The 56,489-nt window shown below is 67.0% G+C and carries 54 protein-coding genes (1 of these 54 running past the window's edge); 41 read left to right on the top strand and 13 right to left on the bottom strand.

Annotation, left to right across the window (positions count from 1 at the left end; genetic code table 11):
• Positions 1–826 carry the 3' portion of an SMP-30/gluconolactonase/LRE family protein gene (locus AB0P11_RS17425; protein WP_285364488.1) on the top strand. Its footprint begins 227 nt before the window's first position, so 826 of the gene's 1,053 nt are visible here — the last part of the coding sequence; its start codon lies beyond the left edge, outside the window; it ends in the stop codon at positions 824–826.
• Positions 827–884: 58 nt separating this feature from the next.
• Here the strand turns inward: AB0P11_RS17425 and AB0P11_RS17420 are convergent, their stop codons facing one another.
• Complete coding sequence (locus AB0P11_RS17420; protein ID WP_363523287.1) at positions 885–1,913, bottom strand: LacI family DNA-binding transcriptional regulator; 1,029 nt, start codon at positions 1,911–1,913, stop codon at positions 885–887.
• Positions 1,914–2,057: 144 nt separating this feature from the next.
• Between AB0P11_RS17420 and uxaC the strand changes: the two genes are divergently transcribed.
• From uxaC to AB0P11_RS17385, 7 genes are all read left to right on the top strand, one after another.
• Positions 2,058–3,455 carry a glucuronate isomerase gene (gene uxaC / locus AB0P11_RS17415; RefSeq protein ID WP_285364533.1) on the top strand — a complete coding sequence of 466 codons (1,398 nt, stop codon included), beginning with the start codon at positions 2,058–2,060 and terminating at the stop codon, positions 3,453–3,455.
• A complete protein-coding gene (locus AB0P11_RS17410) occupies positions 3,452–4,750 on the top strand; it encodes a mannitol dehydrogenase family protein (RefSeq protein WP_363523284.1) in 1,299 nt (432 codons plus the stop codon). The genes uxaC and AB0P11_RS17410 overlap by 4 nt, the downstream gene beginning before the upstream one ends.
• A 130-nt stretch (positions 4,751–4,880) precedes the next feature.
• The gene (locus AB0P11_RS17405) at positions 4,881–6,434 is read left to right on the top strand and encodes an ABC transporter substrate-binding protein (protein WP_285364537.1); all 1,554 of its coding nucleotides are present in this window, start codon (positions 4,881–4,883) and stop codon (positions 6,432–6,434) included.
• 55 nt (positions 6,435–6,489) lie between these two features.
• The gene (locus AB0P11_RS17400) at positions 6,490–7,431 is read left to right on the top strand and encodes an ABC transporter permease (protein ID WP_363523282.1); all 942 of its coding nucleotides are present in this window, start codon (positions 6,490–6,492) and stop codon (positions 7,429–7,431) included.
• Positions 7,428–9,251, top strand: coding sequence for a dipeptide/oligopeptide/nickel ABC transporter permease/ATP-binding protein (locus tag AB0P11_RS17395; protein ID WP_363523280.1), 1,824 nt, complete (start codon positions 7,428–7,430; stop codon positions 9,249–9,251). The genes AB0P11_RS17400 and AB0P11_RS17395 overlap by 4 nt, the downstream gene beginning before the upstream one ends.
• On the top strand, positions 9,248–10,072 hold the full coding sequence (locus AB0P11_RS17390; RefSeq protein ID WP_363523278.1) for an ATP-binding cassette domain-containing protein: 825 nt from the start codon (positions 9,248–9,250) through the stop codon (positions 10,070–10,072). The genes AB0P11_RS17395 and AB0P11_RS17390 overlap by 4 nt, the downstream gene beginning before the upstream one ends.
• Positions 10,069–11,535 carry a family 43 glycosylhydrolase gene (locus tag AB0P11_RS17385; RefSeq protein WP_363523276.1) on the top strand — a complete coding sequence of 489 codons (1,467 nt, stop codon included), beginning with the start codon at positions 10,069–10,071 and terminating at the stop codon, positions 11,533–11,535. The genes AB0P11_RS17390 and AB0P11_RS17385 overlap by 4 nt, the downstream gene beginning before the upstream one ends.
• Here AB0P11_RS17385 and AB0P11_RS17380 read toward each other — a convergent pair whose 3' ends face one another.
• Entirely contained in the window at positions 11,536–12,150 is a 615-nt protein-coding gene (locus AB0P11_RS17380; RefSeq protein WP_072591784.1) for a TetR/AcrR family transcriptional regulator, read from the bottom strand.
• 99 nt (positions 12,151–12,249) lie between these two features.
• Here AB0P11_RS17380 and AB0P11_RS17375 point away from each other — a divergent pair, with 99 nt between their 5' ends.
• From AB0P11_RS17375 to AB0P11_RS17330, 10 genes are all read left to right on the top strand, one after another.
• Positions 12,250–13,494, top strand: coding sequence for a family 1 glycosylhydrolase (locus AB0P11_RS17375; protein WP_187250224.1), 1,245 nt, complete (start codon positions 12,250–12,252; stop codon positions 13,492–13,494).
• 27 nt (positions 13,495–13,521) lie between these two features.
• Complete coding sequence (locus AB0P11_RS17370; protein WP_363523273.1) at positions 13,522–14,883, top strand: MFS transporter; 1,362 nt, start codon at positions 13,522–13,524, stop codon at positions 14,881–14,883.
• 27 nt (positions 14,884–14,910) lie between these two features.
• Positions 14,911–15,738 (top strand): SDR family oxidoreductase, encoded by an 828-nt coding sequence (locus AB0P11_RS17365; protein WP_072592355.1) that lies wholly within the window; start codon positions 14,911–14,913, stop codon positions 15,736–15,738.
• Between the two features lie 78 nt (positions 15,739–15,816).
• Positions 15,817–17,610 (top strand): beta-glucuronidase, encoded by a 1,794-nt coding sequence (uidA, locus tag AB0P11_RS17360; protein WP_363523271.1) that lies wholly within the window; start codon positions 15,817–15,819, stop codon positions 17,608–17,610.
• A 29-nt stretch (positions 17,611–17,639) separates the two neighbouring features.
• Positions 17,640–18,878, top strand: a complete 1,239-nt coding sequence (manD, locus tag AB0P11_RS17355) for a D-mannonate dehydratase ManD (protein WP_072591781.1) — start codon at positions 17,640–17,642, stop codon at positions 18,876–18,878.
• The gene (locus AB0P11_RS17350) at positions 18,875–19,390 is read left to right on the top strand and encodes a gluconokinase (protein ID WP_363523269.1); all 516 of its coding nucleotides are present in this window, start codon (positions 18,875–18,877) and stop codon (positions 19,388–19,390) included. The genes manD and AB0P11_RS17350 overlap by 4 nt, the downstream gene beginning before the upstream one ends.
• On the top strand, positions 19,387–20,451 hold the full coding sequence (locus AB0P11_RS17345) for a LacI family DNA-binding transcriptional regulator (protein WP_285364555.1): 1,065 nt from the start codon (positions 19,387–19,389) through the stop codon (positions 20,449–20,451). The genes AB0P11_RS17350 and AB0P11_RS17345 overlap by 4 nt, the downstream gene beginning before the upstream one ends.
• Before the next feature lie 143 nt (positions 20,452–20,594).
• Positions 20,595–22,034, top strand: coding sequence for an MFS transporter (locus tag AB0P11_RS17340; RefSeq protein WP_363523266.1), 1,440 nt, complete (start codon positions 20,595–20,597; stop codon positions 22,032–22,034).
• Positions 22,027–22,995 (top strand): Gfo/Idh/MocA family oxidoreductase, encoded by a 969-nt coding sequence (locus AB0P11_RS17335; RefSeq protein WP_363523264.1) that lies wholly within the window; start codon positions 22,027–22,029, stop codon positions 22,993–22,995. The genes AB0P11_RS17340 and AB0P11_RS17335 overlap by 8 nt, the downstream gene beginning before the upstream one ends.
• A 29-nt stretch (positions 22,996–23,024) precedes the next feature.
• Positions 23,025–23,825, top strand: a complete 801-nt coding sequence (locus AB0P11_RS17330) for an SDR family NAD(P)-dependent oxidoreductase (RefSeq protein ID WP_363523262.1) — start codon at positions 23,025–23,027, stop codon at positions 23,823–23,825.
• Between the two features lie 61 nt (positions 23,826–23,886).
• On the opposite strand, the gene AB0P11_RS17325 is transcribed toward AB0P11_RS17330, so the two are convergent.
• From AB0P11_RS17325 to AB0P11_RS17305, 5 genes are all read right to left on the bottom strand, one after another.
• Positions 23,887–24,723 (bottom strand): hypothetical protein, encoded by an 837-nt coding sequence (locus AB0P11_RS17325; protein ID WP_363523260.1) that lies wholly within the window; start codon positions 24,721–24,723, stop codon positions 23,887–23,889.
• Positions 24,724–24,780: 57 nt separating this feature from the next.
• On the bottom strand, positions 24,781–25,110 hold the full coding sequence (locus AB0P11_RS17320; RefSeq protein WP_363523258.1) for a hypothetical protein: 330 nt from the start codon (positions 25,108–25,110) through the stop codon (positions 24,781–24,783).
• A 219-nt stretch (positions 25,111–25,329) separates the two neighbouring features.
• A complete protein-coding gene (locus AB0P11_RS17315) occupies positions 25,330–26,571 on the bottom strand; it encodes a Fic family protein (RefSeq protein ID WP_363523256.1) in 1,242 nt (413 codons plus the stop codon).
• Between the two features lie 907 nt (positions 26,572–27,478).
• The gene (locus AB0P11_RS17310) at positions 27,479–28,360 is read right to left on the bottom strand and encodes a helix-turn-helix transcriptional regulator (protein WP_363523254.1); all 882 of its coding nucleotides are present in this window, start codon (positions 28,358–28,360) and stop codon (positions 27,479–27,481) included.
• 99 nt (positions 28,361–28,459) lie between these two features.
• Positions 28,460–28,822, bottom strand: coding sequence for a cyclophilin-like fold protein (locus tag AB0P11_RS17305; RefSeq protein WP_363523252.1), 363 nt, complete (start codon positions 28,820–28,822; stop codon positions 28,460–28,462).
• A gap of 142 nt (positions 28,823–28,964) precedes the next feature.
• Between AB0P11_RS17305 and AB0P11_RS17300 the strand changes: the two genes are divergently transcribed.
• The 11 genes from AB0P11_RS17300 to AB0P11_RS17250 all read left to right on the top strand — a co-directional run bounded on the left by AB0P11_RS17300 (position 28,965) and on the right by AB0P11_RS17250 (position 37,561).
• Positions 28,965–30,221, top strand: coding sequence for a multidrug effflux MFS transporter (locus AB0P11_RS17300; RefSeq protein WP_363523250.1), 1,257 nt, complete (start codon positions 28,965–28,967; stop codon positions 30,219–30,221).
• Between the two features lie 36 nt (positions 30,222–30,257).
• Entirely contained in the window at positions 30,258–30,680 is a 423-nt protein-coding gene (locus AB0P11_RS17295; RefSeq protein WP_363523248.1) for a cupin domain-containing protein, read from the top strand.
• Positions 30,677–31,021 carry a carboxymuconolactone decarboxylase family protein gene (locus AB0P11_RS17290; protein WP_363523246.1) on the top strand — a complete coding sequence of 115 codons (345 nt, stop codon included), beginning with the start codon at positions 30,677–30,679 and terminating at the stop codon, positions 31,019–31,021. Before AB0P11_RS17295 ends, AB0P11_RS17290 begins: the two co-directional genes overlap by 4 nt.
• Positions 31,018–31,554 (top strand): cyclophilin-like fold protein, encoded by a 537-nt coding sequence (locus AB0P11_RS17285; protein ID WP_363523244.1) that lies wholly within the window; start codon positions 31,018–31,020, stop codon positions 31,552–31,554. Before AB0P11_RS17290 ends, AB0P11_RS17285 begins: the two co-directional genes overlap by 4 nt.
• A 32-nt stretch (positions 31,555–31,586) precedes the next feature.
• Complete coding sequence (locus AB0P11_RS17280) at positions 31,587–32,252, top strand: SDR family NAD(P)-dependent oxidoreductase (protein ID WP_363523242.1); 666 nt, start codon at positions 31,587–31,589, stop codon at positions 32,250–32,252.
• A gap of 44 nt (positions 32,253–32,296) precedes the next feature.
• A complete protein-coding gene (locus AB0P11_RS17275) occupies positions 32,297–33,406 on the top strand; it encodes a PQQ-dependent sugar dehydrogenase (protein WP_363523240.1) in 1,110 nt (369 codons plus the stop codon).
• Between the two features lie 24 nt (positions 33,407–33,430).
• Positions 33,431–34,465, top strand: coding sequence for an alcohol dehydrogenase catalytic domain-containing protein (locus AB0P11_RS17270; RefSeq protein ID WP_363523238.1), 1,035 nt, complete (start codon positions 33,431–33,433; stop codon positions 34,463–34,465).
• Between the two features lie 149 nt (positions 34,466–34,614).
• Complete coding sequence (locus tag AB0P11_RS17265; RefSeq protein ID WP_363523236.1) at positions 34,615–35,502, top strand: aldo/keto reductase; 888 nt, start codon at positions 34,615–34,617, stop codon at positions 35,500–35,502.
• 1 nt (position 35,503) lies between these two features.
• Entirely contained in the window at positions 35,504–36,397 is an 894-nt protein-coding gene (locus AB0P11_RS17260; protein WP_363523234.1) for a helix-turn-helix transcriptional regulator, read from the top strand.
• Positions 36,398–36,420: 23 nt separating this feature from the next.
• The gene (locus AB0P11_RS17255) at positions 36,421–37,308 is read left to right on the top strand and encodes an aldo/keto reductase (protein ID WP_363523232.1); all 888 of its coding nucleotides are present in this window, start codon (positions 36,421–36,423) and stop codon (positions 37,306–37,308) included.
• A gap of 91 nt (positions 37,309–37,399) precedes the next feature.
• Positions 37,400–37,561, top strand: a complete 162-nt coding sequence (locus AB0P11_RS17250) for a hypothetical protein (RefSeq protein ID WP_363523230.1) — start codon at positions 37,400–37,402, stop codon at positions 37,559–37,561.
• 175 nt (positions 37,562–37,736) lie between these two features.
• Here the strand turns inward: AB0P11_RS17250 and AB0P11_RS17245 are convergent, their stop codons facing one another.
• Both AB0P11_RS17245 and AB0P11_RS17240 read right to left on the bottom strand, forming a co-directional pair.
• The gene (locus tag AB0P11_RS17245; RefSeq protein ID WP_363523228.1) at positions 37,737–38,288 is read right to left on the bottom strand and encodes a cysteine hydrolase; all 552 of its coding nucleotides are present in this window, start codon (positions 38,286–38,288) and stop codon (positions 37,737–37,739) included.
• 20 nt (positions 38,289–38,308) lie between these two features.
• Positions 38,309–39,328, bottom strand: a complete 1,020-nt coding sequence (locus AB0P11_RS17240; RefSeq protein WP_363523226.1) for a zinc-binding dehydrogenase — start codon at positions 39,326–39,328, stop codon at positions 38,309–38,311.
• Positions 39,329–39,391: 63 nt separating this feature from the next.
• On the opposite strand from AB0P11_RS17240, the gene AB0P11_RS17235 reads away from it, so the two are divergent.
• The 12 genes from AB0P11_RS17235 (at position 39,392) to AB0P11_RS17180 (ending at position 52,460) form a co-directional block, all read left to right on the top strand.
• Positions 39,392–40,336: a LacI family DNA-binding transcriptional regulator gene (locus AB0P11_RS17235; RefSeq protein ID WP_363523224.1), complete on the top strand. Its 945-nt coding sequence runs from the start codon at positions 39,392–39,394 to the stop codon at positions 40,334–40,336.
• A gap of 221 nt (positions 40,337–40,557) precedes the next feature.
• Positions 40,558–41,790, top strand: a complete 1,233-nt coding sequence (locus AB0P11_RS17230; protein WP_363523222.1) for an ABC transporter substrate-binding protein — start codon at positions 40,558–40,560, stop codon at positions 41,788–41,790.
• 30 nt (positions 41,791–41,820) lie between these two features.
• Positions 41,821–42,696, top strand: coding sequence for a branched-chain amino acid ABC transporter permease (locus AB0P11_RS17225; RefSeq protein WP_363523220.1), 876 nt, complete (start codon positions 41,821–41,823; stop codon positions 42,694–42,696).
• Positions 42,693–43,715, top strand: coding sequence for a branched-chain amino acid ABC transporter permease (locus AB0P11_RS17220; protein WP_363523218.1), 1,023 nt, complete (start codon positions 42,693–42,695; stop codon positions 43,713–43,715). Before AB0P11_RS17225 ends, AB0P11_RS17220 begins: the two co-directional genes overlap by 4 nt.
• Complete coding sequence (locus AB0P11_RS17215; RefSeq protein WP_259162458.1) at positions 43,712–44,479, top strand: ABC transporter ATP-binding protein; 768 nt, start codon at positions 43,712–43,714, stop codon at positions 44,477–44,479. Before AB0P11_RS17220 ends, AB0P11_RS17215 begins: the two co-directional genes overlap by 4 nt.
• A complete protein-coding gene (locus AB0P11_RS17210) occupies positions 44,472–45,254 on the top strand; it encodes an ABC transporter ATP-binding protein (RefSeq protein WP_363523215.1) in 783 nt (260 codons plus the stop codon). The genes AB0P11_RS17215 and AB0P11_RS17210 overlap by 8 nt, the downstream gene beginning before the upstream one ends.
• Positions 45,255–45,352: 98 nt before the next feature.
• Positions 45,353–46,825 (top strand): aldehyde dehydrogenase, encoded by a 1,473-nt coding sequence (locus tag AB0P11_RS17205; RefSeq protein WP_363523213.1) that lies wholly within the window; start codon positions 45,353–45,355, stop codon positions 46,823–46,825.
• A 50-nt stretch (positions 46,826–46,875) separates the two neighbouring features.
• Positions 46,876–48,456 carry an FAD-dependent tricarballylate dehydrogenase TcuA gene (gene tcuA, locus AB0P11_RS17200; RefSeq protein ID WP_363523211.1) on the top strand — a complete coding sequence of 527 codons (1,581 nt, stop codon included), beginning with the start codon at positions 46,876–46,878 and terminating at the stop codon, positions 48,454–48,456.
• The gene (locus tag AB0P11_RS17195) at positions 48,453–49,352 is read left to right on the top strand and encodes an NAD(P)-dependent oxidoreductase (RefSeq protein ID WP_363523209.1); all 900 of its coding nucleotides are present in this window, start codon (positions 48,453–48,455) and stop codon (positions 49,350–49,352) included. The genes tcuA (AB0P11_RS17200) and AB0P11_RS17195 overlap by 4 nt, the downstream gene beginning before the upstream one ends.
• The gene (locus AB0P11_RS17190) at positions 49,352–50,140 is read left to right on the top strand and encodes an N-acyl homoserine lactonase family protein (protein WP_363523207.1); all 789 of its coding nucleotides are present in this window, start codon (positions 49,352–49,354) and stop codon (positions 50,138–50,140) included. Before AB0P11_RS17195 ends, AB0P11_RS17190 begins: the two co-directional genes overlap by 1 nt.
• Before the next feature lie 27 nt (positions 50,141–50,167).
• Entirely contained in the window at positions 50,168–51,253 is a 1,086-nt protein-coding gene (locus AB0P11_RS17185) for a PrpF domain-containing protein (protein ID WP_363523205.1), read from the top strand.
• 28 nt (positions 51,254–51,281) lie between these two features.
• Positions 51,282–52,460 carry an MFS transporter gene (locus AB0P11_RS17180; RefSeq protein ID WP_363523203.1) on the top strand — a complete coding sequence of 393 codons (1,179 nt, stop codon included), beginning with the start codon at positions 51,282–51,284 and terminating at the stop codon, positions 52,458–52,460.
• Between the two features lie 73 nt (positions 52,461–52,533).
• On the opposite strand, the gene AB0P11_RS17175 is transcribed toward AB0P11_RS17180, so the two are convergent.
• From AB0P11_RS17175 to AB0P11_RS17160, 4 genes are all read right to left on the bottom strand, one after another.
• Positions 52,534–53,250, bottom strand: coding sequence for a GntR family transcriptional regulator (locus AB0P11_RS17175; protein ID WP_363523201.1), 717 nt, complete (start codon positions 53,248–53,250; stop codon positions 52,534–52,536).
• A 90-nt stretch (positions 53,251–53,340) separates the two neighbouring features.
• Entirely contained in the window at positions 53,341–54,825 is a 1,485-nt protein-coding gene (tcuA, locus tag AB0P11_RS17170) for an FAD-dependent tricarballylate dehydrogenase TcuA (RefSeq protein WP_363523199.1), read from the bottom strand.
• 232 nt (positions 54,826–55,057) lie between these two features.
• Complete coding sequence (locus AB0P11_RS17165) at positions 55,058–55,249, bottom strand: hypothetical protein (protein ID WP_363523197.1); 192 nt, start codon at positions 55,247–55,249, stop codon at positions 55,058–55,060.
• Between the two features lie 308 nt (positions 55,250–55,557).
• A complete protein-coding gene (locus AB0P11_RS17160; protein ID WP_363523195.1) occupies positions 55,558–56,214 on the bottom strand; it encodes a hypothetical protein in 657 nt (218 codons plus the stop codon).
• Between the last annotated feature and the right edge of the window lie 275 nt (positions 56,215–56,489).

Genomic DNA, 56,489 nt, shown 5'->3' with positions numbered 1-56,489 from the left:
GCCGACCTTTCACGAAGACGGGTCGCTGTTCATGGTCGACGTGATGGCGCCCGCCGGGGAGGCGAAAGTCCTGCGCGTCGACGTCGACGAGCGCGACGTCGACCAGGTCTTCACCGATGAGACGAGCGCGTTCACCTCGGCGCAGTTCCATCCGAACGACGGGCGCCTGTATCTCACCGACTTCCTCGGCGGTGGTGTCATGAGCATCACGGCTGACGGAGAAGACCCGCAGGTGCACTTCTCGGGCGACGTCGACGGCATCGCGATGCTGCCCGACGACATCGCGTTCCATCCCGACGGCACGATGTTCGTGACCGACACCCGCGGCATGGACGGGCCAGGATGGGAGACTCCGGGGCGTGTGGTGAGGATCGGCGCCGACGGGCAGGCGTCGACCCTCGCGGGCGACCTTCCTTCCCCGAACGGCGTCGTCTTCGACGAAGAGGATGCGGGGCTCTGGGTCGCGCAGTACAACGCGAACCGGATCGACTACTTCGCCCTCGATGAGACGCGCACCCGCGTTGTCTCGGCGTATCCCGCGATCCACGTCGACGGCGGGATCGGACGCATCGACTCGACCGCGGTCGACGCCGAGGGGAACATCTATCAGATGTTCCACGAGAAGGCCGAGATCGTGGTGTTCGCGAAGACCGGAGAGCAGATCGGCACGATCCGCGTGCCGGGTGAGGGACTCGAGTCGGCGACGAACATCGCGATCGCGCCGGGGACGACCGACGGATACCTCGTCGTCAGCGGGCCGGCGGGCGGCTTCGTGCACACCTTCGAGGCCTACGGGGAGGGCATCCGTCAGTCCAACGGCGGGTGAGGGGCCTGTGGGCGTCCCATCCGTCGCTGATGGATGGGACGCTCCGTCCCTACTGAGGTCACCCGACGGGTCGCGCGGTCGACTCGCGCACGACGAGATCGAGCGGGAGGACGACCTTCGACGGGACGCGATTCCGCTCGGGGTCGATGAGTGTCTCCATGGCCCGCGTGCCGATCTCACGCAGCGGCGAGTGGAGCGTCGTCAGTGCCGGCACGGCGAGCTCGGCGCTGAAGATGTCGTCGAACCCGATCACGCTGAATGCCTCGGGCAGCGTGAGGCCGGCGCCTCGAGCCGCTCGGAGCAGTCCATGAGCGACCAGGTCGTTGTAGGCGAGAACGGCGGTCACGCCGCTGGCGCGCACGCGCCGGAGCGCATCCGCACCTGCGTCGACGGTGGGGGAGTCCACGGCGATCTCCACCAGGGAGATGTCACGCGACATCGCCAGGTCGAGCGTGAGCTCCCAGCGGGAGCGATTGATCTGCAGGCCGCCCAGGCCGAGGTATGCGACCGACCGATGCCCGAGATCTCGCAGATGGTCGATAGCAGCGGTCAGGCCCATCGCCAGATCGGGGATCACGCTCGGCAGGGACGGTGCCGAGTGATTCGCCGCCACGATCGGCTTCACGCGAGCGAGGTCTGCGAGGGCCGCATCGTCGAGGCGCGAGGCGACGACGAGCAGGCCGTCGACAGACGACTGCAGAGCCTCGATGGTCTCCCGTTCGATGTCGGCTGCGGCTTCGGTCTCCGACACGACGAGCGTGAAGCCGCCGGCGCGGGCGACCTGCTCCGCGCCGCGGATCAGTTCGAAGTGCACCGGGTTCGTGATGTCAGGGAGTACGATCGCGAAGGTGCCCGACCGGCCGGTGGGAAGAGCTCTCGCCATCGGGTTGGCGCGGTAGCCGAGCTCGGCGGCCGCCGCGCGGATCTTCTCTTCGGTCGCTGCGTTCGTGCGACCCGGCTTGTTCAGAGCGCGGGAGACCGTCGAGGGATTGAGGCCGACCCGCTGCGCGATGTCGTAGATGGTCGCTCGGCGGGCAGAGATGCCAGCACTGCCAGGCACCTCATCGGGTGCTGTCAGATCGTCCATCGACATCGCGTGCTGTTCCCTTCGCTGCGACCGGCATCCGGTTCCCCGATCGTACGGCAGCAGGTCCGCCGGGATATGTCGCCGTGCGAACAACACGCTTGGCAACCGATTGACAAAACTGGCGGAAACCGATCTGATAGGGGAATGCTCCAGCCGCAACGCCGCGACCGCGACCGCCTGCTTCCTGCCGACCCGGCGACGCGCTCCGTCGCGCGATCCCTGTACGAGAGCGTCTCAGCTGCGCCCATCGTCTCGCCGCACGGCCACGTGCCGGTGGAGTGGCTCGTCGAGGATCGCCCTTTCGCCGACCCGGCATCGTTGCTGATCACGCACGACCATTACGTCACCCGGCTGCTGCATGCCTCGGGTGTCGGACTCGATGCGCTCGGCGTCGGTGGATCGCCGGCGGACCCGCGAGAGGTGTGGCGGCTGTTCGCCGAGCGCTGGCCGCTGTTCGCGGGCACGGCGTCTGGGTACTGGCTGAGCGAGTCGCTCGAGAACGTGCTCGAGCTTCGGACGCCGCTCACTGCCGCGACTGCGGACGATGCGTACGATCACATCGCCGCGAAGCTCGTCGATCCGAGCATGCGACCGCGTGCGCTCTTCGAGAGCTTCGGCATCGAGGTCCTCGCGACGACCGACGATCCACTCGATGATCTCGCGGGGCATGCTGCGCTCGCCGCCGAGGGTGCGGTCGGCAGGGTCGTTCCCACCTTCCGGCCTGATCGCTACCTCGACCCGGACGCGGCAGGGTTCGCCGCCAGCGTGCAGCGCCTGCTCGAGACCACTGGGCAGCCGAGCACATTCGCCGGCTACCTCGCAGCGCTGGAGGCGCGGAGGCGGTACTTCATCGAGCACGGCGCGGTCTCGGCCGACCACGGTGTCGAGGTGCCCGACACCCTCGATCTCGACGCAGCCGAGGGGCAGGCGCTGTTCGCCCGAGTGATGGCCGGGGATGCCGATGCTGCCGATCGCCATTCGTTCCGCGCGCACATGCTGCTGCAGATGGCCCGGATGAGCGTCGACGACGGTCTGGTCATGACGATCCATGCGGGCGTGGTCCGCAATCACAACGCGGAGACCTTCCGCAGGTTCGGGCCCGACACGGGCCACGACATTCCCCGGCGCACCGACTTCGTCGGCGGTCTGCGACCGCTGCTCGAGCGGTTCGGGCTCGAGCGCGACCTGCACCTCGTGCTGTTCGCGGTCGACGAGACCGTCTACTCGCGGGAGGTCGCGCCGCTCGCGGGCTTCTATCCGAGCGTCTACATCGGGGCTCCGTGGTGGTTCCTCGACGCACCCGACGCCATGGCCCGATTCCGGTCGGCCGTGACCGAGACCGCAGGATTCTCACGGGGGTCGGGCTTCATCGACGACACCCGCGCGTTCCTCTCGATCCCAGCCCGGCACGATACGGCGCGTCGAGCGGATGCCGCATTCCTCGCGCGCCTCGTGGTCGAGGGTCGGGTGAGCGAGGAGTCGGCGGCCGCGATCATCGGCGACATCGTCGGTCCGCAGCCGAAGCGGGTGTTCAAGCTGTGAGCGCCACGACACTCGGCGTGCGCGAGTCGCCGGCTCCGCCCGTGCGGATCGTGCACATGGGGCTCGGCGCCTTCCATCGCTCCCATCTGGCCTGGTATACGGCTCATGCCGCGGATGCAGCCGAGTGGGGGATCGCGGCGTACACCGGACGAAGCGCCGGCCTCGCGGATGATCTCACCGCCCAGGACGGCCTCTACACACTGGTCGTGCGCTCGCCGGAAGGCGACGAAGCGGAACGGATCGGCAGTATCGTCCGGGCCCATCCGGGCACCGACATCCCGTCCTTCGTGAATGACGTCGCCGCTCCCACGACAGGCATCGTCAGTCTGACGATCACCGAGGCTGCCTACGCCGACCCCGCACTGTCACGCGATCGGGCTCTGCTCGCAGACGCGGCCGGCGACGACCTCGACGGCATCCGTCCGCTCACCGCGATCGGTCGTCTCGCCCTGGGGCTCGAGGCGCGCCGGCGCGCAGCCTCGGGCCCGCTCGCACTGGTCTCCTGCGACAATCTGCCCGACAACGGCGGAGTTCTCCGTGACACCGTGCACGCGGTCGCGGGCGGGCTGCCCGGGCTCGCCGACTGGATCGATCTCCAGGTCTCGTTCGTCTCGAGTTCGGTGGATCGCATCACGCCCCGACTCTCGGACGAGGAGGCGGCTGAGCTCGCAGAGCGCTACGGGGATCGTGCACCGGTCGTCGCCGAGCCGTTCTCCGACTGGGTCATCGCTGGGGAGTTCCCTGCGGGCAGACCGGAGTGGGAGACGGCGGGAGCGCGCTTCACCGACGACCTCGAACCGTGGGAGGCGCGGAAGCTCTGGCTACTGAACGGTGCTCACACCCTGCTCGCCTCGGTCGGTCGACTTCGGGGGCATCTCACCGTCTCCGAAGCGATAGCCGACGCAGAGTGTCTCCGTGCTGTCGACGCGTACTGGGACGAGGCCTGCCGGCATCTTCCGGCAGAGCTCGAGCTGCTCGAGTACCGCGCGGCGCTGCTCGAGCGGTTCCGAAACCCTCGCATCCGGCACCTACTCGCGCAGATCGCACTCGACGCCGACACCAAGATGCGGGTGCGTATCGCGCCGGTGGCTGAGCGTGAACGCGCGGCGGGCCGCACCGGTGCTGCGTGCGCGGCGGTCGTCGCTGCGTGGCTGGCAATCGACGGCGGGGCATCGGATCGTGCAGGGGTGGAACGCGCGGTCGCCGACCTCAGCCCTGTGCTCGGTGCTGATGAGGTGTTCGTAGATGCGGTGTTCGCGGGCCGCCGGTCTTTTGCGGATCTCACGCTTCGGTAACAAGTTGGCAATCGGTTGTCAAAACTCCAGAACCCTGCTTTACTGACATCAGACGTCGCCGTCCTCGTCCGCCACACCCCGCTGACAAGCGGTTGCGCATCAAGTCGTTTCATCCAAAGGAGTATGAACAATGTGGAACACCCGTAAGCACCGTCGCCGAGTGGCTCTGCCCGCTGCGATCCTCATTACCGCACTCGCGGTCACCGGCTGCGCTGCCGGAAGCGACTCGACGCCCGAAGGCACGTCGGCGGCCGTCGTCGAGAAGGACCTCGCAGTCGCCGCGGTGTCTGCCCCCAACTCGCTCGATCCCGCTCAGATCGTCGACGGTCAGCAGATGTTCGTCTGGTCGTCGATCCTCGACACCTTGCTGCGCAAAGACCCCGAGACGGGAGAGCTGCTTCCGGGCGCCGCAGAGAAGTGGGAGTACAACGAAGACGGCACCCAGCTGACCCTCACGCTGCGCGACGGCATGACGTTCAGCTCGGGAGACCCGGTGGATGCTGCCGCGGTCGCTGCGACCCTGCTGCGTTCGAAGGCCACGCCCGGAGCCGTACAGAGCCGCCTCGCCGCGGTCGCGGACGTCGTGGCAGAGGACGACAAGACCGTCGTCATCAGCTTCTCGGCGTTCGACCCCCAGTTCCTCGACAACCTCGCCCAGGGCCCTGGTGCCATCGGCGATCCCGCGACCATGGATGAAGAGCGCACGGCCACCGACCCGATCGGATCCGGCCCGTTCACTCTCGACGTCGACAAGACCGTCCCGGGCAGCAGCTACGTCCTCGTCAAGCGCGATGAGTACTGGGACGCCGACAATGTGCCGTTCAAGACGCTCACCGTCAAGGTGCTGCAGGACCCGACGGCATCCCTCAACGCACTGCAGGCGGGCGAGCTCAACGCGGCGACCGTGCAGTCGCAGGTCGTCTCGCAGCTCGACGCGAACAAGTTCACCATCACGGTGAACGACGCGGTGGCCGTGGGGTACCTCAACATCCTCGATCGCGCCGGCGAGAAGTTCCCGGCGCTCGGTGACGTGAAGGTGCGTCAGGCGATCAACATGGCGATCGACCGCGAGGGCGTGCTCAAGGGCATCTTCAGTGGAGTGGGCATCGCCACGACGCAGCTGGTCAGCCCGTTCGGCGAGGTCTACGACGAGAAGCTGAACGACGCGTACGAGTACGACCCCGAGAAGGGCAAGGAGCTCGTCGAAGAGGCGGGCTACGCCGGCGAGACCTTCCAGATCCCGAGCACCTTCCTCAGCACCACGATCGAGCCCGTGCTGACGCAGGCGTTCGCCGACATCGGTCTGACCCTCGAGTGGGTCACCGTGCCGCCGCAGCAGGCGCAGGCAGCTGCCCGTTCCGGTGACTACGGGCTGTACTACCAGATCCTCGGATTCAACTCGGACTCGGCAGATCTCGCGACCACGATCGGCGCCGCCGGCTTCGGCAACCCGACCGGGTACACCGATCCGACGCTCGATGGCTACTTCGACGAGATCAACAACACCGTCGACTTCGCGGATGCTCTCCCGGTCTACAAGGAGCTGAACGAGTACGTCGTGGATCAGGCGCTCGTCGCCCCGATCGCCTATATCGGCGCGACGTGGGCGACCGCTGACGGGATCACCTACGTCGGCAAGGCGAACACCCTCGCAACCATCCGACAGTTCGACGTCACCGAGTGAGTGACGGGTGGGGATGCGGCGCGCCGCATCCCCACCACACACCGGGAGTCTCTTGATGCTCAGCTATATCCTCCGCCGACTCGGCGCCGGCGTCGTGCTCGCGATTCTGGTCACCCTCATCACCTTCCTTCTCCTCAGCACTTCGTTCAACGACGTCGCTCAGGCCATCCTCGGCACGTCGGCGACGCCCGATGTGGTCGATGATCTGATCGCAGCGAAGGGGTGGGATCGCCCTGTCATCGTGCAGTACTTCGACTGGCTGATCCACGCCGTGCAGGGTGACTTCGGCGTCTCGGTGTACACATCGCTGCCGGTCGGACCCTCGGTTCTCCAGCGGCTCGCGGTCACGCTCTCGATCATCGTCCCAGCACTGATCCTCACGGTGATCCTCTCCGTGTTCCTCGGTGTCTGGGCGGCATCGCGCGGTGGAGTCGTCGACCGCATCGCCCAGGGAATCTCCCTGATCGGCTACATCGTTCCCGGCCTGCTCCTGGCGATCGTCCTCGTCGTCGTGTTCGCTGTGCAGCTCAAGTGGCTTCCGGCCACCGGGTTCACGCCGTTCGCCGAGGACCCGGGGGCATGGGTGCGCAGCATCACCATCCCGGTGATCGTGCTGACCATCGGCGGCGTCGCCAACATGGCGGCCCAGGTGCGAGGCAGGATGATCGACGAGCTCCGTCGCGACTACATCCGAACCCTGCGCACGCGGGGATCGTCGACCACCTCGATCGTCATCAAGCACGCTCTGCGCAACGCCGCGAGCCCCGCGCTCACGGTGATGTCGCTGGAGTTCATCCAGATGTTCGGCGGCGCACTCATCATCGAGAACGTGTTCGCGCTCCCGGGCTACGGAAGCTTCGCGTTCAACGCCTCCCTGCAGGGCGACATCCCCGTGATCATGGGCATCACCGCCTTCGGCGTGCTGCTCGTCACCGTCGTCAACCTCCTCACCGACCTGGCCAACGGTTGGCTGAACCCGAAAGCGAGAGTCCATTGAGCGACGAACGCCCACCCCAGACCACCACCGGCACCGTGACACCTCCCAGCACCGAGCTGCTCGTCACCCTCGAGAACGCAGCGAAGACCCGCACGTCGACCTGGCGCCGCATTCTGCGCGACCCGCAGGCCGTCGTGACGCTCGGGCTTCTCGCCGTGATCTTCCTGCTCGGGCTGCTCACACCGTGGCTCGCGCCGCACGGTCCGAACGACGCCGATCTTGCGATGATCAACGCGCCGGTCGGCACCCCCGGGTACCTGCTCGGTGCCGACGAGGCCGGGCGCGACATCCTGTCGCGGCTGCTGCACTCGATCAACACGGCAGCGATCTCGGCTCTGATCGGAGCCGGTGTCGCCCTGCTCGTCGGAGTGGTCGCCGGCCTCATCGGCGGCTACTTCGGAACCGTGACGCGAGCCACCACCGAGTGGCTGTTCAACCTCATCATGACCTTCCCCGGCATCCTGCTGCTGATCATCCTGATGCCGGTCACCGGGGGCGACTACCGCTTCACGATGCTGATCTTCGGCGTGCTGCTGTCGCCCGGCATCTACCGCATCGTTCGCAACCTCGTGCTCGGGGTGAAGAACGAGCTCTATGTCGATGCCGCCCGAGTGTCGGGGCTCGGCAACCTGCGTATCCTCGGTCGCCACGTGCTCTTCGTCGTGAGAGGGCCGATCATCATCGCCGCAGCCTTCATGGCGGGCTCTGCGATCGCCGTGCAGTCGGGTCTCGCATTCCTCGGCGTCGGTTCGCTGCAGATCCCGAGCTTCGGGTCGATGATCTCGTCGGGGTTCCGCAACCTGTACATCGCGCCCACGCAGTTCCTGTGGCCGAGCCTCCTGCTCGGCGTCATCACGGCGTCTCTCGTGCTGCTCGGCAACGCCCTGCGTGACATCCTGGAGGGCTCCATGCCGAAGCCGGCCAAGGTCGGACGCGGCCAGCGTGTGCTGGACAGCGCCGGAGAAGCGACGGCCGCGCGCACGGGACTGCTCGAGATCAACGAGCTCGCCATCGCCTATCCGCGTCCGAGTGGCGGCCTGAACGAGGTCGTACGCGGCGTCGACCTGTCGATCGCCCGCGGGCAGATCGTCGGGCTGGTCGGCGAATCCGGGTCGGGAAAATCGCAGACAGCGTTCGCCTCGCTGGGGGTGCTGCCCAACGAGGCGGTCATCACCCGCGGGTCGATCCGCTTCGACGGGCGCGAACTCGTCGGCCTCACGGATGCGCAGATGCGTCCGCTGCGCGGCAAGGAGATCGCGTACATCCCCCAGGAACCCATGTCGAACCTCGATCCGTCGTACAGGGTCGGCGCACAGCTCGTCGAGGGCGTACGGTCGGCGCTCGGCGTGACCCGCGCGGAGGCATCCGCCCGGGTGCTCGCGCTGCTCGAGAGGGTCGGCATCGCTGACCCGAAGCGCACCTTCGACTCGTACCCCCATCAGATCTCGGGCGGTATGGCGCAGCGTGTGCTGATCGCGGGCGCCGTCGCGAGCCGGCCGAAGCTGCTGATCGCCGACGAGCCGACGACGGCACTGGACGTCACGGTGCAGGCCGAGATCCTCGACCTGCTGCGAGACCTGCAGTCCGAGCTCGACATGGCGATCCTCCTGGTCACTCACAACTTCGGTGTCGTCGCCGACCTGTGCGACCGCATCGCGGTCATGCAGAATGGCGTGATCGTCGAGTCCGGCACCGCTGCGGAGGTGTTCTCGCACCCGACGCACGAGTACACGAAGATGCTGCTCGGTGCGATCCTCGACGAGAGCACGGTCCGCACCGATCCGCCCGTCGCGGCCTCCGATGAAAGGACAGACCGATGAGCCTTCTCGAGGTCGATGAGCTTCGTGTCGCCTTCCCCGGACGGGGATGGCGGGCCAAGCCGGTCGAGGTGCTGCACGGCGTCTCGCTCAGCGTCGCGCCGGGGGAGACCCTGGGGCTTGTCGGCGAATCCGGATCGGGCAAGACCACGATCGGACGCGCGGTGCTGGGCCTGGTGAAGCCGTCCGGCGGCGACATCCGGTTCGACGGGACGTCGATCGCCGGAATCTCACCTCGCGATCGTCGTCGCCTGACTCGTGACATCCAGGTGGTGTTCCAAGACCCGTACACGTCGCTCAACCCGTCGATGACCATCGGCGACATCCTCGCCGAGCCGCTGGTGATCCAGGGCGCGACGGCGAAGGATGCACGCTCGCGGGTCAAGACCCTGCTCGACCAAGTCGGGTTGCCCTCGGATGCCGTCGAGCGACTGCCCCGAGAGTTCTCGGGCGGTCAGCGTCAGCGTGTAGCCATCGCGCGCGCGCTGGCTCCTGAGCCTCGCCTGATCGTGTGCGATGAGCCGGTGTCTGCTCTGGACCTCTCGACCCAGGCACGCGTGCTCGATCTGTTCGTCGAGATCCAGAGGGCGACCGGGGTCGCCTACCTCTTCGTGTCGCACGATCTCTCGGTCGTCCGCCACATCAGTCACCGGGTGGCCGTTCTGTACCGCGGCGACCTCGTCGAGACCGGATCGGCCGAGCACGTGACCTCGACCCCCGACCATCCCTACACGCAGAAGCTGCTGCTCGCGGCGCCGGTCGCCGACCCCTCCCGTCAGCGCGAGCGGCGACTCGAGCGCCGCCGAATCATGGAGGCATCATGACCCAGAATCCGATAATCCCCGGATACCACCCGGATCCGTCGATCTGCCGCGTGGGCGACGACTACTACCTCGCGAACTCGAGCTTCGAGTACTCGCCGGGCGTTCCGCTGTTCCACTCCCGTGACCTCGTCTCGTGGACGCAGGTCGGCAACATCCTCGATCGCCCCGAGCACCTCGACGTGCGTACCGGGCTCGCGGGAGCGAGCGGGGGGATCTACGCCCCGACACTGAGGCATCACGACGGCCGGTTCTGGATGATCACGACGAACATCCACGAGGTGGGGCGGGGTCACATCCTCGTGCACGCCGAGGATCCCGCCGGCCCGTGGAGCGATCCCGTCTACGTCGCAGGGCTCATCGGTATCGACCCCGACATCGCGTGGGACGACGACGGCACCTGCTTCGTGACGTGGAGCGACGTGATGCGCGGCGGAATCTCGCAGGCCGTCATCGACCCGCTGACCGGTGACGTGCTGTCGGAGCCGCGGTCGCTGTGGGCGGGAACCGGTGGTGCGCACGCCGAAGGGCCTCACCTGATCCGCCGCGGGGAGTGGTGGTACCTGCTGGTCGCCGAGGGCGGTACGGGGCCCGGCCATATGGTGACGATCGCGCGATCCTCGAGCATCAGCGGACCCTTCGAGCCGGCACCGACGAACCCCATCCTCACTCACCGCAGCACGAGCGCGGCCGTGCAGTCGACGGGGCACTCCGATCTGGTCGAGCTCGCCGAGGGATCCTGGGCACTGGTCTTCCTCGCGACGCGGCCCCGCGGCACCTTCCCGCGCTGGCACACCAACGGGCGCGAGACTTTCCTCGCGGGGGTGGACTGGGTCGACGGGTGGCCGGTCATCGACGAAGAGCGCTACGACGTCCCACTCGCGAAGACCTCGTTCGTCGAGGACTTCAGAGGCGAGGAACTGCATCCGCGGTGGATCTCGCCGGGAACCTCGCCGTCGTCGTTCGCCCGCACGAGTGCAGATGGGCTGCACCTCGAGCGGGGGCGGGGTGCGCTCGCCGCCAGTGCCGAGCGGCTGCTCGCGGTGCGCGCCGAAGACGAACTCTGGTCGGCTCGCCTGCACGCGACAGGCGACGTCGCGCTCTCGGTCCGGATGGACGACGCGCATCAGCTGATTGTCGAGCGCGTCGGTGCAGAGGTGCGCGCACGGATCGTCATCGGTCCGCTGAGCGACGTCGTCGCGCGGACAGAGGCTCCGGCGGATGCGGTGCTCGAGATTCGAGCCACGGAGGTCGAAGCCGAGCGCGGCGCGCGGCGCGGTCCCGACCTGCTGCGCGCCGGTCTCTCTTCGGTGGAGGGCTTCGTCGAGCTCGCCACGCTCGACGGCCGCTATCTGTCGACTGAGGTCGCCGGTGGATTCACAGGCAGGGTCATCGGTGTCGAGGCTCTCGGAGACCAGGTCGTCGTCAGTCGGTTCGAGTACGAATCGGGTGCCGCTGCGGAGTGATCAGTCCCGCGGGCGGGACCGCAGCTCCGGCACGAAGGTCGACATCAGCGACGTGACACAGGCATCTACGTCGATCGCCGAACGGTCGAAGAGCCACTGCGTGTGCAGCCCGTCCATCGCGCCGATCGTGATCGCTGCGAGGTGTGACGGGGGCAGGTCGGTCGACAGGCGCCCCTCGTCTCGGAGCCGGGTGAACAGGCGAGTCATGAACGAGCGGATGTTGCGGTATCGCGTCTCGAAGTAGTCGTGCGCCGGGTGAGCGGGCGCCGTGGCCTCGCCGGTGAGCACGGCGCTCAGCTCGACCAGGCCGACCCGCTGATCGCGTTCGATCAACGTCGTGGCCATGCCGCGGAGCACGTCGAGCGGATCGGCTCCGGCGCTCAAGACCTCGTTGCGTGCGAGGTAGTCGGCGCTGCGCTCGTCCTGCAGGGTGAGGACCGCCATGAGCAGGTCCTCCTTGCGGGGGAAGTGATGCAGGAGCCCGGTGTGGCTGATGCCTGCACGACGAGCGATCTCGGCCATCGAGGCTCCGTGGAAGCCGGACTCGCCGAAGATCGTGAGGCAGGCGTCCAGGATGCCGCGACGGACGGCTGCGGTCTTGGCGTATTGGACCATCGATACCTCCGGCGATAAAAATAGTGAGGACTTACTATTTTATGTTACCGTTAGCTGGCAATCGGTTGTCACGATTGCTCCGATCGAGAGGATCCCTCAATGACGAACTTCCCCACCGGCTTCCTCTGGGGGGCCGCCACTGCCGGACACCAGATCGAAGGCAACAACGTCAACAGCGACTGGTGGGAGCGGGAGCTGACCATGCCCGGCATGGAGCCCTCGGGCGACGCCGTCGACAGCTACCACCGCTTCCGCGAGGACATCGACCTGCTCGCCGACGCCGGCCTCGACACCTACCGCTTCAGCCTGGAGTGGTCGCGCATCGAGCCGATCGAGGGCCAGTTCTCTCGCGCAGAGCTCGCGCACTACCGTCGAGTGATCGACTACTGCCTCTCGCGCGATGTCACTCCCTTCGTCACGCTGCAGCACTTCACGACGCCGCGATGGTTCGCGAACGACGGCGGCTGGACGTCGCCCAAGGCCAAGGACCGCTTCCTCAGCTTCGTGACCCAGGCCACCACGATCCTCGACGGTGTCGAGTGGGTCGCGACCATGAATGAGCCGAACATGCAGGCGGCCATCATGACGGCGATGCGTCGCATGGCCGCTCAGGGCGGACAGTGGACGAGCCCCACGGTCGAGGCGGACGCGGTCGAGAGCGAGGCACCCGCGGAGCAGAAGGAAGAGAAGAAGCAGCACGGCTCCTTCCTGCAGGACGCAGACCCCGAGATCGGCCGCGCGTTCGTCGAGATCCACCATGCCGCCCGGGAGATCGTGCGCGCCAAGACGAACGCCAAGGTCGGCTGGACCATCGCCGCAGGCGCGCTCACCGCGGCCCCCGGTGGCGAGGAGAAGCTGAAGCAGATCCGCTACGGCAAGGAAGACGTCTACTGGGAGGGGTCCCGCGGCGACGACTTCGTCGGTGTGCAGGCGTACTCGTCGCAGGAGGTCGATGCCGACGGTCTTGTGCCGCATCCGCCGCACCCCGACAACACGCTCGTCGGCACCGCCTTCCGCCCCGACTCGCTCGCCATGGCCGTGCGCCACGCATGGGAGGTCTCCGAGGGCGTCACCGTGATCGTGACCGAGAACGGCATCGCCACGGCCGACGACACCCAGCGGATCCGCTACACGGATGCCGCGCTGCGCGGACTCGCCGACACGATCGACGAGGGCATCGACGTGCGCGGCTACCTGCACTGGACGCTGCTCGACAACTTCGAGTGGGGTCACTGGGCTCCGACCTTCGGCCTGATCGCCGTGGATCGGGAGACGTTCGTGCGCACGCCCAAGCCGAGCCTCGGCTGGCTGGGCGAGGTCGCGAAGCGCAACGGTCTGGCCTGACCGAAGCCGCGTACAGAGGCCGAGCAGATGACCGTCGACGTCGACGATCCCCAGGGCGAAGGCCCTGCGGAGGCTGCGGGGCGCGTTCCCGAGGGAAACCTCGCGCTCCCGCAGCCTTCCTCCCTGGTCCCCGCGCCCGACGATCGCGCGGGGACCGGGCAGGCGTCCGTCTCGGGGTGGTCGATCGCCCTGCTCGTCGCCGCGACCTTCGGCGCCGGCATGGCGATGATCGTGCCGATGGCCTACTCGCTGGCGGTGCGGCTCGACCAACTGGCACCCGGGCGCACCGAAGCCCTCGGCATCGTCCTCGCGGTCGGCTCGGCGGCCACGCTCGTGCTCGCGCCGCTCACCGGCATCCTCAGTGATCGCCTGCGCAGCCGCTGGGGGCGGCGGCGTCCGTTCACCGTGATCGGTCTGCTGATCGGTGCGGCCTCTGTGCCGGTCATGGCCCTCGCCCCGGATCTCAGCGTTCTCACGATCGGGTGGACGCTCTCGACTGTGGGGTGGGGAACGGCGGCTGCGTCACTCGGAAACTGGCAGGCGGATCGTCTGCCGCCGCACCAACGCGGCCGTGTGTCCGGCCTCACCGGCGTCACCATGCAGGTCGCGCCCGTTGTCGGGATCATCCTCGTCGGACTCTTCCTCGATCAGGTCATCCTCGTGTTCGCGCTCCCTGCGGCGATCGGTGTCGTACTGGTGATCGCATTCCTCGCGGTGGTGCACGACCCCGACAGCAGGGGGATGCTGATCGAGCGGCGGCTGACCGTCGGCGGACTGCTGCGGAGCTACGGCTTCGATCCGCGTGATGCCCCGGACTTCGCATGGAACTGGCTCGGGCGCTTCATCTTCTTCTCCGGGCTGACCCTCACCACCAGCTTCACCGTGTTCTTCGTCGCCCAGCGCCTCGAGCTGCGCGTGCCCGATGTCGCCGGAGTGCTCGCGATCGTCTCGGCGTCGAGCATCGTGACGGCCACCGTCGGCTCCCTCGGGGGCGGATGGCTGAGTGACCGGGTGGGCAGGCGCAAGCCGTTCATCCTCGCGGGTGCCGCTCTCTTCGCGGCGGGATGCAGCGTCTCGGCGTTCGCCCACGACCTGCCGACGCTCATGGTGGGCACCCTGCTGAACTCCCTCGGCATCGCCACCTTCTCGGCTGTGGCTCAAGCCCTTCTGCTCGACGTGCTGCCCGATCGCGAGAGGGAAGCGGGTCGCTACATGGCCATCGCCCTGTTCGCGCAGAAGATACCCGGCGTCTTCGCGCCGGTGCTCGGCGGGGCGGTGCTGGCCATCGGTGCCGGCGCCGAGAACTTCACCGCGCTGTATCTCCTCGCTGCCGCGCTCGCCTTCGCCGGCGGTCTCCTCATCACCCTCTCGGTGCGCAGCGTCCGCTGAGCATCACCCATTCGAAACGGAGCAATGATGTCCTTTCCCTTCCCCGACGTCTCGTCGACCCCCCTCGGCTCGCTGATCGATCTGACAGGACGCACCGCGCTCATCACAGGAGGCGCTCAGGGCCTCGGTCGTGCCATCGCGGATCGGCTCGCCGAGGCCGGTGCGAGCATCGTGATCGCCGACCTCGACGAGGGCCGTTCGCGAGCGGCGGCAGACGAGATCGGCGAGCGCTTCTCGGTGCGGACGGTGGGCGTGCGCATGGATGTGACCGACTCGGCGTCGGTGGCTGCGGCGACCGACGCCGCGGCGGCTGAGGTCGGTGCCCCGGATGTCTGGGTGAACAATGCCGGAATCTTCCCCAGCCAGTCCCTTCTCGAGATGAGCGACGAGACCTGGGAGCAGGTGTTCGCCGTCAACACCCGAGGTGTGCGCAACGGTGCTCGCGAGGCGGCCCGTCGGATGCCGCAGGGCGGCGTGATCGTCAATATCGTCTCGACCGCAGGCTTCCGTGGGACTGCGCCCGGTCTGTCGGCCTATGTGTCGTCGAAGCACGCGGTGCGGGGGCTCACGAAGCAGCTCGCTCTGGAGCTCGCGCCCCAGGGGATCCGCGTTCTCGGTGTCGCTCCCAGTTACGTGCCGACCGAGGGGAACATGGCGATGGCAGCTGCGGCGATGGAGCAGATGGCAGCAGCCGGCATCGACCCCTCGACCATGCCCTCGGCGATGTCGCAGAGTCTGATCGGTCGTCAGGGCACGCCCGACGACATCGCGCGGGTGGTGCTGTTCTGCGCCAGTGACCTGTCGGTGGTGATGACCGGCAGCACGCTGCTTGCGGACGCCGGAGAGACCATCTGAATGGCAATCGGTTGCCATTTCTTCCGAACTCTGCTGTACTGAAACCAAGAACGCAAAGAAGCGCACGAAAGGCCCTTGATGCTCAAGCCCATCGCCACCGCGACCCGTGACCTCGTCAAGCTCGACGGAGTCTGGAAGTTCGGGATCGACTCCCGCCTCCCGGAGGAGCCCTGGCTCGCCACTCTCGACACGCCTCTCGAAGCAGCCGTTCCGGCGAGCTACAACGACCTCTTCACCGATCCGGCGATCCGCGACCACGTTGGCTGGGTCTACTACCAGCGGTCGGTGCAGGTGCCGCGCGGCTGGGCGGGGGAGCGGATCCTTCTGCGTTTCGACGCCGCCACGCACTCGGCAAAGGTATACGTCGACGACCAACTCGTCGGTGGACACGTCGGCGGGTACACGCCGTTCGACATCGACGTCACCGATGTCGTGAAGCCGGGCACCGCGTTCCGGCTCACGGTCGCGGTCAGCCCCGACCTCAGCAACACCACGATCCCGCCGGGCAAGATCGAGGTCGGCATGACCGGTGCCAAGACCCAGACCTACTTCCACGACTTCTACAACTACGCGGGCCTCGCCCGGTCGGTGTCGCTGTACTCGCTGCCGCAGGTGCACGTCGACGACGTCACGGTCGTGACGACGTTCGAGGGCTCGACCGGATTCGTCGACTACCGCGTCGAGACCGTCGGCGATGCCGCCGTGCGGGTGAGCCTGGCGGATGCCGCGGGCAGTGTCGTGGCGACGTCGTCCGGCCCGGAGGGCCGTCTCGAGATCGCCGACGTCGTGCTCTGGAAGCCGGGCGCCGCGTACCTCTACGAGCTGACGGTCGAGGCCGTCGACGGAGACGACGTGCTCGACACGTACTCCGTGGCAGTCGGTGTGCGAACGGTCGCGGTGCGAGGCGAGGAGTTCCTCGTGAACGGCGAGCCGTTCTACTTCACCGGATTCGGCAAGCACGAAGACACGTTCGTCCGTGGCAAGGGTCACGATGACGCCTACATGGTGCACGACTTCCAGCTGATGGAGTGGACGGGCGCCAACTCGTTCCGCACCTCGCACTACCCCTACGCCGAGGACGTGCTGGACTTCGCCGACCGCCACGGCATCCTGGTCATCGACGAGACCGCGGCCGTGGGTCTCAACATGGGGGTCGTCGGCGGTCTCAGCGGCACCCCGCCGTTCCCCACCTTCTCGGAGCAGTATGCCGGGGCGGAGACGCACGCGGCGCACGCGCAGCATCTGCGTGAGCTCATCGGACGCGACAAGAACCACCCGTCCGTCGTGCTGTGGTGCATCGCCAATGAGCCCGCCTCGAACGAAGACGGTGCACGCGAGTACTTCGAGCCGCTGGTGGAGCTGGTGCGCGAGCTCGACCCGACGCGCCCGATCACCTATTCGATGGTCATGTTCGCGACCTTCAAGAACGACCAGATCATCGACCTGTTCGACGTCGTGAGCCTCAACCGCTACTACGGGTGGTACATCAACGCGGGCGACCTCGCGACGGCCGAGATGTATCTGCAGGGCGACATCCAGGGCTGGATCGACCGCACGGGCAAACCGATCATGATGCTCGAGTACGGCGCCGACACGATGCCGGGCCTGCATTCGGTGTGGGACCAGGTGTGGACCGAGGAGTACCAGACCGACCTGCTCGCGATGTACCACCGTGTCTTCGATCGCTTCCCGCAGTTCGTCGGTGAGCAGATCTGGAACTTCGCCGACTTCGCCACGACCAACGGCCTGCACCGCGTCGGTGGCAACAAGAAGGGCATCTTCACCCGCGAGCGCCGGCCGAAGTCCGCCGCATTCGCTCTGCGCCAGCGCTGGCGTGGGCTCGACGGACGCAAGCCCGGCGCGGACGCCTGACCTACCGCCTTCACGCAGAGGAGAAGCACATGACCATCGACAGGGCCGACGTCATCGTCACGAGTCCCGACCGCAACTTCGTCACGCTCAAGATCACGACCGCAGACGGCGTGACCGGACTCGGTGATGCGACGCTGAACGGGCGTGAGCTCGCGGTCGTCGCCTACCTCACCGAGCACGTCGTGCCGCTGCTGATCGGCGCCGACGAATCGCGCATCGAAGACACCTGGCAGTTCCTGTACCGCAGCGCCTACTGGCGCCGCGGGCCCGTGACGATGGCGGCCATCGCAGCCGTCGACATGGCGCTGTGGGACATCAAGGGCAAGGTTGCCGGGCTTCCCGTGTACCAGCTGCTCGGCGGAGCCAGTCGGAAGGGCTTGATGGCCTACGGTCACGCGTCCGGCAAGGAGCTGCCCGAGCTGTTCGACTCGATCCGCGCGCATCAGGCACAGGGATATAAGGCGATCCGGGTGCAGACCGGGGTGCCGACCCTCAAGGCGATCTACGGCATCGCCGCGCAAGGTGCGGACGTCGGCGATGCCAGCGTCCGGTACGACCACGAGCCGGCGCGTCGAGGCGCGAAGCCCGTAGAGGAGGACTGGGACACGCGCGCCTACCTGAATCACCTGCCGGGTGTCTTCGAAGCGGTACGCAACGAGTTCGGCCCTGACATCCCGCTGCTGCACGACGGCCACCACCGGATGACGCCGATCCAGGCCGCACGCCTCGGCAAGGACCTCGAGCCCTACGACCTGTTCTGGCTCGAGGACTGCACTCCGGCCGAGAACCAGGAGGCGCTGCGCCTCGTGCGCCAGCACACCACGACGCCGCTGGCGATCGGCGAGATCTTCAACACGGTCTGGGATTTCAAGGACATCATCCGCGATCAGCTCATCGACTACGTGCGTGGAGCCGTCACCCACATGGGTGGCATCAGCGCCCTGAAGAAGACTCTCGACTACGCGGCGATGTACCAGATCAAGTCGGGCATGCACGGGCCGACCGACATCTCGCCGGTGGGCATGGCGGCGGCGATGCACCTCGGTCTCGCGATCCACAACTTCGGCATCCAGGAGTACATGCAGCACGGGTCGCGCACCGACCAGGTGTTCCAGCAGTCGTTCACCTGGACCGACGGCTACCTGCACCCCGGCGACAAGCCCGGTCTGGGTGTCGACCTCGACGTCGACGAGGCGGGCAAGTACCCGTACGAGCAGGCCTACCTGCCCTACAACCGGCTGCTCGACGGCACCGTCCACGACTGGTGAGCGCACACGCATCGCCCCCGGTCGTGGTGATGGGGGTCTCGGCCGCCGGCAAGTCGACAGTGGGGCGCCTGCTCGCGACCGATCTGGGCGTCGAGTTCCTCGACGCGGACGACCTGCATCCCGCATCCAACCGGGCGAAGATGAGCGCGGGCACACCGTTGACGGATGAGGACCGGATGCCGTGGCTCGACCGCGTCAGCGATGAACTCGCCGCACGGTCGGCATCGGGGTCAGTGATCGCGTGCTCGGCGCTCCGGCGGGTCTATCGGGATCGGATCCGCGAGCGGGTGTCGGGTGTCGTGTTCGTGCACCTGCACGGCAGCGACGAGCTGCTCGCCGAGCGCGCGGCCGGCCGAACCGATCACTTCATGCCTCCTTCCCTGCTTCGATCGCAACTCGACACCCTCGAAGCGCTCGACGCCGACGAGGTCGCGGTCGTCGTCGACGTCGGTCGCCCGCCCGCGGAACTCGCCCGCGCCGCCGTCGAATGGCTCGAATCGCACCGGTCATGACACGCTGGGAGCTGGGAGGAACCATGGACGACGATCTGCCCGGTGAACTCGCGGAGCGCATCCGGCGTCGCGGCGGCGCCGCGACCATCTACGACATCGCGGAACTCGCGGGTGTGAACCCGTCGACGGTGTCGCGCGCGCTCAGCAAGCCCGGTCGCATCAGCAAGAAGACGGAGGAGAGGATCCGTCTCGCCGCCGACCGCCTGGACTTCCAGTTCAACCCGATGGCGCGTGCCCTGCCGACCGGACGCAGCCACACGATCGGGTTGATGGTCGCGGACATCACCAACCCCGTGATCTTCGGCATCGTCCGCGGCGCGGAGCACACGGCAGCCGCGGCCGGATACACGCTGGTGATCGCCGAATCGCAGGAGTCCGGTGAAGCGGAGGCCGAGGCGGTCTCGCGGCTGCTGCCGAGCGTCGACGGGCTGATCCTGGCGACCACCCGTCTGGCTGACGAGCGGATCCTGCGGCTGGCGGAGCGCAAGCCCGTCATCCTGATCAACCGGCAGGTCGACGGCGTGGTCGGCGTCCTCCCCGAGGTGGAGCAGGGTGTCGCGGACCTCGTCGCCCATCTCGCCGACCTCGGTCACCGCTCGATCGCGTATCTCTCCGGCCCCGAGACATCGTGGATCAGCCGACGACGGTGGGAAGCTATGCTCGACGCCGCCGAGCGCCTCGGCCTGGCAGTCGTCGAGATCGGCCCGCACATGCCGACGATCGACGGCGGTCGCGAAGCTCTTCGTCGAGTGCAGGCATCGCGGGCGACCGCCGTCATCGCGTTCAACGACCTCATGGCGATCGGCCTGATCCAGGCTGCGTCCGCCGCCGGCATCCTCGTGCCCGACGGACTGAGCATCGCGGGGTTCGACGACATCTTCGGCAGCGAACTCATCGTCCCTGCGCTGACCACCGTGCGCGCCCAGTTGCAGCTCGCAGGGGAGCGCGCGGTCGGTAAGGTCCTCGAAGCTCTGGGCGATGCGACCGAACCGGTCAGCGACGATCCTCTCGCGACGACCCTGGTGGTGCGGGGAAGTACAGGGCGCGCTGCTCGGAGCTGAGTGCCGTGCGGTGCGCTGACGTCTTTCTGTGAACGTGGCAATCGGTTGCCAAATGCGTCGATCTCTGATTTGATGTAAGAGCCTCAACAGTGAGGCGGTCTGGAGATTTCGATGACGAATGCACAGCTGCAGGGAGCTCGGTCATGAGCGAGCAGATCACGCATCGCGCCGGTGAGGAATCCCGATGGACCTCGAACATCGGGGTGCACTACGACGCGAAGAAGCCGCTCTCCCGATACATCCGCTGGTACCTGCTGCTCTCGCTGGCTGTCTCGGCAGTGTGGGCGGCGACGAACGGCATCCTCATGCCGAACCAGATCCAACTGCTGGAGTTCGGATCCTTCTTCAATGGGGCAGACGCCGGCGTCGACCTGCAGGCTCTCACCGAGTTGGGTCGCGCCGTCGCTGCCGGCGAGGTCACTCCTACGACGGATCAGACCAGACAGCTCGCCCTGCTCTCTGACTTCGAAGCAGCGCGAGCGAACGGGCTGGCGCTCGTCACGACGACCAGCGCCATCATCGTCATGATCCTCCAGCCGGTGATCGGTGTGCTGTCCGACCGCACGCGCTCCCGCCTGGGACGCCGGGCTCCTTGGATCCTGTATGCGGGACTCATCGGCGCCGTGCTGCTGGTCGCCGTCCGGTACGCCCCGTCGCTCGTGGTGCTCGTCGTGCTGTGGTCTGCCGCCGAGCTGGCGCTGAACGTCGCAGGCAACCCCCTGCAGGCGACGGTCGCAGACCGCGTGCCTCGTGATCGACGAGGCCGCGTGACGTCCTGGACGAGCATGGGTGCGATCATCGGCGGCATCCTGGGCGGCATCGGTGCGGGCGCCCTGTTCGGACTCGTCGGGCTCGACTTCTATCTGATCCTCGGTCTGCTCGTGGCGATCGCCACAGTGCTCTTCGTCACCCGGAACCGTGACGCGTCATCCGTCGATGTCGAGCGTGAGCCATTCGCCTGGAAGCCGTTCCTGCTCGGCTACGCGAGTGCTCTCAAAGCCCGCAACTACCGGTGGCTGTGGATCTCGCGCGTGCTCTTCTTCTTCGGCTACAGCACGTCGACGGTGCTCAACCTCTATATGCTGCAGAGCTACGTGCGCCCCGCGCTGAGCGCCGCCGAGGCATCGGCGATGGTGCCGATCCTCGGGCTCGCGGGCATCCCCTTCACGCTCATCGCCGTGGCGATCTCGGGGCGGCTCTCCGACCGTGTCGGCCGTCGCAAGCCCTTCATCGTCGTTGCGTCGCTGCTCATGGCGGCGTCGATGGCGATCCCGCTGATCTCGCCGACGCTCCCGGCCCTCTTCGCCCAGGTGATCATCACTGGCCTCGCCTTCGGCATCTACCTGCCGGTCGACAACGCGATGTTCATCGACGTGCTCCCTGATCCGGCGCGCGCAGGGCGGGATCTCGGTCTCGCGATCGTCGCCATGAACCTCGGTCAGGCGCTGGCACCGGCGCTCGCTGCGGTCGTGGTCTCAGCGACCGGCGGGTATCAGCTCGTCTGGGGAGCCGCACTCGTGCTCGTCGCCCTCGCGACGCTCACCGTGGCGCCGATCCGCGAGCGGAAGGCCGTCGATGCCTAGGTGGGGCATCATCGGCACCGGCGACATCTCCGATCGCCTCGTCTCCGATCTGCTCGCCATCGGCGGTGAGATCACGGCCGTCTGGGGGCGAACGCCCGACCGCGCGTCGGACTTCGCCGCGCGGCACGGCATCCCGTTCGCGACCGCTGAACGCTCGGCGCTGTTCGCTCGCGACGTCGATGCGGTCTACATCGCGACGCCGGCGAGCACTCATACCGCCATCACGCTCGAGGCGATCGCTGCAGGAAAGCATGTGCTGGTCGAGAAGCCGATCGCGACCTCGGCGGTCGATGCGGAGATGCTCTTCGCGCGCGCCTCGGCGGCCGGTGTCTTCCTCATGGAGGCGATGTGGATGCGGTTCAACCCGCTGCACGTCGAGATCATCGAACGCATCACCGGGGGAGAACTGGGCGCTGTCCGCAGCGTCAGGGCCGGCTTCGGCACGCCCTTCTTCCCTCGCCCGGGCAAGGCCCGGCCCGAGGACGGCGGCAGCATCCTGCGCGACAGGGGGATCTACCCGGTCACGCTGGCCCATTGGTTCCTCGGGGAGCCAGACGACGTCCAAGCACGAGGAGTCGTCTCCGAGAGGGTGGACCTCGCGGGGCATGCCACCCTCGACAGTGCCGGCGGCGCCTTCGCGCAGCTCGCCTGGTCAGGAGTGGACTTCCTCGATCTCTCAGCGGCGATCAGCGGCGAGCGCGGTTGGATCACGCTCGATCCCATGTTCTGGGCGGGCAGCGACGCCCGAGTTCATGCAGGGTCGGCGGAGCGTATCTTCCGCGAGCCGGAGCGCATCGGGCATCCGCGAGTGGGCAACGGCTACGGGCCGATGCTCGAGGCGGTGGGCACGGCGATCGAGTCCGGTCTGCGTGAGCATCCCTGGCATGACGCGGCGACGACGATCTCGATCACCCGTACCCTCGACCGCATCCTTGCGGACATCTCCTCCGAGTCGCGCTGATCGCGGCCCGACCCACCCAGAAGGAAACCATGGACATCTCAGGCAAGGTCTTCGTCGTCACGGGCGCAGGAAACGGCATCGGACGCGAGGTGACGCTGCGTCTGCTTGCCGGTGGCGCCTCGGTTGCCGGCGTCGACCTGAACGCCGCAGGCCTCGAAGCGACCGCAGCACTCGCGGCTGTCGGCACGCGATTCACTCAGCACGCGGTGAACATCACCGACCGGAATGCGATCGACGCGCTTCCCGGCGCCGTGATCGCGGCTCACGGCCAGGTCGACGGCGTCGCGAACATCGCGGGGGTGATCCAGAAGTTCGTCAAGGTCAACGACCTGCCGTTCTCCGAGATCGAGAAGGTCATGAATGTGAACTTCTGGGGCGTCATGAACGTCTGCAAGGCTTTCCTTCCGCACCTGCTCGCCCGGCCTGAGGCGTCCCTCCTGAATGTCGCGAGCATGGGTTCGTACGCCCCGGTGCCCGGTCAGGCGGTCTACGGGGCATCCAAGGCCGCGGTGAAGCTCCTCACCGAGGCGCTCTATGCCGAGCTGCTCGAGACGAACGTGCATGTCACGGTGATCTTCCCCGGCGCGATCAGCACCGGCATCGCCGCGAACTCGGGCGTCGATCTCGGGGGCGATGCGTCGGCCGAGACCAGCGCGTACAAGACGACGACGCCGCAAGAGGCCGGCCGGGTGATCGTCGACGCGATCCGCAAGGACCGCTTCCGAGCGACCATCGGTTCGGATGCTGCGGCCATGGATCGCCTGTCGCGCCTCAACCCCAAGTTCGCGACGACCATGATCGCGAAGCAGATGGGTGCGCTGCTCGCCTGAGATCATCCCGCCTGACGAGTCCGTGGCCCGAGCGCATGTGCCACGGACTCGCGTGCACGTCTCAGCCGCCAGTCATCGGGTCGAGCTTGTTGGATTCTGCGACGACGTCTCGCCACGCGAACTCGTTGTTGTCACTGAAGACGTAGTAGCTCGACCCGTTGGGCATGAGTGCGACGGTGATCCCTCCGAACCCCGACATGAACGGAACCGAGAACGGTGAGGTGAAGGCCGCGTTGTCAGCGCTGCTGAAGTCTCGCGCCCAGAAACCGTTGTTGTAGTGAAACGGGGTTGGCCCACCGGTCGTGATGCCGCGATCTGAAGCGTCCCGCTGGAGCGATGCGTCCAGGAGCCCGGGATGCAGCACTTGGGTGCCGCCCGCGACGCCATCATCGGCGACGAGGAGCTTCGCCACCTTCGCGATGTCGTCCTGGGTCCAGAACATGCCGTACCCGCCGAAAGGCGCTCCGGTCGGCGCGTTGTCGGTTCGCAGTGTCGTCAGAGAGTCGGGTCCGACTCCCGCGGGCTCGAGCACTTCGTCACGGAGCATTGCGAAGATGTCGGAGCCGGCGCCCTCCCGTTCCTCGAGCACGTCGTCCATCGCCCGGACCGCGAGGAAGGTGTCGGAGGTGTGGTAGGTCCAAATGCTTCCTGGGGCCGCCTTGTGCGGGTAGGAGAGCGCCGCCGTCAGCTTGTCCGTATAAGTCTCTGCCAGAAAGAACGAGGACATCGTGGGTCCGGCCTCGTCTGCTTGGTAGCCGGCGGAGGAGTAGTTGCCGGTTGTCATGTCGAGAGCGTGATCGATGGTGACGTCATCCCACGAAGGGGCCGACGCTTCCGGGATGTGATCCTCCAGCAGCTCTTCGGAGACGTCGGGGCCGTACTTCTGGGCGAGGTGCATGAGCGCCAGGCCGCCGAATGCGGATTTGACCCCGTACGAGACGGCCGTCGAAGACCTCTAAGAGACGGTGGTGAGTCTTCCGTTGGCCAAGACGAACAGAACAGCCAGGATCGGCAGCGACGCGGCGAGCAGCCCCCACTTCGAAGCGATGATCGACATCACCGCGATCGCAGCTACGACCCCGAGAGTGATCCAGACACGGAGTATGATGCCCGCTGCCTCCTCAGCAGTCATTCCGGCGCCGAGGGCGAGCCCGAGACCGGCGAGGAGTATCTCGATGACCGTCACCACCACGATCGTCGTGGCGATAGCGAGAACCGCCCATCCGATCCGACCGCAGGTCTCTCGCCACTCGCGCGGAGCCTCGGTCTCGATGGGTTGGGTCATGCGCTCACCGTACCGGCTCCTGGCTCTAGCCGATCTAGCCGCCGGTTTTTCATCCACAGGCCGCTCGGATGCGCTCGGTTGCTGGGGGTCTCCGTTGAAGTGCCCCAGCAATCGAGCGCAGGGGAGCGCACGAAATCCCCGAGATTCCGCGGAAGTCGGATCGGGGGTCATAAGGAGTGACGCCCCGACGGCGCTTGTGACTCCCGCGCTGGCGCGTGGCTAGCCTCGAGCGGTCATCCGGCGGATCTGCTCGGCGTATCCGTCGAGGACGTCGAAGATCCCGCGGTGCTGCCAGACGCGGTTGCGTCCTTGGCCGGTCGTCTCGGTGAGCACCCCGCGATCGGTGAGCGTGTCCAGCGCGCGCAGCGCCGCCATCTCGCCGAGTCCGAGCGCGCTCATGAGGTACTTCGTGTTCACAGCCGGCTGGCCCACGAGCGCGGGAAGGACCTTCCAGACCGCAGCGTCGGAGCGGACGCCCTGGACTAGAGCGCGGGACTCGTCCAGCTGCGCGACGAGATCGTCGACCAGCTGCGTCCCCGTGGACGCGGCGATGCGACTCGCCATGGCGAACTCGCGGATGATCGGGGCAGCGTCGCCGGCTCGGAAAGCGGTCAGCGCCTGGAAGTAGCGCCCGGTGTTCACGAGCAGTCCTGCAGAGATCGGTACGGCGGTGGAGCTGACGAGACCCTTGTTGCGCAGGATCGACTGCGCGAGCGCGCGGCCGGTGCGGCCGTTGCCGTCGACGAACGGGTGGATGGTCTCGAACTGGGCGTGCGCGACAGCGACCTGAACAAGCACGGAGATGTCCTGGCGCTGCACGAATCTGACCAGGTCACCGATCGCACCGGGAATCCGGTCGTGGTGGGGAGCTATGAACTCCGCCTGGCGGGGGCCGGCGTTGCCGGGGCCGATCCAGACCGGTTCTTGGCGGTAGAGACCTGCTTCGTGCTCGAGGCCTGATTGGTGGCGCAGCAGAGCGTGGTGCATCTGCAGGATGGAATCCTCGGAGATCTCGTCCGAGAGCGCGAGGGCTGCCTCCATGGCGCGGACGTTCCCGATCACCGTGAGCGCGTTGGCCTTGTCGCCTTCATCGATCTCGGCGAGAGCGAGCTGCTTCGCCGACGTCGTCAGCTGCTCGATCTGTGAGCTGGACGCGGACTCTGTGCGCAGCAGGATCGCGGTCATCGGGCCCAGGGCCGGATTGTCGGTGCCCAACGTGCGCCGCGCATGCTCGTCGAACGCGACCAGCTGGCGCGTGGCGTCTTCGACATCAGCGGCGTCTTCGCTGGGAACCTGCGAGCTCCACTCGGCGATCGGTGCTGTGACCGTCGCCTCATACGGCCCGGTCTGACGCACAACCTCGGCCCGTGAGAACATCTCCGGTGCGCGCGGCGCCCAGTCGAGGGTCTCGCTCGATACGGCATCGATGGGGATGCGGGTGCGGGACGAAGACGTAGACATCAGACCATCATACCAACACTTATACAACTAGGTGTTGGCAGGGCGCTGCTCGAACGACAACGGCATCGCGGACGTAGCGTGTAACCGGCGTGCGCCCGATCTCGAGGATCTCGCCGTCTCATTGCGGCCCCTCGGGGGCTCGCGCCTCCGCCGATCACCGCGTTTGCGAAACGTGCGCGTATACGGGGTCGCGCGTGGTTCGTTTTTGGTTCATATTTCCCGCTCTTGGGGTAGATCAGCAGAAACGAGCACGTTGTGCCTCACAACGACTCCGCCGTAGCCGTACCTGCATTCGCAGGGTCGGAGCCAGCGCGCAGCCTCCGCTGACCTCGGCGGGAGCCGACACATCGGCGGTGTCGATGAAGTTGACGCCGAGATCGAGGGCCTGTGCGACGAGCCGGTCGGTCTGGTCCGCAGTGGGCGGGATATCGAAGGTCGCCGTGCCGAGTCAGATGGTGGAGACCCTGACACCAGTGGCACCGAGAACGAAGTATCGCATGGGAGCTTCCTCTCATCGGGACTCGTCTGAAACATGCCGGTGCTCGATCGTCCTGGCGCGCCATCCTCGGTGGATCGTGGCAGGTCGTGCAGTCGCTGGGGATCGCGGACGACCGCAGGGTGAACGCTCCGGTGGCAGCGCAGGTCAAGTACAACCTGGTCGATCGCGCCGCGTCCACTCCAAGCCAATGCGCGAAGACGACACGAAGCTGTAGGAAGGAACGACCCGCATGGCACGTATTCTGATCACCGGTTCGACCGCGGGCACCGGCCGAGCTTCTTGTCCACGAGCCGACCTCTCAGGAACGGTAGGGAGTCGTGGGTTCGACGTTATGAAGCTGGCCACCCAATGGGAGCCCTGACGGAACATGCACGCTCTGGACACCCTTCGATAGCGACCGATCACCCGTCAGGCCGTGGCAGTGCGTGCAGATGGAGATGCCTCAGCACCCCACGACGCCAGCAGTCGCAGCCGCTCGGCGGAAGGCGAACCGGGTTCCGCCGTGTAGATCAGCAGAACCTGACCGGGCTCGGCGGTGATCGCGAGCTCCTCGTACACGAGGGTGAGGTCTCCGACGACGGGGTGACGGAAGCGCTTGGTGCCGGATCCGTGGGTGCGCACGTTGTGCGCAGCCCACAGGCCGCGGAACACCTCACTGCGGGTGGAGAGTTCTCCGACGAGATCTTGGATCCCCTTGTCGTGGGGGTCACGGCCCGCTTCGGCGCGGACCACGGCGACGCACATGTCGGCGAAGATATCCCAGTCGGGGTAGAAATCACGGGCCGCGGGGTCGAGGAACTGGAACCGCGCGAAGTTCGGCGTCCTTCCTCCGTCGCCGATCAGTGGTGAGTAGAACGCTCGGCCGAGGTCGTTGAAGGCGACGAGGTTCTGTCTCTGATCTCTCACGACGGCGACCGCATCGGTGATGGACGCCAACGCCCATTCGAGGCTCGGGCGGGGCGGGCCCGGCTTGGCGCTTCGGCGGCGGTGACGACCGGAGGAGGGGATGCCATCGGCATTGCGCGCCAGGTCGAGCAGATGCGTGTGCTCGGCATCGGAGAGTTGGAGGGCGCGGGAGACGGCATCGAGCACTGCTCCAGAGGCACCGGCGATCGCACCGCGTTCCAGCTTGGAGTAGTACTCCACGCTGACTCCGGCGAGGGTGGCCACTTCGCTGCGTCGCAGACCTTCGACTCGCCGGTTCGACCCGGCGGTCAGCCCTACGGCTTCCGGCGTGACCCGCGCGCGGCGGGTCATCAGGAACTCACGGACCTCTTGTCGATTATCCATAACAGTCAGGCTAGGTCCGCGAACCGGCGTGAGGAATGCCCTGGCAGGGCACCCTTGCCAGCAGTAAGGCCGCTGGCGGGCTGCTCGGGCTGCGGCGTGTCAGCTGGCGTCAACGCGGACGAACCGGGCGGTGAAGCCATCGGGGATGTCTCGCAGCGTATCGAGGGCGAGATCGAATCGACCGACGCGTACCAGCCCTGGCCACGTGCCGACGGTGCCGTAGTAGAGGACGAGCGACTGCGTGGGCGCGTAGTAGCCGATCTCGCCGGGCGCCGGAGAATCCTGGTCAGGTACGCCTCGCATGCGCAGCGGGGGTCCGAGCGAGGCGACCTTCTCGACGTCGTTGAAGTCGCTGAAGACGGCTTCCAACGGTAGCCGCGCAGCGAGGTCATCGGCGACCGGATTCGCGAAGAGCTCTGCATCGAAGTCGATCCCGGCCGACAGCGTCACGTGCACGTTCATGCATGTCCTCCTCGATGGTCACGTCGTTGCCGACATCCACCTTCGCCTATCTCGTCGGCCACCGCACCTCTGACGGGTGCCCTGCCAGTACACCCTTCGCCAGAGACTCCCTCGCGTACGCGGCGAGGCCGACCATGGAGACATGCATTCCTCGTCTTCACCCCTCCAGAGCACCGGTCGCCGCCTGCTGCCGTCTCTGCTGCTGTTGTTGACGGTGTTCGGCCCGATCTCGATGGACCTCTACCTTCCTGCCCTTCCCGCACTGTCCGCTGAGCTCGGTGCGGTCACCTCGGTCGCGCAGTTGACGGTGACCGCCTGCCTGATCGGCCTCGCCGCAGGGCAGCTCATCGCTGGCCCACTGTCTGATCGGTTCGGGCGTCGGGGGATCCTCCTGATCGGGATCGTGGCGTACATCCTCACCTCGGTGCTGTGCGCGCTCAGCCCGTCGATCGAGCTGCTGATCCTGGCTCGCCTCGTGCAGGGCCTCGCCGGCGGCGTCGGAATCGTGATCGCCACCGCCGCGGGTCGCGACGTCTTCGAGGGCAAGGCGCTCATCCGCTTCTACGGCCGTCTCACCGTCATCGGCGGGTTCGCGGCCATCGTCGGACCGCTGCTCGGCGGTCTGCTCAACACCTTCACCGATTGGCGGGGCCTGTTCGTCTTTCTCGCCGTGATCGGGGTGGTGATCCTCGTCATCACCCTCCTGGTGTTCGGAGAGACGCTTCCGGCCGAGCAGCGCACCCGTGGCGGTTTCGGAGAGACCCTGCACGCCTACCGCACTCTTCTGAGCGACCGCGTGTTCCTCGGTGCGGTGCTGAACCAGGGATTCCTCTACGCGGCGTTGTTCGCCTATCTCGCAGGCTCGACCTTCGTGCTGCAGGACATCTATGGGCTCACGCCGCAGTGGTACGCCGCCGCGTTCGGTCTCAACTCCGCAGGACACATGGTCTTCGGATACGTCGCCGGGCGCACCGCGGAGCGCTGGAGCATCTCGGGCACTCTCGCAGTCGGAATCGTCGTCACCGGGTCGGGAGCACTCGGGCTCCTCATCGCGGGGCTGACGCCTCTGCCCCTGTGGATCGTCATCGTCTCGCTGTTCGCACTGTCGAGCGGCGTGGCGATCACCGCGCCCCCGGCGACCACCCTCGCGCTCTCCGACTACCCCCAGATGGCCGGCACCGCATCGTCGCTGCTCGGCATGGTGCGGTTCGGGTTCGGAGGGATCGCTGCCCCGTTCGTCGGAGTCGCCGGCGCGCTCAGCATCCTTCCCCTCGGCATCACCACCGTGGTGACCGTGCTGCTCGCCGCCGCTGCGTGCCTGCTTCTGGGTCCTCGCCGTGATCGTCCCGACGGCGTCCAGCCGCGAGACGGCGCCCTGCGCTCCATCTCGGCCCACTGAACACAACGCCCACCCACAACGAAGGAGACGGTAGATATGAACATCGAGCCCGCTCGTCCGACCACCCTCAACCCTCCCGAGCAGTTCTCCGGGAACGTCTGGTTGGAGATGATCGTCGTCCCGCATGAATCAGTACAGCGCACAACCGTGGCGCGAGTGCGATTCGAACCCGGCGCGAGGACCGCCTGGCATTCGCACGCACGGGGGCAGTATCTCCATGTCGTCTCGGGGATCGCCCGCTTCGGAGATCGGGCTGGCAACATCATCGAGGTCCACCCGGGGCAGACCCTCTACACGCCGCCCGGCGAACAGCACTGGCACGCTTCTGCTCCAGGGGTGTTCATGGAACATCTCGCCGTCCTCGAAGCGGACGACGGTGCCGACATCGCCTCGTGGTGGGGCGAGCACATCACTGACGCCGAATACGAAGGCATAACCGCAGAAAGGACCCAGTCATGACAGAACGAGGATCAGCCGCAGATCAAATGCTCGGCGGCTTCGCCGACAAGCTCGTCTCCCTGACCGACGAGGTGCTGTTCGCCGACGTCTGGGCGCGTCCCGATCTCGCCGCGCGCGACCGCAGCCTCATCACCATCGCTGCGCTCGTCGCCGGCGGGAACACAGAGCAGCTCCCGTTCCACCTGAACCTCGGCGCGCAGAACGGTCTGACCGAGAAGGAGATGGTCGAAGCCATCACACATCTGGCCTTCTACACGGGATGGCCGCGGGCGATGTCAGCGATCGCGAGCGCAAAGGGCACCTTCCACAGCGACGAATCTGCCGAAGGAGAGCCCAAATGAGAGAGCGCATACTCGCCGCGACGGCAGCGGCCCTTCTGGTTGCAGCGCTCGCGTCGTGCGCGCAGACATCGAGCGCCGCGCCGGTCGACGCATCCACGCCCACTCCCGTTTCGCCACCGGCGACGCCCACAGCGCCGGCCTCGGCCGAGCAGAGCGCGCCCACTGAGGTCGTCGGCACGGTCGTGCGTTTCACCTCCGACCGTACGAGCGTCGACGTGACGATCGGAGAAGACAATCCCGCCGTTCGAGACTTCCTCGCGATGCTCCCGCTCGAACTGACAGTCGAAGAGTTCGCGGGTGCCGAGAAGATCGCCTATCTGCCGCGCGAGCTGAGCTACGAAGGCTCGCCCGGCTCGGACCCTGAGGACGGCGACCTGATCTATTACACGTCGTGGGGCAACCTCGGGTTCTACTACGACGCGACCGGAATCGGATACTCCGATGCCACCCTCCACCTCGGCACCTACTCCGCCACCGAGGAGCAGCTGTCGCTCCTCGAGGGCAGCCCGGTGACGATCGCCATCGTCGACTGACACCTCATCGCGAATCGAACGGAGTCACTGCCATGACCACCACCGCAATCATCGGCGCCGGACCCGGCCTGGGTGCAGCCATCGCCCGCCGCTTCGGCGATGAGGGCCACAGCATCGCCCTCATCGCCCGAAACCAGGATCGCCTCGACGCGCTGGCCGCGGAACTCGCCGAAGCGGGAGTTACTGCACGCGGATACGCCGCGAACGTCCGCGACACCGCGAGCGTCCGCGAGGCGTTGGATCGGGCGACGCAGGAACTCGGCGCCATCCAGGTACTGACCTACAACCCCCTGCCGCAGAAGGAGTTCCTCCGTCCCGTCCTCGAGACCACACCCGAAGACCTCGTGGGCGCGGCCGAGTTCTCGATCTACGCTCCCGTAGCCGCCGTGCACCAGGTCGTGCAGGGCATGCGATTCCTGGGAGCCGGAACCATCCTGTTCGTCAACGGTGGCAGCGCCGTGCGCCCCCATGCGTCGTATGCGGGAACTTCCATCGCTTTCGCCGGGCAGAGCGCCTATGGCCAGATGCTGCACGAGACGCTGCGGTCCGAGGGCATCCACGTCGGTCAGCTGATCATCCCGCGCGGTATCGAGCCAGGCGACGCCACCCATGACCCCGACGTGCTCGCCGGTGTGCTTTGGGAGATGCACGCACAGCGAGGCGACTTCCGACGGTACGCCGAATCACTCGACGGCTGACAGCCCGTGTGCGCCCAGAGACCGAGCCCCGGAGAGACAGAGATATGACGAAACTTCCTTCCCGCGTGATCAGCACCGCGTTCGCGGCACTCGCCGCTTCGACGATCCTGGCCGGCTGCACCCCGTCCGTACAGCCCGACAGCGACCCTGCCCCGTCAGCGACGACCACCGGAACTGCGGTGAGTCCGGCGGAACCCCAGGGAGATCCGACCGTGCTCGCGACCGGACTGGTGACGCCGTGGTCGGTCGCGTTCGCGGGCGAGACAGCGCTGATCAGTGAGCGGAACACCGGCAACATCCTCGAGCTCACCGGAGACACCACCCGGGTCGTCGGCACGATCGAGGGCGTCGTGCAGCAGGGGGAGTCGGGGCTGCTCGGAATCGCCGTCGATGACCAGCAGCGACTGTATGCGTACTCGACCGGACCCGACGGCAACCGCATCCAGCGCTTCTCCCTCACCGGAGAGTCCGGGTCTCTCGCCCTCGGAACCCCCGAAACGATCGTCGACGGGATCCCGGCAGCGAGCTACCACGACGGCGGCCGGATCGCCTTCGGGCCGGATGGCATGCTCTACGCCACCACTGGCGACGCGGGCGGTCGCGACAACGCACAAGATCTCGACAGCCTCGCCGGAAAGATCCTGCGGATGACACCGGACGGCGCCGCTCCCGGCGACAACCCGTTCCCCGGGTCACTCGTCTACAGTTACGGGCACCGCAATCCGCAGGGTATCGCCTGGGCAGACGACGGCACCCTGTTCGCGGCCGAGTTCGGGCAGGACACGTGGGATGAACTGAATGTCATCGCATCTGGAGGCAACTACGGCTGGCCCCTCGTCGAAGGAATCGGCGAGAACACGGACTACATCGATCCGGTGCAGCAATGGACGCCCGACGACGCCAGTCCCAGCGGCATCGCAGTGATCGGCGGCACGGTCTTCATCGCCAACCTCCGGGGTCAGACCCTCCGCGCTGTCCCGGTCGCCGACCCCAGCACCTCCGCCGACTACTTCAGTGGCGCGTACGGGCGGATCCGTCACGTCGCCGAGGCTCCGGACGGGGCACTCTGGTTCCTCACCAGCAACACCGACGGATACGGATCGGGACCCCGAGAGGGTGACGACCGGCTCCTCAGCGTTCCCCTCACCGACTGAACCACCACAGAAAGAGACAGCATCATGCGCGCGACACTCATGTACTCCGCCGGCGACGTCCGCGTCGTCGACGTTCCCGAGCCCACCATCGAGGCGGCCACCGACGCGATCATCCGCGTCACCTATGCCTGCGTCTGCGGGTCCGACCTGCACCCGTACCACGACCTCGGCGACACCCCCGAGGGCCGTCACATGGGCCACGAGGCCATCGGCGTGATCGAGCAGATCGGCGACGACGTCACGACCCTCGCCGTCGGCGACACCGTCATCGTGCCCTTCGCATGGTCGGACGGCACCTGTGCCTTCTGCCGCGATGGCATCACCACCTCCTGCGTGCACGGCGGCTTCTTCGACGCGGCAGCCTCCGCCACCCAGGCGGAGAAGCTCCGCATCCCCTACGCCGATGGCACCGCCGTCGCGATCCCCGCCGGCACCGATGAGGCGCTCATGCCGTCTCTCCTCACACTGTCGGACGTCTACCTCACCGGCTACCACGCGGCCATCCGCGGGGGAGTCGAGGCGGGTAAGACCGTCGTCGTGATCGGCGACGGCGCCGTCGGCCTCTCCGCGGTCCTCGCGGCGAAGCAGCTCGGTGCGGAGAAGATCATCCTGATGGGCCGCCACACAGCCCGCACGGATCTCGGTTGCGAGTTCGGCGCTACCGATGTCGTCGCCGAACGTGGCGCAGAAGGAGTCGCGAAGGTTCTGGAGCTGACTGGCGGCGAGGGTGCTCACGTGGTGCTCGAAGCCGTCGGCCACATGCCCGCCTATGAGCAGGCATACGGGGTCGTCCGTCCCGGCGGAGTGATCTCGCGGGTGGGCGTGCCCCAGTACGAGGATGCAGCGGTCGGTTTCATGTCGCTGTTCGGCAAGAACGCCACGCTCACCGGCGGACCGGCGACCGTTCGCGCCTACCTCGAGGCGGCCATCCCGCAGGTCATCGACGGCACCATCGACCCCGGTCGGGTCTTCGACCGCGAACTGCCGCTCGACGAGATCGCCGAGGCCTACCGGCTGATGGACTCGCGACAGGCGCTGAAGGTACTCATCCGGCCGTGATGTTCGCGCCGCGGTGGTGAATAGGGATCACGGCGCTGATCGCGCTGACCGGTGGGAATGGTGTGGGGTGGTCTGGTGGACAGTGGTTCACCTGGGCCTTCCACGGTTCGCCGTCGGAAGGTTGACTGGAGAGCGACGAGAGGAATGTCATGTCTGACACGATGATCACCCTGAACAACGGAGTCCTTCTTCCGACGATCGGACTCGGAGTTCTCCAGAGCGAAGGAGCGGAAGCCAGTGCTGCGGTGGCCACCGCTCTCCAAGGCGGATACCGCCTGATCGACACCGCAGCCGGGTACTTCAACGAGCGGGAAGTGGGCCGCGGCATCCGCGACTCCGGTGTGAGCCGTGAGGAGATCTTTCTCACCACGAAGCTCTGGATGACGGATTACGGCACGGATGAGACTGTGCGTGCGTTCGAGACGAGCATCGCGAAGCTCGGCGTCGACTACCTCGACCTCTACCTGCTGCATTGGCCGTGGCCCGCCGACTGGGCTCGCACTGTCGCCGCGTACCGTGCACTCGAAGGGTTGCTCGCCGAAGGCCGCGTGCGAGCGATCGGCGTCGCGAACTTCAGTCCCGAGCACCTGAGGGCCCTCACGAAGGACACGGATGTGGTGCCCGCGGTGAATCAGGTCGAATTGCACCCGAACTTTCAGCAGCCCGCACAAGTCGCCGCTCATGCAGAACTCGGAATCGCGACTCAGGCATGGTCGCCGATCGGCGGTGTTTACGGGTGGGCAGGCGAGAACGGAGCCGTCCCTCCGCTGCAGAACGAGACCATCCGCGCCATCGCGGATGCCCACGGCAGAACTCCCGCCCAGGTCATCCTCCGTTGGCACCTCCAGAACCGACGCAGTGCGATCCCGAAATCCGTGACCCCCGCGCGGATCGCAGAGAACCTCGCCGTCTACGACTTCAGTCTGACCGATGCGGAGCTGGCCGCCATAGACGGTCTGGACACCGGCCGCAGAGGGGCGATCGACCCCGATGATGTGACCCCCGAGGCCATCGATCTCACCATCGACCCGGCCTGACATGTCCACGCCTGACGAGATCAGCAGCTTCCTCGTATCCCGGCGCGCTCGGATCACTCCGGAGACAGCGGGTGTGGTCGCCTTCTCCGGGCACCGCAGGGTTCCCGGTTTGCGGAGGGAAGAAGTCGCCTATCTCGCGGGTGTGAGCACCGACTACTACGCGAGGCTCGAGCGCGGGAAGACGCGCGGTGTGTCTCGCGAGGTTCTCGAAGCCATCGCCCGCGCCCTCCAGCTCGACGACATCGAACGCGAGCACCTGATGAATCTCGTGGAGATCACGACCACGCCCCGCCGCCGTGCTCCACGGCGCACGGCCCACGTTGCGATCACTTCGACCGTGCAAGCGGTGCTCGATTCGCTGGTCGTGCCCGCGCTGGTCCAGAACGCGAGGTTGGACATCGTGGCGGCCAACAGTCTGGGGGCGGCGCTCTACGGGCTGACACCGTCCGACCTCGCGAGCGCGACGTTCAACGGCGCCCGTTTCCAGTTCCTGGACAGCCGCGCGAAGGATTTCTACGTCGACCATGATCGGGGCAAACGCAACATCGTGGCCTTACTGCACCAGGCGGCAGGACAGGATCCGTACGACGAGGACACCATCCGGCTCGTCGGACAGCTGTCGACACAGAGTCCCGAATTCCGCGCGCTCTGGGCGCAGCACGACGTCATCCGCTATCAGCGCGGTACCAAGCGGTACAGACACCCGGCGGTCGGCGCGCTCGAGTTCGCCTACGAGTCGTTCGACCTCAATACTGAGCGCGGGTTGACGATGCTCGTCTACACCTTCGAACCGTCGTCACCCACAGCCGAACGAGTCGCGCTGCTGGGCTCCCTCGCTCGAACCGACTCGATCGCCGAGGTGCGCGGCGGCGACATCGCCATCGACCACACCTGAAAAACTCACTTCTCGGAGGAATCGTGAACGAACTGATCACCCTGAACAACGGCGTCCGCATCCCCGCAATCGGGCTGGGCGTCTTCCAGAGCGCACCGGAAGAGACAGTCGGCGCCGTCGAGACCGCGCTCCAGGCCGGCTACCGCCACATCGACACCGCGGCCGGATACGGGAATGAACGCGAGGTCGGCGAGGGGATCCGCCGATCCGGAGTCGACCCCACCGATGTCGTGATCGAGACGAAGGTCTGGGTGAGCGATTACGGCTTCGACGAGACCCTGCATGCGTTCGAGAAGAGTGCGGCGAAGCTCGGCGTCTCGCAGATCGATCTCCTGATCCTTCACCAGCCCATGCCTCAGCATTTCGAGCGCACCGTCGCGGCGTATCGCGCGCTCGAGCGACTTCTCGACGACGGTCGGCTGCGAGCCATCGGGGTGAGTAACTTCATGCCCCACCACCTCGCGGCCCTTCGGGAGCAGACGACCGTCATCCCCGCGCTGAACCAGGTGGAACTGCACCCGTACTACACGCAGGATGCGGTGCAGCGGGCGAACGCAGAAGCGGGCACAGTCACGCAGGCGTGGTCCCCGATCGGCGGGATCACCTTCTACCCCGGATGGGGCGATGATCGCAGGAGCGTCATGGATGACGACACGATCGCCAGGATCTCGGCGGCCCATGAAAAGACGCCGGCGCAGGTCATGCTGCGCTGGCACCTCCAACAGGGGCGATCCGTCATCCCCAAATCCACGAACCCCGCGCGCATCGCCCAGAACATCGACGTCTTCGGCTTCGACCTCTCCGCTGCGGAACTGGCCGACATCGATGCCCTCGACCGCGGAGTCCGGGGCGGCCCCGACCCCGATGAGGTGGACCCCTCGACCTGGGGTCTCGAGATCCCGGAAGCCTGAGGAAGCCGAGAGCGCGTGAGTGGAAGCGTCGCGCCGAGCGACTAGTCCGAGCCAGCGGCCATCAGTGCACGATCGGCGGGACGAGCACCGTATGCAGCTCCCGCAGGGTGACGCCCGGGGTGCCGGGAACTCGTCGGACGGCCCCATGGCCCGTTCTCAGATCGCCGTCAAGCCCGTGGCGGTCCGTCAGGAGGTGGACGAGTTCACCGGCATCGCCACGGCCCGACCGCCCGGTCATGGGCACTGCGACTAGGTCGTGTCCCCGCGGACGAGTTCCCGCATTCGAGGGAGGTCGAACTCAATCCGCTGGGCGTCCGCATCCGCGCGGCGAGAAGACAAGGTGCCCAGATCCTTCATGAGAGCATCCATGAGAAGAGGCTGATCGCCGATCGCTCGGAAGCGGTCTGCGCCCGCGGGCAGCTTCTCGACTAGAGCGCTCCCACCAGGTCCTGCGTGGTGGTGACTCTTCCGAGCGCCGGGAAGACCCGGGTCACCGAGCGCTCGTGCCCTGCGGGGTCGGGATCAGACACCGCGTCGACGACCACCGTGACGTTGAAGCCCAGGTCGGCTGCGGCTCGAGCTGTCGATTCGACACCGAAGGTCGTTGCGAGTCCGACGACGACGACGTCCGTGATCTGCTGCATGCTGAAGTCGCGGGCAAGGGGTGTTCCGGCGAAAGCGCTCCATCCGGCACGTGGATAGACCGGCTCGTCGTCGCGGTTCTCGATCCCGGGAGCGAGGTCGGCGAAGCCTTCCGGCCACACTCGTCCACCGGGTCCATACTCCGTCGCGCCGGCGGCCGTGCCGCTCGACACCACGAAGCTGACGTCGCGATCGGAGCGTCGGAAGGCATCGATCAACTGCTTGACCCGCGGCAGGAGGTCGTCGGCGGGCACGGTTCGCGCGTTCGGCAGCGTTCCGGTCTGCACATCGACGACGATCAGTGCCGTGGTGGGTGGTAGTCGCTCGATCACGGGCATCTTCTCGTCTCCTCTCATCGTCACGCGAAGGTGACGACGACCTTCTCGGCTGCTCCTGGTGTGGCGGCCAGCGCCAGGGCTTCCTGCACCCGGTCGAACGGGATGCGGTCGCTGATGATCAGTTCGTACTTGCGCCAGTTCGCGATGATGTCGTCGGTGACCTCGAAGATCTCGGTGGGGTACCCCATCGAGAGCGCGACGGTGAGCTCGGTCGTGAGCAGTGCGCCGAAGTCGATCTCGACCGGCTTCTTGTGGACGGCGACGATGCCCAGGGTCGCTCCCTGCTTGGCGGCCGCCGTGGCTGTGGCGATCACGGCGGGTGCGCCGGCCGCATCCAGGTACACGTCCGAATCCGGGCGCTCCCCGCGCACGCCGACGACCTGGGGGGCAGTGCCGTGCACCTCGATCAAGCGCGCGAAGACATCTTCTTCCGCCGAGTTGATCACCGCATCCGCTCCGATGAGGAGCGCTTTCTCGAGCCGGTTGGGAACGATGTCGACGACCACGACATGGCCCGCGCCGCGCGCCTTGAATCCCAGGACTGCGCCGAGTCCGATAGGTCCCGCGCCGAACACGACCACCTTGTCGCCGGGCTTCGAGCCGGTGCGGTTGGTCGCGTGCCGGGCGACGGCCATCGGTTCGTTGAGCGCCGCGACCTCCCAGGGGATCTCGTCAGGGATGACCCGGAACTGCACTCCGGGCCGGGCGTCCTTCAGCACGATGTAGTCGCTGAACCCGCCCTGGGCTCCACCGCTGCCGAGAAGTCCGTCGACCGTGGCCATGACGTTGACCACGACGTGATCGCCGACCTTCGCTCCGTCCACCTCGGAGCCGACCTCGACGACCTCGCCGGCGGGCTCGTGCCCCAGCGGCGTGGCGCCCTGACGGGGCGGGATGCCTCCGTAGGTCGTGTACATGTGATCCGACCCGCAGATTCCGCAGGCCTTCATCTTCACCAGCACATCGCGGGGTCCCGCCGTGGGCTGCTCGACATCGAGCACCTCTGTGGTTCCCGGACCTGTGATCAGCACCGACTTCATCTCATACTCCTCGTTCAGCAGACTGGATTCACTAAACAACATTAGTGACTCTAGGCTGTCGGTGTGGCTGGGAATTCGCGCAAGACTCCGACCGTCCGGGACATCGCTCGGGCGAGCGGGGTCTCGGCGACGACCGTGAGCTTCGTGCTCAACGACACACCCGGACAGACGATCCCCGACGGCACGCGTGAGCGGGTGCGCAGCGCGGCGCGGGAACTGGGATACCCGACCGTGCTCGCCCGCGCTTTCCGCGAAGGCACCACGCGAACGGTCGTCGTCGCTATCGGCGGGCTCCCTCGTGGCACGGCGCTCGATTCGTTTCTCGATGGCCTGGGTGGTGAACTCGCTCGCCACGGCCATTCGGTCGCAGTGCTGCCCTCACGCGGTGATGCGCTCACCCGCACGATCGATGCGATCTCCCCACGCGCCGTGATCGACCTCGGTGCGATCTACTCCGGCGCGGAGAGCGACGGCCAGGACGGCGGGTGGATCGACGGCCTCGCATCGCACACTCTCACGCAGGTCCGCCACCTGGCCGACCTCGGGCACACCCGCATCGCATTCGCGCAGCCCGCATCGCAGAACGTCACTGCGATGGTCACCCTCCGTGAGCGCCATCTGTGCGAGTCGGCGGCAGTGCTGAACATCGCTCGACCGGTGCGACTCACGCTCCCCGATGGATCGGATGTAGACGCCGGTGCTCTGACGGCGATGGTGGAGGAGGGCGTCACTGCTGTGGCCGGTTTCGACGACCGCTCGGCGGCTCGCGTCCTGCGGGCGGCTGCCATGAGCGGCATCCGCATTCCGGAAGATCTGTCGCTCATCGGCTTCGACGATGCGGGGTGGGGTGAGTTCACGGCGCCTGCTCTCACCACCGTGCGGATCGAAGCGTTCGATTACGGCCGCCGCGCAGCGCGAGGCGCTCTCGGCGTGACGGCTTCGGCGGCGCCGTCGCCGCACTCTCATGTCGTGGAACGCGGATCGACCGCGGCCGCAGTGCAGGTCTAGGCGGGAGCTGACGATCGCTCGTCTCGTGGTCGTTGCTCAGATCAGGCGGGCCCCGAGAGCGGTATCGAGTGGGTGTCGGTTGATATCGCAGCGACTTTCGACGAGCGCCGTGACCATCTGGGGGTGAACCCGTTCGTTGACAGCAGGTGCCGCCCTCGCTACTCTGATCTCGGGTCGGTATACCGGCTGCATACAATCTTTAATCGGAGCAAGGAGGCCCCGTGAAAAGCTCGTCGAACTCACGTCCCGCAGTCACCGCCATGACCGTCGCCCTGGCGGCAGGGCTCGCGCTGACCGGCTGCGCACCCGCCAGCAGCAACGCCGAGGGCGGCTCCGGTGGCGGAGGTTCCGCCTCCGGTGACACGATCAAGGTGGGCTACATCGGCCCGCTCACGGGCGGCTCGGCATCGCTGGGCGTCCCAGCGCAGCACGGCTTCGAGCTCGCGGTGAAGCACCTCAACGACAGCGGTGAACTCGACCGCACCATCGAGCTGGTGTCGGTCGACGACGAGGCCGACCCGACGAAGTCCGCCGCGGCAGCGCAGCGGATGATCACCGAGGATGACGTCATCGCAGTGCTCGGCGGCCCGAACTCGGGTCCTGTTCTCGCGAACAACCCGGTCATCACCGAGGCGGGCGTCGTCCAGCTCGTGACGATCGCCCAGGCCGACGGGCTGATCGATCCCGAGAGCCCCGGCTACGACCTCACGTTCCAGGTCACTGAGAACAACACCTACAACGTCGGCGCGACGGTGCAGTTCTTCCTCGACGCGGACTACGCGTCGATCTGCGCCGTCGCCGACACCACGGAATACGGTCAGAGCGGAATCGCGTCGATCGAGGCGGTCTTCGCCGACAACGGCCTCGACGTCACTCAGACCGTCTCGCACGAGGTCAACGCCACCGACCTCACACCCCAGGTGCTGAGCCTCCGCGACGCGGGATGCGAGTCGATTTACCTCTTCAGCTACGGCCAAGATGCCGCGGTGTTCATGAAGACCGTCAACCAGATCGGGTGGGATGTCGACGTGATCGGTGGACGAGCCCTCAACCAGGCGGCATTCCTCTCGATCGCCGGCGACGCGGGTGACGGACTCATCTTCCCGAGCGTCATCGACCTCGACAAGGCCTCGACGAAGGAATTCATCGACGCCTACACCGAGGAGTACGGCGCCGATGACGACCCTGCCCACACGTTCTCCGCACTCGCCTACGACAGCATGATGATGCTGGCCGAGGGGCTCAAGGGCAGTGACTATGAAGGCGGTCAGGCTCTCGCGGACGCTCTCGGCGAGGTGACGCTCGACGACGCGGTGTCGGGACGAGACGGCTCGAGCCTGAGCTTCGGTTTCGGTGACCATCGCGCGCCGAGCGACGACTTCCAGACGTTCTGGACGATCGAGGACGGCGAGTTCGCGATGTACCGCAACGACGTCCCCTCGACGCGTCCCTGACGCCGACCGCACCGACAGAGGGCGACCACGATGTCTACATTCCTCCAGCTCGCAGTGAGCGGGATCGCGCTCGGTTCGATCTACGGACTGATCGCGCTCGGGTTCCTGGTGATCTACCACGCCACCGGCCTGGTCAACTTCGCCCAGGGACAGCTGCTCATGGTGGGTGCCATGACGACCTACCTGCTTCTCATGCAGGTGGGACTCGGGTACCCGCTGGTGATCCTCGGGGTCATCGTGGTCGCTCTCCTTCTCGCCCTCCTCTTCCGATACGGCCTTCATCGACCGATGGTCAAGAGGGGCGCTCCCACCACGAACATGGTGGTCGCCACGATCGCCTTCGGCCTCGTGCTGACCGCGGCAGTCGAGCTCTTCATCGGCAACACGAAGTACGGCGTCGACGCCGTGTTCCCCGGCGCGCCGATCACCCTCGGAGGCATCTCGATCCAGAGCCAGTCGCTGCTCATCGTGGTGGTTTCCTGGGCGCTCGTCGGCGGAGTGTGGTTCTTCTTCACGAAGACGCTCACAGGGGTCTCCCTGCGGGCGGTCGGCCTGAACCGCACAGCTGCGGCGGTCAGCGGCGTGAGGGTGTCCCGGCTCATCACGATCGCCTTCATCCTCAGCGTCGTGGTCACGGTCATCGGCGGAATGCTCGTCGCCCCGTTGATCGGCGCAGGGCCCGAGATGGGGCTGTCGATAGCGGTGAAGGGCTTCGCAGCCGCCGTCATCGGAGGGATGTCGAGCGTGTACCGCGGCATGGTCGCCGGTGTCGTGATCGGTCTGATCGAGATGCTGTCGTCGTACTACATCAGCAGCGCCTACGCACCCGTCATCGCGTATGCGATCCTCTTCCTCGCCCTGGTCCTGATGCCGGCTCGAGTCCGACAGAGCGGAGCCCACGCATGAGCACCACCGCCATCCGCACCCAGGTGGAGAATCCGCGCACGCGCCGCCACGGCGTGAAGCGCACGAGCTTCTGGGTCGAGATCGTCGTCAGCGCGGTCGTCATCCTGCTGCCGACCTTCATCGGAAGCGCGTACACGATGCGTCTTCTGCAGGATGTGGCGATCTGGAGCATCCTTGCCCTGAGCCTCACGCTCGTCCTCGGCTACACCGGACAGATCTCGCTCGGACAGGCAGCGTTCTATGCCGTCGGGGCCTACACGTCAGTCATCCTGCAGACGAAGCTCGGCATCCCGGCGCCGATCGCCTGGGTCGGGGCCATCGCACTCGGCATGGCGCTCGCTTACCTCATCAGCGTCCCGCTGCTCCGAATACACGGCCACTTCCTCGCCCTCGGCACCCTCGCCCTCGGCCTCATCGTCGAGACGCTGCTCGTGCAGCTCGCCCCCATCACCGGCGGTCACGACGGCATCCGCATCCCCGGTGCGCAGTACCTCGGCGAATGGGTTCAGCTGCGCTTCCCCTACATCGTGCTCGGCGTGCTCGTGCTGTCGTACTGGCTGGTGCGCAACCTCACGCAGCGGAGCGCAGGGCGTTCGTTCCTCGCCCTGCGCGATGATCCGGCGGGCGCCGCGGCACTCGGCATTCCCGTCGCACGGTACAAGACGCTCGTGTTCATGATCGGCGGAGGACTGGCCGCGACCGCCGGCGTGCTCTACGCGCATCACACGCAGGTCGTCACTCCTGACTCGTTCGGATTCGACACTTCGATCGAGGTACTCCTCATCGTCATCATCGGCGGTATGTCGAGCCGCGTCGGCGCGATCGTCGGAGCAGCGGTCATCGTCTTCTTCCCGGAGTGGCTGGTGTTCCTCGAGAAGGCTGAGAACCTCGTGTTCGGTCTGGTGGTGCTCGCGCTCCTGCTGTTCCTGCCGGGCGGCATCGTCGGCGGCATCCGCTCGCTCATCGCCAGGATCACTCGGCGACGACGCACCGATCCGACCGAGGAGGTCGCAGCATGAGCCTCATCGTCGACGGCGTCACGAAGCGCTTCGGAGGCAACACCGCGCTGTCGGATGTGAGCTTCGAGGTCGCGAGCGGAAAGCTCACGGCGCTCATCGGTCCGAACGGGGCGGGAAAGACGACGATGTTCAACTGCATCGCCGGTCTCCACCGCCCGAGCGAAGGGACGGTCACGCTCGACGGGCGGGACATCACGGGCCTCGCACCGGCGAAGATCCTCGATGCCGGTATCGCTCGCACCTTCCAGCTCGTCCGGTCATTCCGGGAGCTGACGGTGCTGGAGACGATCATGGTCGCGGGGCACTGGCGCTCGGCGCAGTCGTTCTGGAACTCGATACTCGCCTTCCCCTCGGTGCGCAGGAGCGACGAACGTCTGGAGGAGGAGGCCCGGGCGACGCTGGTGGCGCTCGGCCTCGATCATCTCGCCGACAAGCGGGTGCACGAGCTCCCATACGGCCAGCAGCGACTGATCGAGATCGCGAAGGCCCTGATGACCGGAGCGCAGACGCTGCTGCTCGACGAGCCGGCCGCCGGCTTGCACCCCGAAGAGGCGCTGGCGCTCCGTGGGCTTCTCGCGGCACTCCGCGAGCGGGGCACCACGATCCTGCTCGTCGAGCACAATATGCCGTTCGTGCTGTCGATCGCCGACCACGTCGTCGTCCTGGAGTTCGGGCACAAGATCGCCGACGGTACCGCCGCGGAGGTCGCCAAGGACCAACGGGTCATCGACTCGTATCTCGGAAAGGAGGAGGACGTTGCTTGAAGCCACAGACCTCAGAGCCGGATACGGCAAGGGACCGGATGTCCTGCTCGATGCGGAGCTGAACGTCGGAACAGGCGAGATCGTCGCCATGATCGGACTCAACGGCGCGGGCAAGTCCACGATCGCACGGACCCTGGCGGGCCTCCTGCCGGTGCGGGCGGGAACGGTCGCCTTCGACGGCGAAGACATCACGACCCTCACGACAGACGAGCGCGCGCGCCGAGGACTGCTGCTCGTCCCGGAAGGACGCGAGCTCTGCGGCAGCATGACGGTCGAGGAGAATCTCACTCTGGGGACCGTTCCGCTGCCGCGTGGTGAGCGGCGACGGCGAGGCGCTGAGAACCTCGAACTCGTGTACAGCCTGTTCCCGATCCTCCAGGAGAAGGCGAGACAGGATGCGGGAAGTCTCTCTGGTGGGCAGCAGCAGATGGTCGCGGTCGGGCGAGCGCTCATGGGATCGCCGCGACTGCTCATCCTCGACGAACCCTCACTGGGGCTCGCGCCGCTCTTGGTGCGCGAGATCTTCCAGGTCGTCGCACAGCTGAACGCCGATGGTCTGAGCGTGCTGGTGGCAGAACAGAATGCCGCGCTGGCGATCTCGCACAGCAACAGGGCCTATCACATCGAACTCGGCCAGATCGCAGAGACCGACGGCGCCAGCGAGCAGCGTTCGCTTCTTCGCGGTGGTGCGCTCGGCGGTGACGAGATCGAGGTCGCGGCCCTCGAGCTGCCGGAGTACCGAGCGATGGGGCGCCGAGCGGCCCGCAGCGGATAGCCGCGTGCGAGACGACAGGCCCGAGGCGAGACCTGAGGGCTGATCCGTCGACCCCGCGACACAGACTTCCACGAACGATCAGAGAGACCAGGCAAGAGATGATCCACGCGCAGATGCTGATAGACGGCAGGCAGGTGTCCGCCTCCGACGCCGCGACGACGGATGCCGTCAATCCCTTCAACGGACAGGTATGGGGCACGGTGCCGGTGGCCACGGCGGGGGATGTCGATGCTGCCGTGTCCGCAGCTCGTGCAGCGTTCCCCGCATGGCGGGCGACACCCGGTGTGGAGCGAGCTCGGCTTCTCAACCGGCTCGCGGATGCCGTCGAGGAGCACGCCGACCGTCTCGCCGAGTGGGAGACCACCGACAACGGCAAGGTGATCCGCGAGACCCGACCTCAGATGAGCTTCGTCGCGAGGAACCTCCGCTTCTTCGCGGGGTACGCCGACAAGCTCTACGGGCGCACGATCCCCCTCGACAATCCGGCCGTCTTCGATTACACGGTGCGTCGGCCCCGGGGTGTGTGCGCGCTCATCACCGCGTGGAACAGCCCGCTCGCTCTCCTTGCGAACAAGCTGCCGCCCGCACTCGCGACGGGCAACACCGTGGTGGTGAAGCCGAGCGAACACGCATCCATCACGACCACAGAGCTTGCGCGACTGGCGATCGAGGTCGGATTCCCGCCCGGAGTCATCAACGTCATAACGGGTGCCGGCGAGACCGGTGATCTGCTCACGCGCCATCCCGGGATCGACATGATCAGCCTCACGGGGGGAGGAGCAGTGGGTCGCCGCATCGCCGCGAACGCCGCCGAGCGGCTGATCCCCGTGAGCCTCGAGCTCGGTGGAAAATCGCCGAATGTGATCTTCGAGGACGCTGATCTTCGTCGGGCCGTGCAAGGTGCCGTCGCCGGGATCTTCGGCGCCGCAGGACAGACCTGCGTCGCTGGCTCGCGACTGCTGGTGCAGCGGGCGGTCTACTCGGAAGTGCGGGATGCGGTCGCGGAGCGCGCCGGCCGGGTGCGACTCGGCGACCCCCGTGACCCCGCGACCGAGATGGGACCGGTCGCGAACCGCCCCCAGTTCGACCGCATTCTCGCACTCATCGACGCGGCGAAGTCGTCGGGTGCGTCGCTCGCGGCAGGAGGCGGGCGGGCGAACGGCGCCGCACTCGACGACGGCTTCTACATCGAGCCGACGGTCTTCGCCGATGTCGACCCCGCGAGCGCTCTCGCGCAGGACGAGGTCTTCGGGCCCGTGCTGTCGATCATCCCGTTCGACGACGAAGCCGACGCGATCCGCATCGCGAACGACACCGAGTACGGGCTCGCCGCCGGCGTGTGGACGAGCGATGTCTCCCGGGCGTTCCGGATGACGGAGGCGCTCGAAGCGGGCGTCGTCTGGGTGAACACCTATCGCACGTCCGCCGCGCAGGCGCCGTTCGGCGGCACGAAGCAGAGCGGCTACGGCCGCGAACGGGGCGAGGAAGCCCTCGATGACTACACGTTCGTGAAGAACGTGATGATCGACACCTCCACGGAGGATCGCGACCCCTTCGTGATCCGCACTTGATCCGCAGCACGAGCTGCCCCACACGTCACTCATCCAAAGGAGCATCACCGATGACCGTGCACCACCCCACCACACAGACCGAAGGACACCGATACGACGTGATCGTCGCCGGAGGAGGCAACGCGGCACTCACCGCTGCGCTTGCCGCCCATGACGCCGGCGCGCGCGTCCTGGTGCTCGAGGCCGCGAGCCGAGAACTCCGCGGCGGCAACAGCCGCTTCACCGGGGCGATCTTCCGCGTCACGCACGACGGCCTCGACTCGCTGAAGCCCATCCTCGACCCCTCGAACGAGCAGTGGTACCCCCGCGTCGCCGTGGCGCCGTACTCGAGCGAGGACTACGCCGCAGATTGGAACCGTACGTCCGAGGGACGCCAGGATCCCGACCTCGTACGCATCACCATCGAGCGCTCCTTCGAGACCGTCCAGTGGATGCACTCGAAGGGCGTCAAGTGGGAGCTCACGGCGAACAAGCTCGTCGATCCGTCGAAGGTCGATGACGGCACCACCATCACGCTGGCCCCCGGAGGAGCATTGCGGACGCTGCATGAAGGCGTCGGGCTCATCGACGACCTGTATGCGGCTGTCGAGGCGACCGACATCGAGGTCTGGTACGACTCTCCGGCTCATGACCTGATCGCGACCGGCTCGACCGTGCACGGCATCCGTGTGCGCACGGGGGCCGAGTTCGTCGACGTCTTCGGCACCGTGATCCTCGGCTGCGGTGGGTTCGAGTCCAACCCCGAGATGCGTCTGCGATACCTCGGCCCGGGGTGGGACCTCGTCAAGGTCCGCGGCACGCGGTTCAACATGGGGCAGATGCACACCAAGTCGATCGCGGCCGGCGCGCAGCCGGTCGGGCACTGGGGAGGTGCGCATGCGGTGCCGATCGATGCCGCGGCTCCCCCCATCGGCGATCTGCGCCTCACCGACAAGATGAGCCGCTACTCCTACCCGTACGCGCTGCTGCTCAACCGCGACGGACGACGATTCATCGACGAGGGCGAGGACAACGTCTTCCTCACCTACGCCAAGACGGGATGGGCTGTGCGCGCGCAGCCGGGCGGCATCGCCTACCAGATCTTCGATCAGAAGACCGCACATCTCCTCGAACCGCGCTACTCGACAGGCACCCCCGTCGTCGCAGACACTCTCGAAGAACTCGCAGACAAGCTGGGAGTCAACAAGCGCGGGATGCTGCAGACGGTCGCCGACTACAACGCTGCCGTCGCCCCCGACGCAGAGGACCGCGCCGATCCGTTCGCGCTCGACGGAGTCTCGGCGGAACCGGTGGGGCAGCCCGCGAAGTCGAACTGGGCCCGCACGATCACCGAAGGACCGTTCGTCTGCTACCCCGTGATGTGCGGGATCACCTTCACCTACGGCGGGATCAAGATCGACGGCGACGCGAGGGTCATCACCCAGGAGGGTCAGCCGATGACCGGGCTCTACGCGACCGGTGAGATCACCGGTGGCTTCTTCTTCCACAACTACGGCGCGGGTGCCGGCCTCGTGCGCGGAGCCGTCTTCGGGCGCATCGCCGGGACGAACGCGGCCGCAGAATCGCACGTCGGCAGTGCCGCCGCGCAGGCTCCTGTCGCCGAACGAGAGACCGCGGGGGTCGCATCATGAGCACGACGGTCGCGATCGAACGGATCGGATTCATCGGACTCGGGGTCATGGGCTCAGGGCAGGCATCCAACGTGACCCGCCGATCGGGGCTGCCGGTGTCGGTGTTCGACATGTCCACCGACGCGGTGGATCGCCTGGTGGAGGTGGGCGCGGAGCGCGCGGCATCCGTCGCCGAGGTCGCGGCCCGCAGCGACGTGATCTTCCTCTCGCTCCCCGGAGGCCCTCAGGTCGAGGCGGTCGTTCTGGGGGAAGACGGGGTTCTCACGCACGCACGAGCCGGAGCGGTCATCGTCGATCTCTCGACCATCCCCGTCGAGGTCGCCGAGCGGGTGGGCGCCGCGGCGATCGAGCGCGGCGCCCACTTCATCGACGCGCCCGTCGCACGCACGCGCCAGGCGGCGATCGACGGCACCCTGAGCATCACGGCCGGCGGCGACCCGGCGGCCTTCGCCCGGGTCGAGCCCCTGCTGCAGACGATGGCATCAGACGTCATCCTGTGTGGGCCGAACGGCGCGGGAGCTCTCATCAAGCTCGTGAACAACCTCGTGGTGTTCGAGACCGTGGTTGCGCTCTCCGAGGCGCTCACCCTGATCCGCCGGACCGGCCTCGTCGACCCGGAGCTCGCATGGACCGCGCTCGGCCAGGGCTCGGCGGCGAGCTTTACCCTCGAGAACCACGGCCGCAAGGCGCTCCTGCCCGATGTGCACGGCGAAGGCATCTTCCCGGCGGAGTACATGCGCAAGGACATCGGCTACGCGCTCGACCTCGCAGAGCAACTGGGGGTCACCCTGCCTTCGGCGACCCTGGCGCACGATCTGCTCGGCCGGACCATCGACGCTGGATACGGTAAGGCGTACCACACGGCGGTGGTGAAGGTGATCGAAGGAGAGGTCTGATGTCGCAGCCGAGCGTGCACGAGATCTACGCGGTGAAGTACGGACAGAACCTCACCGGTGTCCGCGGACACTTCTTCCTCGGCCCGGACGGCGATCCGCATGACGAGCACATGCGACTCGACTACTACGTGTGGGTCATCCGATCACCCGGACAGGACATCCTTCTCGACGCCGGTTTCACCGCAGAGACGAATCGCACCAGGCAGCGCGACCACTGGGAGGATCCGCATCAGGCGGTGTCACGGATCGGTGTGGATCCCGCCACTGTGCCGATCGTGATCCTCTCGCACCTGCACTACGACCACTGCGGCGATCTCGATGCGTTCCCCGCGGCGACGTTCGTCCTGCAGAAGGACGAACTGGGGTTCTGGACCGGACCGTACGCGTCGCGGGGGGAGTTCGCCCGGCACACCGAGACCGCAGACATCGAGCGCGTCGTCAGGCTGAACGGCGAGGGGCGCGTGCAGCTGGTCGACGGACTTCACGAGGTCGTCGATGGCGTGTGGGTGCAGAAGGTCGGCGGTCATACACCGGGGATGCAGGCGACGTACGTACGGACGGAGAAGGGTGTGGTCGTGCTCGCATCGGACTCCTCTCACTTCTTCGAGAACATCGAGCAGGACAAGCCGTTCGCCGTGCATGCTGATGTCGTCGACATGTATCGCGCATTCGACACGATGCGGGAAGCAGCGACCTCCGGGCTCGTCATCGCCGGCCACGACCCGCTCATCGAGGAGCGGTTCCCCGCCGTTCCCGGACACGAAGGCCACGTGGTCCGGATCGCGTGAGCGCCGGCCCGATCAGATAGGCATCAAGTGAACGCGAGATCGATTCCCGCCGTCTACATGCGAGGTGGCACGAGCAAGGGCGTGTTCCTGCACGCATCCGATCTTCCGCCCGACGGCCCTGAGCGTGATCGCGTGCTGCTCGGCATCATGGGAAGCCCCGACCCCCTTCAGATCGACGGTATGGGCGGCACCGTGTCGAGCACCAGCAAGGCGGTGATCGTTGAGCCGGGGCCGGGAGACGCCATCACCTACTGGTTCGCCCAGGTCGGGACCGATACCGCGCAGGTCGACTGGTCTGGCAATTGCGGAAACCTCACGACGGCAGTCGGCCCGTTCGCGATCGACGAGGGCCTGGTCAGCGTCACCGAGCCGCTGACTCGGGTGCGCCTCATCAACGGCAACACTGGTGTGGAGATACTCGCCGACGTCGAGACACCGGATGGCCGGGCGGCGACGACCGGCGACCTGGCGATCGCGGGAGTGCCAGGGACCGGCTCGCCCGTCGTGACGCGATACCTCGATCCGGCAGGTGGAGTGCTCGGCTCACTGCTTCCTCTCGGGGCTCCGACCAACACGATCGAGACCTCAATCGGCGAGGTGACCGTGTCCCTCGTGGACGCCGCGCACCCGAACGCCTTCGCACGCCTGGATGCCGTCGGCGAGGTGATGGGGCGCTCCGTCGCCGAGCTGAATTCGGATGCCGTCTTCCTCGCGAATGCCGAACGAGTGCGTGCCTCGATCACGGTGGCCCTCGGTCGCGCCGTCGACACGAACGACGCGACACGGAACGCTCCTGCTGTGCCGAGGCTCATGCTCGTGGGTGCGTCCGCCGCTGCGGACGCCGACATCGAGATCATCGCGTTCTCGATGGGGCGCGTGCATCGTGGCTTGCCCATGACCGGGGCGCTCTGCCTCGCCGCAGCCGCATCGATCCCCGGCACCGTCGTCGCCGAATCTGCCGGCGGTGCCAGAAGCGGACTGCGCATCCGGCATCCGCTCGGAATCACCGAGGCGCAGGCGGAGATCGGTTCGGATGGCGCCATTCGATCGCTCGGCGTGGTGCGCACAGCGCGCCGACTCATGGACGGCCGCGTGTACCCGCGCGAATACTGATGGTGCTGTGACGGCGGCACGGACACGCGTGGCCGCCCCTGAGCGCGGAGGGTGGCTGTGGCGTCCGCTGCTCGGCGCGTCGCTGTCCCAGATCGTGCTCTTCGCTGTGCGTCCCGCAGCCAGCTACGCAGGCCTCGAGCTCGGCGCGGATCCCGCGACCATCGGGATCATCGCGGCGTCGTTCGCCGTTCTGCCGATGCTCATCGCACTTCCGCTGGGGGCATTCGCCGGTCGGCTATCGAGAATCGCGATCGTGCCCTTCTTCTCGGGCATGCTCCTGATCGCCGCATGCATCGTCGGAGCGATGGCCACGACTCTTGCAGCGCTCATCGTCGCGTGCGCGCTGGTCGGTGTCTCGAACCTCGGCGTCCTGCTCGGCGCTCAGGCGTGGATATCGCGCTCCGCGCCCGCGGCCGCATACAACGACGGTTTCGGGTGGATGACCGCCGGCATGGCGCTCGGGCAGGCGGTGGGACCGCTGCTCGCCGGGTTCACCGTAGGGCCGGTGAACCCGACTCGAGAGGGCATCTCTCTCACCTTCTCGCTGTGCGCCGTCCTGGCGGTGCCGGTGGCAGCGGTCTTCGCAAGCGGCGCGGTGCGACGATACGGCTCGCCGGGAAGCGACGATGCCGCCGGCTTCGGTGCGATCCTTCGCACTCCGGGAGTGACACGCTCGATCGTCGTCAGCGCGGCTGTACTCACCTCGGTCGACATCCTCACCGCGTATCTGCCGGTTCTGGGCGCGCAGGCAGGAATCTCTCCCGTCGTGGTCGGTTCGATGCTCGCGGTGCGAGGCATCTCGTCGATGCTGTCGAGGCTGCTGCTCGGCCCGCTCGGAAGGCGCGTCGGGCAGCGTGTGCTGCTGGTCACGAGTGTGCTCGGCGCGGCCATATGCCTGGCGGTGATCGCCGCTCTCCCCGCGCCGGCGGTGATGTTCAGTGCCCTTGCGATCGGCGGGTTCCTGCTCGGTATGGGACAGCCGCTGACGATGACCGCCGTGGCGGTCGCGCTGCCGGCCCGTCAGCGCTCGAGCGGACTGGCGATGCGGCTGCTCGGAAACCGTGTCGCGCAACTCGCGACCCCGCTGTTCGCGGGCGCCGTCGCGTCGGCGTTCGGGGTCGCGTCGGTGATGGTCGTTCAGGTTGCCGCGCTGACGGCATCCGGGATCTGGGAGGCCGCGGTTCGCGATCCTCCGGGGGAGGACTGACGGGGTCGCGTACGCGAGGACACCCGCGAGTGAGGCAGGCGTGGTCGAGGCGAGTGGGCGAATCGCCCGCTGCTCAGATCGGACGGCCGAGCAGTCGACTGAGAGACGACGTCCGGGCGCTCGAGGCGTGCGATGCGGCGGCGGCACCCGCTCTCTCGGGGTCGCCGGCGACCATCGCGTCGATGATGGCGGCGTGCTCGTCGAGAACGTCGCGCATGCGCTCAGGGCTCAGCGACCGAGTGCCGAACCGGCGGATGGCGACTTCGACCGTCGCCAGCAGGCGCGACAGGTAGGCGTTGTCGGCCGCGACGGAGAGCAGATGGTGGAAGTCGACGTTCGCTCGGTAGAAGTCGTCGAGGTCCGTGGCCGCTGTCGCTGCGGACATGCGCTCCTGCAGCCTCTGGAACTGTTCGAAGTGCTCGGGCTTTCCCTGCCGTGTCGCGTACTCCGCCGCCAACGACTCGAGGCTGCCGCGCACCTGGTACACCGCTGACATGTCTTCGAACGAGAGCCTCGTGACCTGGGCCCCGACGCCGGGCGTGCGCGCGACGAGCCCCTCTTCTTCGAGTCGGTTGAGCGCTTCGCGGACCGGGGTGCGACTGACGCCGAGGGCCTCGGACAACACGACCTCACGCAGCCAGACGTCGGGCGCGAGCACGCCGTCGAGGATCGCTTCCCGGATCGCGTAGACGGTGTCGCCGACCGCTCCGCCGCGTGATGCGGTCGTGGGGCGGTAACCGGCGAGCAGCTCGCTCATGCCGTCTGCAGCCGTCGGGACCGACGAACTCATATCTGACTCACTTCCCTGCGCGCTTCCTCGATCGTCCTGGTCGGAGACTGAAAGCCATGCGCACGCATTTTAGCCGGGCGGTCACCGCCGTCAGGCGATGCTTCCGGCACGTCGTCCGAACACGATTCCGGCAGCGAGGCCGGAGCCGCCGGGGTAGTTCCCGCTGAAGAGCCCGCCGAGCATCTCTCCGCAGACGAGCAGACCGGGGATGGCCGTCCCATCTGCGCGGAGGACTCGACCGTCGGTGTCGCCGCGCAGACCGCCGAAGGTGAAGGTGATCCCGCACGTCACCGGGTAGGCGAAGAACGGGGGAGTCGCGAGGGCTGACGCCCAGTTGCTCTTCGGCGGCGTGACGTTCGCTCTGCGGCCGTCTTTAATGGTCGGGTCGAGCACATGGGTCGTGTCGATGCTCGAATTGAAGGTCTCGACCGTCTCCGTCAGAGCGCCTGTGGGCACCCCGATGGAACGTGCGAGATCGGCGATCGTGTCGGCTTCGTGAACGCCGACGCCAGGCATGTCGTACTCCTCCGTGCGTAGCATCGGGCGCAATCCGGCATCGAAGATCTGGTAAGCCACAGAGCCCGGCTGCTTCAGGATGACGCCACCGTACTTCGCGTACGTGTAGTTGCGGAAGTCCGCCCCCTCATCGAGAAATCGTCGGCCCTCGGCGTTGACGATGATTCCCAACGGGTAGCTCTGACGCGTGAGGCGGTTGGTGAGCTCGCGATTGCTCGCGTTGTCCGGCGCTTCGGCATCCCACTGCACGCTGTGCGCCGTCGACCAGTCGCCGCCGCTGTCGGCTCCGATCGCCATGGCTGCTTCGAGCATCCGGCCGGTGTTGTACGGCGTGCCGCGGACGACGGCGTGCTGCCAGCCTTCACCGAGGTGCTTTCGCCGCAGCTCTGCGCTCGCCTCGAAGCCTCCGGCAGCGAGGATCACACTCTCTGCTCGGTACTCGACGAGCTCGCCCTCGGGGTCGACGGCGCAGACGCCGATCACCCGCCCGTCTTCCGAGACGAGCAGATCGCGGACCTCGATGCCGTAGCGGACATCTGTTCCGAGCTCATCGGCGATGCGGGTGTGATCGGCGATGAGGCCCTCTCCGCCGCCGACGTTTCCGACGTGCAGGCCTCCCCAGAACAGGAAAGAACCATCAGGGCGCTCGTAGGCCTGTCGTTCGTACATCAGCCGGTATCGCAGACCGAGCCTCGTCAGCCAACGCAGCGTCGGCCCGCTCTCCTCGACGAGCACCGCGGTGAGGTCAGGGTCGTTGCGACCATCCGTCACCTGTGCGAGGTCCGCCGCATATTCTGCGGGGGAATACGGCGGGACGATAGAGCGCTCATGTCGTTCGTCTGGTTCCAGGGTGTCACGCAGATCGTCCAGGCCTCCGTGCGCGATACGGGTGGCGCCAGCCGTGTAATAGCTGTTGCCGCCGTGCATCCCGACCGGACCGCGCTCGAGGAGGAGCACCCGGCGCCCGCGTGTGGCCGCAGCGTGCGCCGCGGTGAAACCGGCGTTGCCGCCGCCCACGACGATCACGTCATGAGTACTCTCGCTGAGGTTGTCGACCATGACTTCTCGTTCCCATCAGGCTGAGCGCAAATTGTGTGCTATCTGTATGCAATCTACAGCACAATCACACGCTGGTGACGTTTCGCTCATCAGCCTTCCGAACACCCAAGGAGACCGACAGCCTGTCGACAGACCACTCGCCGCTGGCGTCGCGCGCTTCACGACTTGGACACGAGACGGCCCCCACGAGAAGAGCTCGTGGGGGCCGTTAGCTCTCTGTCGGCGACTCGGCCTATGACGTCTTGGCGTGCGCGGACTTGTTCCTGCGTTGTACGAATTTAGCGCCCAGCCCTGCGGCGACCACGACGATCGGAGTTCCGATGAGGAACACCCCGGAGGCTACCGATGGGAAGGAAGTTGCGAGCAGCGCCAGGGCGGCAAGCGCAGCCCCGACGAGAATGATGTAGATCAGCCATGAACGCATGGAGAGTCCTTTCAGTCGACTGCTCAGAACGGTGCGGATGAACGACGGTTGATCACGGATCCGCCGTCGACGTCATACCACCAGAGGGTCCGGCCACCGCTACAGATCCCGTTGGCGACGAGATAGGTCGTCGCTACCCCACGACGATGCCGATGACGGTGCACGCTGCCTGGGCTCGCACTGATCGTTCGCTACGTGTGCGGTGAGGCGGTCGGCTCCAGATTCGTCGCGCGGGACGACGAATCTTGATCCTCCTGTCGCCTGCCGCCTTACACTCGACTCCGGATGCTCCCGCCTCACGCCCGCGCTCAGGCGCAGGATTCGTACGGCGGCTCGTCGAGGGTCGTCGCCGTCACGCCCCAGATGATGTCGGTTCCGGCGGTATAGGTCAGGAAGACCGAACCGGTGCCGGCTCCCGACTCGATCGCGAGATAGCGGCGATCGCCGACGCTCTCGACTTCGACCGCGTCGGGGTAGACGGCCAGCGCCTGGTCGAGCCGGGAACCGAGACCGATCCCCTCAGCGGTCAGCGGGCCGACGGCCGGCTTGCCTTCGAGGTCGACGGGTGAGGCGGACACCTGCACGAGGTCGACCACCGCGGGGTCCTGTTCCGAGACCTCGGGGCGCTGAACGGTGAGCATGTATCCGTCGGCCTCCGTGGACGCGAGCCACGGGCAGGCGTCAACCGGAGCGGCACCCGCCGCCGCCACGGCTTCGTCGTAGGGCGTGCCGAGTTCCACGTCTCGGATGCCCGATGGGCTGACGCCCGCGGCCGGCGTGGAGGATGCGCTGGGCGACGGACTCGGCGCGGGATCAGCGGATGCCGTCACCGTCTGCGTGACCGTCGGGGTGGGGGACGCGGGGGCGGCGCATCCGGCCAGCAGCGCAGCCGTGACCGCCATCCCGAACAGGGGCGAGAGGATGCGTGCACGGCGAACCTGGGGTCGTCTGGTGTCGATATCCATGCTTCGACGCTATCGGCGCGGTCGTGACCAGCCCGTCGATTCTCACGGGATTCCCAGATGCCCCGGCATCCGACGGCGCAGGCCTTCTGCTGTCCCCCTGAGCCCGTTCAGCGCTGAGGTCCGGGTCTCCTGCGGGGCGGCGTGGGCTCGGGAAAGTAGTGCACCTCTGTGGGCTCGCCTTCGGTGTGCGCCCGCGCGGTCGCCTGGATCTCACGGTCGCGACCGGTCAGTCTCTGGGTCTGCTGTCGTCGGTACTCTCCCCAGGAGGGGACCAT

The sequence above is a fragment of the Microbacterium sp. NPDC079176 genome (assembly GCF_040686675.1).
Taxonomy (GTDB): Bacteria; Actinomycetota; Actinomycetes; order Actinomycetales; family Microbacteriaceae; genus Microbacterium.
This window is presented reverse-complemented; position numbering and strand designations above follow the sequence as displayed.

What these genes read in the sequence shown, in the direction of transcription:
- AB0P11_RS17420 (WP_363523287.1), bottom strand. Translation starts at nt 1,913, where the DNA reads ATGGACGATCTGACAGCACCCGATGAGGTGCCTGGCAGTGCTGGCATC.
- uxaC (WP_285364533.1), top strand. Translation starts at nt 2,058, where the DNA reads ATGCTCCAGCCGCAACGCCGCGACCGCGACCGCCTGCTTCCTGCCGAC.
- AB0P11_RS17405 (WP_285364537.1), top strand. Translation starts at nt 4,881, where the DNA reads ATGTGGAACACCCGTAAGCACCGTCGCCGAGTGGCTCTGCCCGCTGCG.
- AB0P11_RS17400 (WP_363523282.1), top strand. Translation starts at nt 6,490, where the DNA reads ATGCTCAGCTATATCCTCCGCCGACTCGGCGCCGGCGTCGTGCTCGCG.
- AB0P11_RS17390 (WP_363523278.1), top strand. Translation starts at nt 9,248, where the DNA reads ATGAGCCTTCTCGAGGTCGATGAGCTTCGTGTCGCCTTCCCCGGACGG.
- AB0P11_RS17385 (WP_363523276.1), top strand. Translation starts at nt 10,069, where the DNA reads ATGACCCAGAATCCGATAATCCCCGGATACCACCCGGATCCGTCGATC.
- AB0P11_RS17380 (WP_072591784.1), bottom strand. Translation starts at nt 12,150, where the DNA reads ATGGTCCAATACGCCAAGACCGCAGCCGTCCGTCGCGGCATCCTGGAC.
- AB0P11_RS17375 (WP_187250224.1), top strand. Translation starts at nt 12,250, where the DNA reads ATGACGAACTTCCCCACCGGCTTCCTCTGGGGGGCCGCCACTGCCGGA.
- AB0P11_RS17370 (WP_363523273.1), top strand. Translation starts at nt 13,522, where the DNA reads ATGACCGTCGACGTCGACGATCCCCAGGGCGAAGGCCCTGCGGAGGCT.
- AB0P11_RS17365 (WP_072592355.1), top strand. Translation starts at nt 14,911, where the DNA reads ATGTCCTTTCCCTTCCCCGACGTCTCGTCGACCCCCCTCGGCTCGCTG.
- uidA (WP_363523271.1), top strand. Translation starts at nt 15,817, where the DNA reads ATGCTCAAGCCCATCGCCACCGCGACCCGTGACCTCGTCAAGCTCGAC.
- manD (WP_072591781.1), top strand. Translation starts at nt 17,640, where the DNA reads ATGACCATCGACAGGGCCGACGTCATCGTCACGAGTCCCGACCGCAAC.
- AB0P11_RS17345 (WP_285364555.1), top strand. Translation starts at nt 19,387, where the DNA reads ATGACACGCTGGGAGCTGGGAGGAACCATGGACGACGATCTGCCCGGT.
- AB0P11_RS17340 (WP_363523266.1), top strand. Translation starts at nt 20,595, where the DNA reads ATGAGCGAGCAGATCACGCATCGCGCCGGTGAGGAATCCCGATGGACC.
- AB0P11_RS17335 (WP_363523264.1), top strand. Translation starts at nt 22,027, where the DNA reads ATGCCTAGGTGGGGCATCATCGGCACCGGCGACATCTCCGATCGCCTC.
- AB0P11_RS17330 (WP_363523262.1), top strand. Translation starts at nt 23,025, where the DNA reads ATGGACATCTCAGGCAAGGTCTTCGTCGTCACGGGCGCAGGAAACGGC.
- AB0P11_RS17325 (WP_363523260.1), bottom strand. Translation starts at nt 24,723, where the DNA reads ATGCACCTCGCCCAGAAGTACGGCCCCGACGTCTCCGAAGAGCTGCTG.
- AB0P11_RS17320 (WP_363523258.1), bottom strand. Translation starts at nt 25,110, where the DNA reads ATGACCCAACCCATCGAGACCGAGGCTCCGCGCGAGTGGCGAGAGACC.
- AB0P11_RS17315 (WP_363523256.1), bottom strand. Translation starts at nt 26,571, where the DNA reads ATGTCTACGTCTTCGTCCCGCACCCGCATCCCCATCGATGCCGTATCG.
- AB0P11_RS17310 (WP_363523254.1), bottom strand. Translation starts at nt 28,360, where the DNA reads ATGGATAATCGACAAGAGGTCCGTGAGTTCCTGATGACCCGCCGCGCG.
- AB0P11_RS17305 (WP_363523252.1), bottom strand. Translation starts at nt 28,822, where the DNA reads ATGAACGTGCACGTGACGCTGTCGGCCGGGATCGACTTCGATGCAGAG.
- AB0P11_RS17300 (WP_363523250.1), top strand. Translation starts at nt 28,965, where the DNA reads ATGCATTCCTCGTCTTCACCCCTCCAGAGCACCGGTCGCCGCCTGCTG.
- AB0P11_RS17295 (WP_363523248.1), top strand. Translation starts at nt 30,258, where the DNA reads ATGAACATCGAGCCCGCTCGTCCGACCACCCTCAACCCTCCCGAGCAG.
- AB0P11_RS17290 (WP_363523246.1), top strand. Translation starts at nt 30,677, where the DNA reads ATGACAGAACGAGGATCAGCCGCAGATCAAATGCTCGGCGGCTTCGCC.
- AB0P11_RS17285 (WP_363523244.1), top strand. Translation starts at nt 31,018, where the DNA reads ATGAGAGAGCGCATACTCGCCGCGACGGCAGCGGCCCTTCTGGTTGCA.
- AB0P11_RS17280 (WP_363523242.1), top strand. Translation starts at nt 31,587, where the DNA reads ATGACCACCACCGCAATCATCGGCGCCGGACCCGGCCTGGGTGCAGCC.
- AB0P11_RS17275 (WP_363523240.1), top strand. Translation starts at nt 32,297, where the DNA reads ATGACGAAACTTCCTTCCCGCGTGATCAGCACCGCGTTCGCGGCACTC.
- AB0P11_RS17270 (WP_363523238.1), top strand. Translation starts at nt 33,431, where the DNA reads ATGCGCGCGACACTCATGTACTCCGCCGGCGACGTCCGCGTCGTCGAC.
- AB0P11_RS17265 (WP_363523236.1), top strand. Translation starts at nt 34,615, where the DNA reads ATGTCTGACACGATGATCACCCTGAACAACGGAGTCCTTCTTCCGACG.
- AB0P11_RS17260 (WP_363523234.1), top strand. Translation starts at nt 35,504, where the DNA reads ATGTCCACGCCTGACGAGATCAGCAGCTTCCTCGTATCCCGGCGCGCT.
- AB0P11_RS17250 (WP_363523230.1), top strand. Translation starts at nt 37,400, where the DNA reads ATGCAGCTCCCGCAGGGTGACGCCCGGGGTGCCGGGAACTCGTCGGAC.
- AB0P11_RS17245 (WP_363523228.1), bottom strand. Translation starts at nt 38,288, where the DNA reads ATGCCCGTGATCGAGCGACTACCACCCACCACGGCACTGATCGTCGTC.
- AB0P11_RS17240 (WP_363523226.1), bottom strand. Translation starts at nt 39,328, where the DNA reads ATGAAGTCGGTGCTGATCACAGGTCCGGGAACCACAGAGGTGCTCGAT.
- AB0P11_RS17225 (WP_363523220.1), top strand. Translation starts at nt 41,821, where the DNA reads ATGTCTACATTCCTCCAGCTCGCAGTGAGCGGGATCGCGCTCGGTTCG.
- AB0P11_RS17220 (WP_363523218.1), top strand. Translation starts at nt 42,693, where the DNA reads ATGAGCACCACCGCCATCCGCACCCAGGTGGAGAATCCGCGCACGCGC.
- AB0P11_RS17215 (WP_259162458.1), top strand. Translation starts at nt 43,712, where the DNA reads ATGAGCCTCATCGTCGACGGCGTCACGAAGCGCTTCGGAGGCAACACC.
- AB0P11_RS17205 (WP_363523213.1), top strand. Translation starts at nt 45,353, where the DNA reads ATGATCCACGCGCAGATGCTGATAGACGGCAGGCAGGTGTCCGCCTCC.
- tcuA (WP_363523211.1), top strand. Translation starts at nt 46,876, where the DNA reads ATGACCGTGCACCACCCCACCACACAGACCGAAGGACACCGATACGAC.
- AB0P11_RS17195 (WP_363523209.1), top strand. Translation starts at nt 48,453, where the DNA reads ATGAGCACGACGGTCGCGATCGAACGGATCGGATTCATCGGACTCGGG.
- AB0P11_RS17190 (WP_363523207.1), top strand. Translation starts at nt 49,352, where the DNA reads ATGTCGCAGCCGAGCGTGCACGAGATCTACGCGGTGAAGTACGGACAG.
- AB0P11_RS17175 (WP_363523201.1), bottom strand. Translation starts at nt 53,250, where the DNA reads ATGAGTTCGTCGGTCCCGACGGCTGCAGACGGCATGAGCGAGCTGCTC.
- tcuA (WP_363523199.1), bottom strand. Translation starts at nt 54,825, where the DNA reads ATGGTCGACAACCTCAGCGAGAGTACTCATGACGTGATCGTCGTGGGC.
- AB0P11_RS17165 (WP_363523197.1), bottom strand. Translation starts at nt 55,249, where the DNA reads ATGCGTTCATGGCTGATCTACATCATTCTCGTCGGGGCTGCGCTTGCC.
- AB0P11_RS17160 (WP_363523195.1), bottom strand. Translation starts at nt 56,214, where the DNA reads ATGGATATCGACACCAGACGACCCCAGGTTCGCCGTGCACGCATCCTC.